This is a genomic window from Phytohalomonas tamaricis (assembly GCF_003012345.1).
GTDB lineage: Bacteria > Pseudomonadota > Gammaproteobacteria > Pseudomonadales > Halomonadaceae > Phytohalomonas > Phytohalomonas tamaricis.
In genome coordinates this window covers 56,217-113,887 of record NZ_PVRV01000020.1, presented here as the reverse complement: position 1 = coordinate 113,887, position 57,671 = coordinate 56,217, and the positions used below count along the sequence as shown (strand labels likewise).

Annotated in this window: 43 protein-coding genes and 3 tRNA genes (2 of these 46 cut by a window edge); 33 read left to right on the top strand and 13 right to left on the bottom strand. The window is 52.8% G+C overall.

Annotated features, from left to right (window positions below):
* From lepA to C3Z11_RS05985, 12 genes are all read left to right on the top strand, one after another.
* Window positions 1-216 carry the end of a translation elongation factor 4 gene (gene lepA, locus C3Z11_RS06040; protein WP_106477060.1) on the top strand. 1,602 nt of this gene lie to the left of the window's left edge, so the window shows 216 of its 1,818 coding nt (coding positions 1,603-1,818); its start codon lies beyond the left edge, outside the window; it ends in the stop codon at window positions 214-216.
* A 41-nt stretch (window positions 217-257) separates the two neighbouring features.
* Entirely contained in the window at window positions 258-1,061 is an 804-nt protein-coding gene (gene lepB, locus C3Z11_RS06035; protein ID WP_106477059.1) for a signal peptidase I, read from the top strand.
* A 151-nt stretch (window positions 1,062-1,212) separates the two neighbouring features.
* Window positions 1,213-1,908 (top strand): ribonuclease III, encoded by a 696-nt coding sequence (gene rnc, locus C3Z11_RS06030; RefSeq protein WP_106477058.1) that lies wholly within the window; start codon window positions 1,213-1,215, stop codon window positions 1,906-1,908.
* Window positions 1,905-2,864 carry a GTPase Era gene (era, locus tag C3Z11_RS06025; protein ID WP_106477057.1) on the top strand — a complete coding sequence of 320 codons (960 nt, stop codon included), beginning with the start codon at window positions 1,905-1,907 and terminating at the stop codon, window positions 2,862-2,864. The genes rnc and era overlap by 4 nt, the downstream gene beginning before the upstream one ends.
* A gap of 12 nt (window positions 2,865-2,876) precedes the next feature.
* Complete coding sequence (gene recO / locus C3Z11_RS06020; protein ID WP_106477056.1) at window positions 2,877-3,587, top strand: DNA repair protein RecO; 711 nt, start codon at window positions 2,877-2,879, stop codon at window positions 3,585-3,587.
* Between the two features lie 96 nt (window positions 3,588-3,683).
* Window positions 3,684-4,490 carry a pyridoxine 5'-phosphate synthase gene (gene pdxJ / locus C3Z11_RS06015; protein ID WP_106477055.1) on the top strand — a complete coding sequence of 269 codons (807 nt, stop codon included), beginning with the start codon at window positions 3,684-3,686 and terminating at the stop codon, window positions 4,488-4,490.
* Window positions 4,491-4,704: 214 nt separating this feature from the next.
* Window positions 4,705-5,592, top strand: coding sequence for a cysteine synthase CysM (gene cysM / locus C3Z11_RS06010; RefSeq protein ID WP_106477054.1), 888 nt, complete (start codon window positions 4,705-4,707; stop codon window positions 5,590-5,592).
* A gap of 78 nt (window positions 5,593-5,670) precedes the next feature.
* Window positions 5,671-7,023 carry a 23S rRNA (uracil(1939)-C(5))-methyltransferase RlmD gene (gene rlmD / locus C3Z11_RS06005; protein WP_106477053.1) on the top strand — a complete coding sequence of 451 codons (1,353 nt, stop codon included), beginning with the start codon at window positions 5,671-5,673 and terminating at the stop codon, window positions 7,021-7,023.
* Window positions 7,024-7,076: 53 nt separating this feature from the next.
* A complete protein-coding gene (gene relA, locus C3Z11_RS06000; RefSeq protein ID WP_106477052.1) occupies window positions 7,077-9,359 on the top strand; it encodes a GTP diphosphokinase in 2,283 nt (760 codons plus the stop codon).
* Window positions 9,356-10,204: a nucleoside triphosphate pyrophosphohydrolase gene (gene mazG / locus C3Z11_RS05995; RefSeq protein ID WP_106477051.1), complete on the top strand. Its 849-nt coding sequence runs from the start codon at window positions 9,356-9,358 to the stop codon at window positions 10,202-10,204. Before relA ends, mazG begins: the two co-directional genes overlap by 4 nt.
* A gap of 142 nt (window positions 10,205-10,346) precedes the next feature.
* Window positions 10,347-13,091: a phosphoenolpyruvate carboxylase gene (gene ppc, locus C3Z11_RS05990; RefSeq protein ID WP_106477050.1), complete on the top strand. Its 2,745-nt coding sequence runs from the start codon at window positions 10,347-10,349 to the stop codon at window positions 13,089-13,091.
* A gap of 300 nt (window positions 13,092-13,391) precedes the next feature.
* Window positions 13,392-14,021, top strand: a complete 630-nt coding sequence (locus tag C3Z11_RS05985) for a superoxide dismutase (RefSeq protein ID WP_106477049.1) — start codon at window positions 13,392-13,394, stop codon at window positions 14,019-14,021.
* 89 nt (window positions 14,022-14,110) lie between these two features.
* Here C3Z11_RS05985 and C3Z11_RS05980 read toward each other — a convergent pair whose 3' ends face one another.
* Both C3Z11_RS05980 and C3Z11_RS05975 read right to left on the bottom strand, forming a co-directional pair.
* On the bottom strand, window positions 14,111-16,066 hold the full coding sequence (locus C3Z11_RS05980; RefSeq protein ID WP_106477048.1) for a DNA topoisomerase III: 1,956 nt from the start codon (window positions 16,064-16,066) through the stop codon (window positions 14,111-14,113).
* Window positions 16,067-16,163: 97 nt separating this feature from the next.
* Window positions 16,164-18,083 (bottom strand): hypothetical protein, encoded by a 1,920-nt coding sequence (locus C3Z11_RS05975; RefSeq protein WP_262927270.1) that lies wholly within the window; start codon window positions 18,081-18,083, stop codon window positions 16,164-16,166.
* 172 nt (window positions 18,084-18,255) lie between these two features.
* On the opposite strand from C3Z11_RS05975, the gene C3Z11_RS05970 reads away from it, so the two are divergent.
* Window positions 18,256-20,088, top strand: coding sequence for an SEC-C domain-containing protein (locus C3Z11_RS05970; protein WP_106477047.1), 1,833 nt, complete (start codon window positions 18,256-18,258; stop codon window positions 20,086-20,088).
* A gap of 28 nt (window positions 20,089-20,116) precedes the next feature.
* Here C3Z11_RS05970 and C3Z11_RS05965 read toward each other — a convergent pair whose 3' ends face one another.
* Window positions 20,117-21,379, bottom strand: coding sequence for an AmpG family muropeptide MFS transporter (locus C3Z11_RS05965; protein ID WP_394810198.1), 1,263 nt, complete (start codon window positions 21,377-21,379; stop codon window positions 20,117-20,119).
* 100 nt (window positions 21,380-21,479) lie between these two features.
* Here C3Z11_RS05965 and rfaH point away from each other — a divergent pair, with 100 nt between their 5' ends.
* Together rfaH and C3Z11_RS05955 are read left to right on the top strand one after the other, a co-directional pair.
* A complete protein-coding gene (gene rfaH / locus C3Z11_RS05960) occupies window positions 21,480-22,001 on the top strand; it encodes a transcription/translation regulatory transformer protein RfaH (protein WP_106477045.1) in 522 nt (173 codons plus the stop codon).
* Window positions 22,002-22,013: 12 nt separating this feature from the next.
* Complete coding sequence (locus C3Z11_RS05955) at window positions 22,014-22,520, top strand: FKBP-type peptidyl-prolyl cis-trans isomerase (RefSeq protein WP_106477044.1); 507 nt, start codon at window positions 22,014-22,016, stop codon at window positions 22,518-22,520.
* A gap of 19 nt (window positions 22,521-22,539) precedes the next feature.
* On the opposite strand, the gene C3Z11_RS05950 is transcribed toward C3Z11_RS05955, so the two are convergent.
* Together C3Z11_RS05950 and C3Z11_RS05945 are read right to left on the bottom strand one after the other, a co-directional pair.
* Entirely contained in the window at window positions 22,540-23,001 is a 462-nt protein-coding gene (locus tag C3Z11_RS05950) for a lytic transglycosylase domain-containing protein (RefSeq protein WP_262927269.1), read from the bottom strand.
* A 109-nt stretch (window positions 23,002-23,110) separates the two neighbouring features.
* On the bottom strand, window positions 23,111-24,820 hold the full coding sequence (locus C3Z11_RS05945) for a proline--tRNA ligase (protein WP_106477042.1): 1,710 nt from the start codon (window positions 24,818-24,820) through the stop codon (window positions 23,111-23,113).
* Between the two features lie 348 nt (window positions 24,821-25,168).
* On the opposite strand from C3Z11_RS05945, the gene C3Z11_RS05940 reads away from it, so the two are divergent.
* Complete coding sequence (locus C3Z11_RS05940; protein ID WP_262927268.1) at window positions 25,169-26,713, top strand: acetyl-CoA hydrolase/transferase family protein; 1,545 nt, start codon at window positions 25,169-25,171, stop codon at window positions 26,711-26,713.
* A gap of 81 nt (window positions 26,714-26,794) precedes the next feature.
* On the opposite strand, the gene nadE is transcribed toward C3Z11_RS05940, so the two are convergent.
* Window positions 26,795-27,634, bottom strand: a complete 840-nt coding sequence (gene nadE, locus C3Z11_RS05935; RefSeq protein ID WP_106477041.1) for an ammonia-dependent NAD(+) synthetase — start codon at window positions 27,632-27,634, stop codon at window positions 26,795-26,797.
* 259 nt (window positions 27,635-27,893) lie between these two features.
* Window positions 27,894-28,955, bottom strand: coding sequence for an acyltransferase family protein (locus tag C3Z11_RS05930; protein ID WP_106477040.1), 1,062 nt, complete (start codon window positions 28,953-28,955; stop codon window positions 27,894-27,896).
* Window positions 28,956-29,293: 338 nt separating this feature from the next.
* Here C3Z11_RS05930 and C3Z11_RS05925 point away from each other — a divergent pair, with 338 nt between their 5' ends.
* The 4 genes from C3Z11_RS05925 to C3Z11_RS05910 all read left to right on the top strand — a co-directional run bounded on the left by C3Z11_RS05925 (window position 29,294) and on the right by C3Z11_RS05910 (window position 34,360).
* Window positions 29,294-30,643: an erythromycin esterase family protein gene (locus tag C3Z11_RS05925; protein WP_262927267.1), complete on the top strand. Its 1,350-nt coding sequence runs from the start codon at window positions 29,294-29,296 to the stop codon at window positions 30,641-30,643.
* A gap of 378 nt (window positions 30,644-31,021) precedes the next feature.
* Window positions 31,022-31,759: an ATP-binding cassette domain-containing protein gene (locus tag C3Z11_RS05920; RefSeq protein ID WP_106477038.1), complete on the top strand. Its 738-nt coding sequence runs from the start codon at window positions 31,022-31,024 to the stop codon at window positions 31,757-31,759.
* Window positions 31,756-33,237, top strand: a complete 1,482-nt coding sequence (locus C3Z11_RS05915) for a glycine betaine ABC transporter substrate-binding protein (RefSeq protein ID WP_106477037.1) — start codon at window positions 31,756-31,758, stop codon at window positions 33,235-33,237. Before C3Z11_RS05920 ends, C3Z11_RS05915 begins: the two co-directional genes overlap by 4 nt.
* A 907-nt stretch (window positions 33,238-34,144) precedes the next feature.
* Window positions 34,145-34,360 (top strand): hypothetical protein, encoded by a 216-nt coding sequence (locus C3Z11_RS05910; RefSeq protein WP_106477036.1) that lies wholly within the window; start codon window positions 34,145-34,147, stop codon window positions 34,358-34,360.
* A 17-nt stretch (window positions 34,361-34,377) separates the two neighbouring features.
* Here the strand turns inward: C3Z11_RS05910 and C3Z11_RS05905 are convergent, their stop codons facing one another.
* From C3Z11_RS05905 to acnB, 3 genes are all read right to left on the bottom strand, one after another.
* Window positions 34,378-34,782, bottom strand: coding sequence for a hypothetical protein (locus tag C3Z11_RS05905; protein ID WP_106477035.1), 405 nt, complete (start codon window positions 34,780-34,782; stop codon window positions 34,378-34,380).
* 180 nt (window positions 34,783-34,962) lie between these two features.
* A complete protein-coding gene (locus C3Z11_RS05900) occupies window positions 34,963-35,565 on the bottom strand; it encodes a porin family protein (protein ID WP_106477034.1) in 603 nt (200 codons plus the stop codon).
* 386 nt (window positions 35,566-35,951) lie between these two features.
* Window positions 35,952-38,555 (bottom strand): bifunctional aconitate hydratase 2/2-methylisocitrate dehydratase, encoded by a 2,604-nt coding sequence (gene acnB, locus C3Z11_RS05895; protein ID WP_106477033.1) that lies wholly within the window; start codon window positions 38,553-38,555, stop codon window positions 35,952-35,954.
* Window positions 38,556-38,831: 276 nt separating this feature from the next.
* On the opposite strand from acnB, the gene miaE reads away from it, so the two are divergent.
* Together miaE and C3Z11_RS05885 are read left to right on the top strand one after the other, a co-directional pair.
* Window positions 38,832-39,446, top strand: coding sequence for a tRNA-(ms[2]io[6]A)-hydroxylase (gene miaE, locus C3Z11_RS05890; RefSeq protein ID WP_106477032.1), 615 nt, complete (start codon window positions 38,832-38,834; stop codon window positions 39,444-39,446).
* Between the two features lie 28 nt (window positions 39,447-39,474).
* Complete coding sequence (locus C3Z11_RS05885) at window positions 39,475-43,356, top strand: AAA family ATPase (RefSeq protein WP_106477031.1); 3,882 nt, start codon at window positions 39,475-39,477, stop codon at window positions 43,354-43,356.
* Between the two features lie 80 nt (window positions 43,357-43,436).
* Here C3Z11_RS05885 and C3Z11_RS05880 read toward each other — a convergent pair whose 3' ends face one another.
* Window positions 43,437-44,177, bottom strand: a complete 741-nt coding sequence (locus C3Z11_RS05880) for a UDP-2,3-diacylglucosamine diphosphatase (RefSeq protein WP_106477030.1) — start codon at window positions 44,175-44,177, stop codon at window positions 43,437-43,439.
* Window positions 44,178-44,290: 113 nt separating this feature from the next.
* Window positions 44,291-44,788 (bottom strand): peptidylprolyl isomerase, encoded by a 498-nt coding sequence (locus tag C3Z11_RS05875; RefSeq protein WP_106477029.1) that lies wholly within the window; start codon window positions 44,786-44,788, stop codon window positions 44,291-44,293.
* Window positions 44,789-44,970: 182 nt separating this feature from the next.
* Between C3Z11_RS05875 and C3Z11_RS05870 the strand changes: the two genes are divergently transcribed.
* Window positions 44,971-46,647 (top strand): glutamine--tRNA ligase/YqeY domain fusion protein, encoded by a 1,677-nt coding sequence (locus tag C3Z11_RS05870; protein ID WP_106477028.1) that lies wholly within the window; start codon window positions 44,971-44,973, stop codon window positions 46,645-46,647.
* 24 nt (window positions 46,648-46,671) lie between these two features.
* Window positions 46,672-48,060 (top strand): cysteine--tRNA ligase, encoded by a 1,389-nt coding sequence (gene cysS / locus C3Z11_RS05865; RefSeq protein WP_106477027.1) that lies wholly within the window; start codon window positions 46,672-46,674, stop codon window positions 48,058-48,060.
* 82 nt (window positions 48,061-48,142) lie between these two features.
* Here cysS and folD read toward each other — a convergent pair whose 3' ends face one another.
* Window positions 48,143-49,006: a bifunctional methylenetetrahydrofolate dehydrogenase/methenyltetrahydrofolate cyclohydrolase FolD gene (gene folD, locus C3Z11_RS05860; protein WP_106477026.1), complete on the bottom strand. Its 864-nt coding sequence runs from the start codon at window positions 49,004-49,006 to the stop codon at window positions 48,143-48,145.
* Between the two features lie 196 nt (window positions 49,007-49,202).
* On the opposite strand from folD, the gene C3Z11_RS05855 reads away from it, so the two are divergent.
* The 9 genes from C3Z11_RS05855 to C3Z11_RS05815 all read left to right on the top strand — a co-directional run.
* Window positions 49,203-49,279 (top strand) — tRNA-Pro (locus C3Z11_RS05855).
* Window positions 49,280-49,343: 64 nt separating this feature from the next.
* Window positions 49,344-49,420, top strand: a tRNA-Arg gene (locus C3Z11_RS05850).
* A gap of 40 nt (window positions 49,421-49,460) precedes the next feature.
* A tRNA-His gene (locus tag C3Z11_RS05845) sits at window positions 49,461-49,535 on the top strand.
* A gap of 230 nt (window positions 49,536-49,765) precedes the next feature.
* Window positions 49,766-51,127 carry a trigger factor gene (gene tig / locus C3Z11_RS05840; RefSeq protein ID WP_106477025.1) on the top strand — a complete coding sequence of 454 codons (1,362 nt, stop codon included), beginning with the start codon at window positions 49,766-49,768 and terminating at the stop codon, window positions 51,125-51,127.
* An 83-nt stretch (window positions 51,128-51,210) separates the two neighbouring features.
* Complete coding sequence (gene clpP / locus C3Z11_RS05835) at window positions 51,211-51,831, top strand: ATP-dependent Clp endopeptidase proteolytic subunit ClpP (RefSeq protein ID WP_106477024.1); 621 nt, start codon at window positions 51,211-51,213, stop codon at window positions 51,829-51,831.
* Window positions 51,832-51,901: 70 nt separating this feature from the next.
* On the top strand, window positions 51,902-53,188 hold the full coding sequence (gene clpX / locus C3Z11_RS05830) for an ATP-dependent Clp protease ATP-binding subunit ClpX (protein WP_106477023.1): 1,287 nt from the start codon (window positions 51,902-51,904) through the stop codon (window positions 53,186-53,188).
* A 147-nt stretch (window positions 53,189-53,335) separates the two neighbouring features.
* Window positions 53,336-55,762, top strand: a complete 2,427-nt coding sequence (gene lon / locus C3Z11_RS05825) for an endopeptidase La (protein WP_106477022.1) — start codon at window positions 53,336-53,338, stop codon at window positions 55,760-55,762.
* Between the two features lie 175 nt (window positions 55,763-55,937).
* Window positions 55,938-56,210, top strand: a complete 273-nt coding sequence (hupB, locus tag C3Z11_RS05820) for a nucleoid-associated protein HU-beta (protein ID WP_106477021.1) — start codon at window positions 55,938-55,940, stop codon at window positions 56,208-56,210.
* A 183-nt stretch (window positions 56,211-56,393) separates the two neighbouring features.
* Window positions 56,394-57,671, top strand: partial view of a SurA N-terminal domain-containing protein gene (locus C3Z11_RS05815; protein ID WP_106477020.1) — the 5' portion only. It continues 549 nt past the right edge of the window; only the first 1,278 of its 1,827 coding nucleotides appear in the window; the start codon lies at window positions 56,394-56,396; the stop codon falls past the right edge of the window.

Here is a 57,671-nt window from a genome sequence, read left to right as displayed (position 1 = left end):
GTGGCCATTCAGGCCGCTATCGGCGGTCATGTGGTGGCACGTTCGACCGTTAAAGCACTTCGCAAGAACGTGACGGCTAAATGTTATGGTGGTGACGTAAGCCGTAAGAAAAAGCTGTTGGAAAAGCAGAAGCAGGGCAAGAAGCGTATGAAACAGGTCGGACGAGTGGAAATCCCTCAGGATGCGTTCCTCGCCGTACTTAAGGTCAACGACTGACGTCCGAAAGACACTTTAGAACGACGGGGATATCTTTCACGATGGATTTTTCGCTGGTGCTGGTTGTGGCCGTGGCCATTTCAGGCCTGATTTGGCTGATGGATATCGTTTTTTGGCGCCGGGCCAGGCGCGAGCAGTTGGCCGCCGCCGAGGCCAATGCTGGGCAATCCCTGGATGAAAAGTCACGACAGAAGGTGGCTGGCGATCCTTGGTATGTGGATTATGCTCGGTCATTTTTCCCGGTATTGCTTCTTGTACTGGTATTGCGCTCGTTTCTGATCGAGCCTTTTCAGATCCCCTCAGGCTCGATGCGTCCGACCCTTGAAGTAGGTGATTACATTGTCGTCAACAAGTTCACCTATGGTCTGCGTTTGCCCGTCGTCAATACCAAGTTCATCGACATAGGTGAACCCGAGCGCGGTGATGTGATGGTTTTTCGGTTTCCACAGGATCCGAGTGTCAATTTCATCAAGCGTGTCATCGGTTTGCCGGGGGATCGTATTCGCTACGAAGGCAAACAGCTTTACATTAATGATGAGCCTGTCGAAAAGGATTTGCTGCTAGAGAACCCGCCAGAGAATCCAGGTGAAGAGCTCTATCAGGAGTATCTGGGCGATGTTGAGCATCCCATCTACAATAACCCGCAGGATGCGGGCCCGCAGATGCGAGAAGTCACTGTACCGCCTGGTTATTATTTCATGATGGGTGACAATCGAGATCATTCCAACGACAGCCGTTATTGGGGCTTCGTCCCAGAAGAGAACATCGTTGGCAAGGCATTTGCCGTGTGGATGCACTGGCAAGGCAGCGTACCCGATTTCTCAAGTGTGCGTCTGATCCATTAAACTCACTCGATAGTGTTTTTATAATGAATGATCACAGGGACCGCTGAGCGGTCCCTGCGCTTAATAAATAGCCCTATATCAAAATGTCATATTACAAGATGCCTAGTCATCTCCAGAATTCATCCTTAGAAAGCAAAAAAGCAGGAGTCTCGTGAGCAGCTCCCTGAAAATCTTCAGTCAACGGATTGGCCATCAGTTCAACGATATTAGTCGTCTTGAACTGGCGTTGACTCATCGTAGCTTTGGTGGTCAGAACAACGAACGGTTGGAGTTTTTAGGTGACTCGATCGTCAATTTCGTCGTTGGCGAGGCCCTTTTTAACCGTTTCCCTGAGGCGCGTGAAGGGCAGTTGTCACGGTTACGCGCCAGGCTGGTCAAAGGCCAGACGCTGGCTGAACTTGCCCGTGAATTTGAGCTGGGTGAATTCCTGCGTCTTGGCTCGGGCGAGATGAAAAGCGGTGGCTACCGGCGAGATTCCATCTTGGCCGACGCGCTGGAAGCCGTGATCGGCGCCATCTATCTTGATAGCGATATGATAACTGCCAAGGCGCGCGTTCTGACGTGGTATGAAACCCGTCTTGCATCGCTTGATCTGCAGGATAATCAGAAAGATCCCAAGACGCGGTTACAGGAGTTCCTTCAGTCGCGGCAGATAGCGCTTCCGCGCTATGAGGTGCTATCGGTGGAAGGTGAAGCGCATGCCCAGACATTTACCGTTGAGTGTTATGTCGCCACGCTTGCCGACGTGACGCTTGGCATTGGCTCAAGCCGCCGGCATGCTGAACAGCAGGCCGCTGAACGTGCGCTTTCAAGACTTGAACCCAAACGTCGGGGGACATCAGCATGAATCCCAGTGATACCAACGGGCACGATGTGGCGCCTGAAGAGCAAAGTACTCAGGCCGCCAATACGCGCTGCGGATTCGTGGCGATTGTGGGGCGTCCCAATGTCGGCAAGTCGACACTGATGAATCGAATTCTGGGTCAGAAAATATCGATCACCTCGCGTCGTCCGCAGACGACACGCCATCAGGTAATGGGCGTAAAAACAGAAGGTGATGCACAGACGATCTATGTCGACACACCCGGCATGCATTTAATGGGAAAAGATCGTAACCGTGCAATCAATCGTTTCATGAACCAGGCGGCCAGCCAGGCGTTGCGCGATATCGACTGCGTACTGTTCATTGTTGACCGTACCAAATGGACGCCGGAAGACGATATCGTGCTTGAAAAGCTTGAACACGTTAATGCGCCGGTCATTCTTGCGGTCAATAAAGTCGACTGGTTAAAGGATAAAAGTGAACTGCTGCCCTGGCTCACGACGCTGGAAAAGAAACGCACGTTTGATGCGATTTTACCCATTTCCGCCAAGGATGGGGTCAACGTGCCTGAACTTGAGGCCGAAATTGCCAAGCATCTTCCAGCTAACGTGCATTTCTTCCCTGAAGATCAGGTCACTGACAAGAGCCAGCGCTTTCTAGCCGCCGAGCTAGTGCGTGAGAAGGTCATGCGTCAGCTTGGCGAGGAGCTTCCTTATCAGCTCACCGTCGAAATCGAAGAGTTTCGTGATGAGGGGCATATCATCCATATCAGCGCATTGATGCTGGTAGAGCGTGATGGCCAGAAGAAAATTCTGATCGGAGAGCAGGGCAGCCGGATTAAAAGTATCGGCCGTGATGCGCGCCTTGAAATGGAGCGTGCCTTTGATGCCAAGGTCATGCTCAAGCTCTGGGTCAAGGTAAAGCGTGGCTGGTCGGATGATGAGCGTGCGCTAAAAAGCCTCGGATACGATCTGGACTAAACGGACGACGACATGCAGCCGCATCCGGCCTACCTGCTTCATCGACGGCCCTACCGCGAAACAAGTGCGCTGGTGGATGTCATTACCTTGGAACATGGCCGGCTGCGTGCTGTTGCGCGTGGCATAATGCGCCCCGGTAGTCGTTCACGCGGCCGATTACAGCCGTTTACGCCTCTGCACCTGACCTGGTCGGGTGAGGGTGAACTCAAGACACTTAAAGTTATGGAGTCGCACGGTCCCGGTGCCATGCTGGCAGGAGAAGGGCTCTTGTGTGGATTCTATGCCAACGAATTGATGATTCGCTGTCTGCCGGTTGAACTGCCCGTAAAGGAGGTTTTTGCGGTATACAGTTCGCTGCTTGAAGCGCTCCCGCTCCCCGCTATGCGCGCTCCCGCGCTGCGTCGATTTGAGGTGACATTGCTTGAAGCACTTGATGCCGAGCCGGTGTTTGTCACAGAAAACGACACTCCGCTTGAGATGCATACGCAGTATGTCTATCGCGGCGATATGCGCCGTTTTCGCCCCGCGTTGGCTCAGGAGCAGGGCATCGATGGCCGTACGTTGAAACTATTGGCACGTGGCGATTGGGAGTCGCCTGGCCTAGCGCGTGTTGCCAAACAGCTGACGCGCATTGCTTTACAGCCGCTTCTTGGTAATCAGACGCTGCGCTCACGTGAGTTAATGCATGAGCTTGCAGTGCGCCGACAAAAAGCGCCGTCTTGAGATTGATACCTTCTTTTCATACCTGAATTATCGGCGCTATAAAAAGTTCTGGTGCCGTCATCACCATTCACCTGCTTGTTTGATCAGGAGCCGTTCATGCATCCTCCCCGTATTCAACTAGGCGTCAACATCGACCACATTGCTACTTTGCGTCAGGCGCGTGGCATGCGCTATCCCGATCCGGTCCAGGCTGCACTATTAGCCGAAGAAGCAGGAGCCGATGGCATCACGCTACATCTGCGTGAAGACCGTCGCCATATTCAGGAACGTGATGTCGAAATCATCGTCCAAGTTATCAATACCCATCTCAATCTGGAGATGGCGGTTACCGATGAAATGATAGCCTTTGCTGAGCGGCTCAAACCCGCTCACGTTTGTTTGGTACCTGAAAAGCGCGAAGAGTTGACTACCGAGGGTGGGCTAGACGTTGCCGGCCAGCCAGAGCGTATCGGCATGGCATGTCAGCGGCTTGCGGCAGCCGGCTGCGAGGTCTCGCTGTTCATCGACCCTGACCCGGAACAGATTCAAGCTGCATTTGAGTGTGGTGCACCTACCGTTGAACTGCATACCGGTGCTTATGCTGAAGCGACAGGTGAGGCGGCAAGAGTTGAGCATGAACGCATTGCCGCGGCAGCTGAACTCGCCAGTGAGCTTGGTCTGATCGTCAATGCGGGGCACGGGCTTCATTACCATAACGTTGAGGCAATTGCCGCTATCGGCGGTATCAATGAGCTTAATATCGGTCACGCTATTATTGCTCGAGCGCTATTTGTTGGGCTTAAAGAGGCCGTAGCAGAGATGAAGCGCTTGATTATCGCCGGACAGGAAGCTGGCCTGATGCTGGCGCTTGATGATCATGACCATGACGAAGGTCCGGAATGTCATCTGTGCCATGATCACTGAGGTCACAGATGTATTGTTTGCTGGGTTGATACGATGCTGATTGCAGGTTGCATAAGCTAACTATAGATTACGCCGCGCTACCGGCCTGACGTAGGTAATGCTCGGGCGTATAATCGCTTTTCTTTGGCGCCCCGGCCGGCTAACGAGCGCGCTCGCGTGGTACGGGTAGCGACATCGTGATCCCGATAGAATCTGCTGACGATAGGAGTATGACATGCCGTATCCGACCCTTGAGGAAGTCGTCGGCAATACCCCGCTGGTGCGCCTGGCGCGCATCACGGCCGGCCGCAACAATGTGATTCTGGCTAAGCTTGAAGGCAATAATCCGGCCGGATCGGTTAAGGATCGCCCTGCTTTGATGATGATCAATGAGGCGGAAGCACGCGGTGAAATTATGCCTGGCGACACGCTGATCGAGGCGACATCAGGCAATACCGGTATTGCCATGGCCATGGCCGCCGCGATCAAGGGCTATCACATGGTGCTGATTATGCCTGAAAGCGCCAGCGCCGAGCGTAAACATGCGATGGCCGCCTATGGCGCTGAGCTTATTGAGGTCAGCCGTGACGAGGGGATGGAAGGCGCGCGTGACTTGGCCGACAGCATGATCGCGCAAGGACGAGGCAAGCCGCTTAATCAATTCTCCAATAGCGATAATCCGCTCGCGCACTATCGCTCTACCGGGCCTGAACTATGGCGCCAGACTAGCGGTGAAATTACCCACTTCGTTAGTGCAATGGGGACCACGGGAACCATTATGGGCGTGTCCCGTTACCTTAAAGAGCGCAATCCTGACATTCAGGTAGTCGGCCTGCAGCCAGCGGATAATGCCAGTATTGCGGGTATCCGGCGCTGGCCTGAGGCCTATCGGCCCAGCATATTTGATCCTGCTCGTGTCGATAAGGTACTCGATATCGGCCAGGAAGAGGCTGAACAGCACATGCGTCGCCTCGTACGTGAAGAGGGGATCTTGGCAGGCGTCTCGTCTGGTGGTGCCTTGGCCGGTGCACTACGCATTGCCGAAACTGTAGAAAATGCAGTAATCGCCTTTATCGTCTGCGACCGCGGTGACCGCTATCTTTCCACGGGGCTTTATGCATGAGCGCAAGGTATGCCTTCAGGCTCAGGCCAAGAAGCAGTACCAACGTATGAATTTCAATAACAGGCACGGTTAAGCAAAATGGCAAGATTAGGCGAGCGACGTACCTCACGTGCGCCCACGCGCAGAAAGTTGCAAAGCGCTGCCAAGATCGAAACGGATAATACCCTGACGATCGAGCGACTTTCACACGATGGCCGCGGTATCGCTCACGATGCCGATGGCAAAACGGTATTTGTCGATCGTGCCTTGCCAGAAGAACGTGTTGAAGCGGCTGTCCATCGTAGTCATCGACGCTTTGATGAAGCGCACGTCAAGCAACTGCTATCTAAAAGTGAGCTGCGTACCACGCCTCGCTGCATCCATTTTGGGGTATGTGGCGGTTGTGATGTGCAGCACATCGATATCGAGGCGCAGCGCCGCCACAAGCGCAGCGTGCTGGAAGAACACTTCGCACGTCATCAACTGAGCCTTCCGGCTATTGATTTGCTTGCCGGTAATGCTTATGGATACCGCCGCCGTGCCAGATTAGGTGTCAAGATCGACAGGAATGGGCAAACCCATTTCGGATTTCGAATTCGTGGCAGTGACCGGATTTTTGATATCGAGCAGTGTCCTATCCTCGTCCCTGAGCTTGAGCGGCTGCTGCCTGAGCTGCGTCAGCATCTTGAACAACTTGAAGCCCCCCGCCGTCTGGGCCATATCGAGCTCATTGCCGCCGATAATACCTGCGCCGTTATCGTGCGCCAGCTGAAGGAAGTGCCACGAGATACCGAGCTTTGGCGTAGCTTGGCCCAGCGCCTCGGCGTTTCGTTAATCATGGTAGAGGGGCGTGACGCGCCTGCGTTGCAGCTGCTTGAAGGTGAGGCGGTGCTCCACTATCGCCTTGAAACGACAGGACACGAGCCTCTTATACTTTCGTTTTTACCCGGTGACTTTTTACAAGTAAACGCAGAAATTAATGAAGCGCTGGTTGAAAAGACGCTTGCCTGGAGCGAGGTAAATGCGCAGACAGAGGTCATTGACCTGTTTGCCGGTATCGGTAATTTCACGTTGCCTTTGGCACAGCGCGGCGCAAAGGTGACGGGCATCGAGGGGCGCCAGGCGATGGTTGAGCGGCTTTTGAGTAATGCTCAAGCTAACGGGCTCGATCATGTTACGGCCCGTCAGGCAGACCTGAACCATTTTCCCGAGGGGCTTTCTAAGGCCTCGTTGATCGTGCTCGATCCTCCTCGTGACGGTGCTCTGACTATTTGCCAAGGCTTGGCCGAGCATGGGCCGGCGCGCGTGCTTTATGTATCGTGCGAGCCAGCTACGCTCGCACGCGATGCAGCGGCGCTTGTCGCTGGGGGATATCGGATCAGTAGAGCGGCAGTGGCTGACATGTTTCCCCAAACAGCTCACATGGAATCGTTACTGCTCTTTGAACGCTAAATGCGGGATAAGTGACATAGGTTTGTTATACCGATCACGGTGCGGAGAATGTCATGGTCAAGGTGCGTGAAGATCAGCCTTTGAAGGCAGACGGTCGGGTCGATATTCCGGCCTGGATCGCGCATTTGCAGCAAGATGTAGTACTACATGATCCTCAGGTGCTTCACGAAGCCTGTACCTTGGCCGAACGACTGGCACTTGATGCTGAGGCAAACGGGGAGGTGTGGCGTGACAACGCGATTACCTTCCGCACTGGCCTTGAGATGGCGGATATTCTTGGTGAGCTCAAGCTTGACCAGCCCACGTTGGTCGCTGCCGTACTTTACCGTGCTGTGCGTAAAGGGCTGATCAGTTGCGAAGCGGTCGAAAAGCGCTTTGGCAAAGAAGTCGCTTCGTTGATTGATGGTGTGTTAAAGATGGCCGCTATCAGCCAGTTGCAAGCACCAGACCACGGCTTGTCCCAGCATAATCAGCAGGAAAACCTGCGCAAGATGCTGGTCACCATGATCGATGACGTACGCGTTGCGCTGATCAAGATTGCCGAGCGGACCTGCATATTGCGTCAGGTTCGCAACGATTCACGTGACAAATGCCTGCGCGTGGCGCGGGAAGTCTTCGATATCTACGCACCGCTGGCCCACCGGCTCGGTGTCGGCCATGTCAAGTGGGAGCTCGAAGACCTCTCGTTTCGCTATCTTCATGAGGACGATTACAAGGCGATCGCCAAGCAGCTCGCCGAGAAGCGCCTTGATCGCGATCGTTATATCAATGATGTGGTCAGTACGCTCAAGAGCCAGCTCGAGGCGCAGGGCATCATGCGCTACGACCTGGCGGGCCGAGCCAAGCATATCTATTCGATCTGGCGCAAGATGAAGCGCAAGCGCATCAACTTTTCACAGGTTCATGATGTGCGGGCAGTACGCATTCTGGTGCCTGAAATTACAGATTGTTATACCGTGCTCGGTATTGTCCATTCTCGCTGGCATCACGTTCCCAATGAGTTTGATGACTATATCGCCAACCCCAAGAAAAATGGTTATCAGTCCTTGCATACGGCCGTCATTGGGCCTGAAAACAAGGTGCTTGAGATTCAGATTCGTACCTTTGCCATGCATGAGGAGGCTGAGCTCGGCGTCTGTGCTCACTGGCGTTATAAAGGCACCGATGTCGACACGAAAAGCCGCGGTTATGAAGAAAAGATCGCCTGGCTGCGTCAGGTGCTCGAATGGCAGGAAGAAGTTGGCGAGCTGAGTAATATCAGTGAAGGGCTTAATTCCGATATCGCGCCTGACCGAATCTATGTGTTCACTCCTGATGGGCATGTTATCGATCTACCCCGCGTGGCGACACCGATTGACTTTGCCTACCGAGTACACACCGAAATTGGCCATCTTTGTCGCGGTGCCAAGGTTGACGGTCGGATTGTACCGTTGACTTATCGGCTCAAGACCGGTCAACAAGTGGAAATTTTAACCGCTACCAAGGGCGGGCCCAGCCGTGATTGGCTGAACCCCAACCTTGGTTACGTCAAGACCTCCCGCGCACGCACCAAGATCCAGGCGTGGTTCAAGCAGCAGGCCCGTGAGCAGAATCTGGAGGAGGGCAAGGGGCTGCTGGAGCGTGAGTTCCGGCGCCTGGATCTTGATAACCTGGATCGTAATAAGCTTGCCCAAGCCGTCAATTATGCGATTGCCGATGACATGTATGCGGCCATTGGGGCCGGTGACTTGCGTGTTGGCCAGGTACTTTCTCAGGCCCAGCATCTGTTCGGTGATACCGAGGATCAGGATCAACTCGATCGCTTGCTGACGCGACCACGCAAAACGGGCGGCAAAGAGGCGCCGGACAGCGTTACCGTGTTGGGTGTCGGCAATCTCAAGACGCAGATGGCTAATTGCTGCCACCCTGTGCCCGGTGACCAGATTGTGGGCTTTATTACCCATGGGCGCGGAGTCACTATTCACCGCGGTGATTGCCCTAATATCCTCCAGCTGAGAAGCGAGGAGCCCAACCGAATCGTAGCGGTCGAATGGGGAAGCCGTCAGATCGTGCAGTATACGGTTGACATTGAGATTCTGGCTTGGGACCGCTCCAATCTGCTGCGCGATGTCACCGGTGTGCTTTCCGGTGAAAAGATCAATGTTCTGGCTGTCAATACACGCACCGACAAGAATCACAATATGGCGACGCTCAATATTACCCTTGAGGTGGCGAGTCTTGAGGTGCTGGAACGTCTGTTCAGCCGAATCCAACAGCTACCGAACGTGACCGATATCAAGCGGCTGCGTCAGGGTGGCGAGCGTAGAATGGATGAACACAATAGAGGATCGGCATGACGACACCCAGTGATAGCACGCGTTACACACTTGATGATCTGTTGAGCCTGATGGCGTGTTTGAGAGATCCGCAATATGGCTGCCCCTGGGACGTTAAGCAGCAATGGGCAACGATCGTACCCCATACGCTTGAAGAAGCTTATGAAGTTGCCGATGCGATTGGACGTTGCGCTTTCGATGAGTTACCCAGTGAGCTCGGTGACTTATTGTTCCAGGTGGTTTACTACGCGCAGTTCGGGCAGGAGGAAGGACGCTTTGACTTCAATGACATCGTTCATATCCTGACCACCAAGATGATTGCCCGACATCCTCATGTCTTTCCCGACGGCACGCTCGCGTCACGTCGGGAGGGTATGAGTGCGGCTGAGGTCGAGCAGCAACAGGTACACTCCCGCTGGGAAACACGCAAGGCAGAGGAACGTGCCGGGCGTCAGGCGCATTCGGCACTTGATGATATTCCTCTTGCATTACCTGCCCTGTCGAGGGCACAGAAGTTATCCAAGCGCGCGGCTCGGGTAGGCTTCGATTGGCCTGATACCCAGGGTGCAATAGCCAAAATAAACGAAGAACTCGCTGAAGTGGAGGAGGCGATCTCCTCAGGTGATAAAGGCGAGATGCATGCGGAAGTGGGCGATCTACTGTTTTCGGTGGTTAATCTGGCGCGTCAACTGGGAATCGATCCGGAACAGGCCCTGCGTGCTACCAATGCCAAGTTTGAGCGGCGTTTTCGCTATGTAGAGCAGGCGCTCGCAGCACAAGGTAAACGCTGCGAAGACGTGCCGCTTGAAGAAATGGATCATCATTGGGATGCGGCCAAGCGCACGGAAACGCATAGTACAAAATAGACGGTAACGGAGTAGTCGCCGGATGGCACAAGGCGAAGGTAAACAGGCATTTCGTTCCACGATAGTAGTCACTCATCGCCTATAGGGATTGTCGTGGCCGAGACATGACGCTAGGTTAGAAAAATAACCTTAGGGGAATTGCATGAGCCACGATCACCATTCTGATGCTGTAAACGACTCGTCACGCGGGCGCACTACTCATCATGACGCGTCTGTTATCCCGCAAGCGGGCTTAGACGAGACTCATTTGCATGAATCGCTACGCGATAACGTCCGGATTCTAGGGGACAACCTGGGGCAGACGATTGCCAAGGATCTGGGGCAAGATTTCGTCGATCAGATTGAAACCATTCGCGCATATGCCAAGCGCGGCCGTCAGGGAGACAAGACGGGGCGTCAGGAGCTGATCGAGTATTTAGGTAAGCTGCCTGATGACGATCTTCTTCCGGTAACTCGTGCGTTCAATCAGTTTCTCAATTTGGCCAATATTGCCGAGCAGCATTATCGTGGCCGTTTCCATCGTGTCGAGGATTACCGTCCAGGCAGCCAGCCTGAGCTGGAAGAATTGATCACGCGAGTGCAAGAGTCAGGTGTTGACCCCTCCGCGCTGTTTGAAACCTTCGTCAACATGCGTGTCGAACTGGTACTGACCGCACATCCTACCGAAGTCGTACGCCGCACCTTGATTCAAAAATACGATGCGATAGACGGTTGTCTGGGGGAGCTTGATGCCGCTGCCCAACGGCCTGAGCATGCTGAGCGTATTCATGCACGTCTTGCCGAGTTGATCAGTCAGGCCTGGCATACTGACGAAATTCGTCGTGAGCGACCCACGCCCGTTGATGAAGCCCGTTGGGGATTTGCCGTCATTGAAAACTCACTGTGGCAGGCTGTGCCTGAATTCTATCGCGGTCTTGACAACCTGTTGCTCGAAAGCGTTGGAAAGCGGTTGCCACTCGAGGCATCACCGATTCTTTTCGCCTCCTGGATGGGAGGTGATCGAGACGGCAACCCCAACGTGACGGCTGATGTCACCCGTGAAGTGCTGCTATTGGGACGCTGGATGGCAGCCGATCTTTATCTGCGTGATCTTCATGCGCTGAAACACGAATTGTCGATGTGGAAGGCAACTCCCGTACTCAAGGCCGAAACCGGGGACGTAAGCGAGCCCTATCGGGAGCTACTGAAGCGGTTAATACGTCGGGTAGAAACTACACGAGATTGGGCGCAGGCCCGTCTCGATGGAGTGCCTTTCGATAGTGAAACGCCTGTTATTGAAACGCGCGATCAGCTCTTTGCGCCGCTGATGATGTGCTATCGCTCTTTATGCGAAAGTGGACTCGATACCATTGCTAACGGCGCTTTGCTTGATACGCTGCGGCGAGTCGCCTGCTTCGGCGTCACGCTGACCAAGCTCGATATCCGGCAGGAGTCGACGCGTCATACCCAGGTGCTTGAGGAACTGACCGATTATCTCGGACTTGGCGATTACAGTGCTTGGGATGAACAGAAGCGGCAGCAGTTTTTGCTCGAGGAGCTTGAGTCGAAGCGTCCGTTGATTCCCGCATACTGGCAGTGCTCGGATGACACAAGCGAAGTGCTCGATACTTTCGATGTCATTGCGCGTGAATATAAAGAAGCCCTCGGTACTTATGTCATATCGATGGCGGGCCAACCCTCTGATGTACTCGCCGTTGCTTTGTTAATGAAAGAGCGCAGCGGCGATGTGCCATTGCCGATTGCCCCTCTGTTCGAGACGCTTGACGATCTTGATCATGCTGGAGAGGTAATAGATAGCTTACTGTCGATGCCTGTTTACCGGCGTCTGATCAATGACCGGCAGGAAGTCATGATCGGTTATTCCGATTCAGCCAAGGATGCCGGACAGCTGGCTGCCGCTTGGGCGCAATATCGTGCTCAGGAGCGTCTTGTCGAAGTTTGTGCGGCCAACGCAGTAACCTTAACCCTCTTTCATGGCCGGGGCGGCGCGGTAGGGCGGGGTGGCGGACCTGCCTATGCCGCAATACTTTCGCAACCTCCGGGGTCGGTAAACGGTAGCCTGAGGGTGACCGAGCAGGGAGAAATGATTCGTTTCAAATTCGGGCAGACGACTATCGCCGTGCGTTCAATGGAGATTTATGCCTGTGCTGTACTGGAGGCAACGTTATTACCTCCACCCCAGCCAAAGCTTGCCTGGCGGCAGGAAATGGATCGTCTCGCCGAGCACGCACATCGCGTCTATTCAAGCGTAGTGCGTGAAGACCCTAATTTTGTGCCTTATTTCCGGGCAGTGACGCCAGAAACCGTGCTGTCCCGCCTGCCGCTGGGATCACGTCCGGCAAAGCGCCGCCAGGAGGGGGGCGTAGAGACCCTGCGTGCGATTCCATGGATCTTCGCCTGGACACAAACTCGGCTGATGTTGCCCGCCTGGCTGGGCAGCGGCGAGGCATTTGCTGAGCGCATCGAGAAAGAGCAAGGCCTAGAGTGCTTGCGCGAAATGATGGAGCAGTGGCCTTTCTTCGGAACCTATCTCGATATGCTTGAGATGCTGCTCGCCAAGGCCGATGGTGAAATCACTGCCTATTATGAAGAGCGTCTGATTGACGAGCCAGTATTGCAGGAGCTGGGAGCAACCCTACGCGAAAGGCTGCGAGTATTGATTGATGTAGTATTGAATATCCGCAATCAACACTATCTGCTTGAGCACATGCCGTTGATTCGTCAGGCCATTGATGTGCGCAACCCCTACATTGATCCGTTGCATGGTCTTCAGGCTGAACTCTTGCAGCGCAATCGGAACGCTGACGGTGCGATTTCATCGGAGTTGTCACGAGCACTCATGGTGACTATGGCAGGTATCTCTGCGGGGCTTCGCAATACGGGTTAGCCGCGGTTGCAAGCCTGGGAACGCATATAAACAATGGTGGGAGAATGCTGAGCAGGCGGCGGATAAGAGTTTTTTTGTCAGTACTGCCTTGAAAAGGCCTGTTTGGTGCCTAATGTTAAAGAGTTGCCACGGCCGCTGGTAGGACATGTGAGCAAGAAGATCGCCAGTTCATCTGTCCTGCTACGGTCATGTGCCTTCGGCACAATATGGATTTCGAGTACTGGTTGTTATCATTGATATGACAACCGGTTCTACAAGTCGAACTGCTTAGCCTGCAGTTTATGAAAAAGGAGTTGACCCATGGCTTTTGAACTTCCTGCACTGCCTTTTGCCTATGATGCATTGGAGCCGCACTTCGATGCGGAAACAATGGAACTCCACCATACCAAGCACCACAATACCTATGTAAACAACGCCAACGGTGCGTTGGAAAAACTGCCTGAAGAACTGCGTCAGCTGTCAGCCGAGGAACTGGTACAAAAGCTTGATAGCGTGCCGGAAGCTCAGCGTACTGTGCTGCGCAATAACGCTGGTGGCCATGTCAATCACAGCATGTTCTGGCAGCTTTTGACGCCTAACGGCAGCGGTGAGCCGAGCGGTGAAGTAAAAAGTGCAATCGAGCAGAAATTTGGCAGCTTTGATACGTTCAAAGAAGAGTTTGCCAACGCTGCAAAAGGCCGTTTCGGCTCTGGTTGGGCATGGTTGGTTGTCAAGAATGGTGAGCTACAGATCACCTCTACAGCCAATCAGGACAGCCCGCTGATGTCTTCAGAATTCGGCGGTGCGAACGCTACCCCGATTCTGGGTCTTGATGTCTGGGAACACGCTTATTATCTGAAGTACCGTAACGTGCGTCCTGACTATATTTCCGCTTTCTGGAATGTGGTTAATTGGGAAGAGGTCGAGAAGCGTTATCAGGCTGCCAAATAAGCCTTAGAACACTATCGACTCAGTGAATCAGCTATAAAAAAGCAGATTCGCTTGAAAAGCGCCGGCTCGTTAGCTGGCGCTTTTTTATTTCAGGTGAGCGATGTTTTTGCTTTCTTTCGTGAGGAGGAGCGTCGCGGCGACGTACTGGCTTTTACCGAAGAGGCGCCCGTTTTAGCCTTCGGAGAGCGGCGCTTGGACGTTGAGGCTTGAGCTGTTTTTCCTCCCGCATTGGCGAAGGCGTGGCGCATTCTTGCCGCATCGGCCTGGTTAAGCAAGCTGACAAGTTCCTGTTTCAGGGCGGCAAGAAACGGGGCGGGTTGATCAGCATCTTCAGCAATTCGTACCAGCCGCTGTTCCCAAAGGGCGGTTCGCTCTGGTCGGGTTGCGCTCTCCGGCAGCGCAGCGATCAGCGCCCGCCCGGTACGAGTGGAGTAAAGGGTCGACTTGCTGCGCAAAACAAAACCGCGCGATATGAGCGTTTCAATAATGCCAGCGCGTGTCGCTTCAGTGCCCAGTCCGTCGGTTTCACGCAAGGTGCGCCGTACTTTATCATCCGTCACGTAGCGTGCCACATGGGTCATGGCATTGAGCAGGCTCGCATCGGTAAAAGGCTCCGGTGGGCGGGTTTCCTTATTCTCCACGGCGGCTTCTCGCACCAATGCGCTTTCTCCCTCATTAAGAGAGGGAAGTGCGGGGGTGTCGTCTTTTGTCGTGAATAACGGTTTCCAGCCGGGCACTAGAGTTTCACGGCCTTGCGTACGAAAACGTTCATCAAGCACGATAAACTCTGCCTTCACTTCAAGGTATTCCAACGGTGGATAGAACTGGGCCAGAACGTTGCGTGTGATCAGGAAATAGATATTTTTTTCATTCTGGCTTAGCGATGCCCATTTCGGTGTGCGTCCTGTGGGGGCGATAGCATGGTGGGCACCGACCCGCTTGTCATCAAACGCCTTGGAGCGGCGAGTGAAGTCAGCGTTATTCAGCCACTGCATCAGCGTCTCGTCGTGCTGGCAGGCGTTGCTGAGCGTGCGTGAAACGTCATGCAGATAGGTGTGCGGTAGATAGCGGCAGTCCGAGCGTGGATAGGTGATCAGCTGATGTCGCTCGTATAACGCTTGGCAGCAGTCAAGTACCATTTGCGCTGAGAGTTTATAGCGGCGTGCGGCATCGACCTGAAGGGTAGAAAGCGAATAGGGCAGTGGCGCATTTTGCCGCCGTTTCGTCGAACTGGCTTTATCGACGCGTCCGGTGGTGCCAGGAAGCTTTTCGCATAGCGCTAGGGCGGGCGCACGCTCAAGTAGACGTCCCTCCTCATCCAGTCTATGGTGTTCGGCAGGCATCCACCAGGCTCGGCATGTTCCATTCTTAACCTGAAAGTCAGCCCATAGTACGTAGTAAGGTACTGGCACAAAGCTTTCGATCGTCAGGTCGCGCCGCACGATCAGGCCGAGCACGGGCGTTTGCACGCGCCCTACAGACATGACGCCATCAACGCCAGCTTGCCGTCCAGTCAAGGTCCAGGCACGTGAAAGGTTGATGCCATAGAGCCAGTCAGCACGCGAGCGTGCCTGAGCCGCCTGAAAGAGAGGCTGGAATGCAGCATTATCCTGCACATTGGAAAGTGCCTTGCGCACCGCGCCGGGGTTCATGTCACTGATCAATAGCCGCTGTGTTGGGCCACGCCAGTTCAGATATTCCAACGTTTCCTGCACCAGCAGTTGGCCCTCACGGTCAGGGTCACCTGCATGAATGACACTGCTGGCCTGCTTGAGAAGCTTTTTGATGATCGCCAGTTGCGCTTTTGCCTTGGGCCGTGGTCTCAGCTGCCACTGGGCTGGCACGATAGGCAGATGGTCGAGCCGCCACGTCTTGTAGCGTGGATCATAAACATCAGGCGGTGCTTGTTCGAGCAGGTGACCAAAACACCAGGTGATGCAGACATCATCTGCGCTCAGATAACCCTCCGCCTGAGCGAAGCGCTGCGGTGACCCGGCAGCAATGGCACGAGCAAGACTAGGCTTTTCGGCAATAATTAAGCGCATGAGATGAAGCGACTCTCAAATGACGGGGCTCTAACGGCTGGATGTTTATCCAGTATCATAAACGATGATTTAACCGTCATGCGAGCATCTTCTAGCGTCACTTCTTGTTGTCGAGCGCACGGCGTGCCTGAACGAGCGCGCGGTACCAGCGTCGCGGCGGTGCGCCAATCATTGGAGGGCGGTGGCTCAGAAAGCTGACGGAGCGATGGGTAGAGGGATCATGATTCGATAACATTGTGAGCGTAGCTTCACGAGCACCATAGGTTGTTTTCAGAAATTCGATCGCTTCGGGTTGAAGCTCGACGCGATAATGTCGCACCAGCGCCAGCGCCAGTGATTCGGCGGTTCGTGAGAGATCGATATCGATTTCCTTGACCATGACGGCACCCAATGCAGCCTTGGCTGCAGCGGAAAGCCCAGGCTCGAGCTGACCGAAGTAGGCAGCATTGGACGTATTGACGGCACGCTGAACCTCGGGGCGGGAAAGATGCACATGAGGCTCAAGGGCAAGCGCTATATCGATAGCCAAGCGCTTGGCCGTATCGACGCCCACGGTAAGGGCGATGTCGCGGCCGGTATCGGCCCGCTGAGCATTAGCTTTGCGGCGCTCGCGAATCGCTTGCATATGGGGTGCTAATTGCTTGCACACTTCGGCCTTGGCCCGGTCATCAAGGGCAATCGTCGCTTCCTTGATACGTAACCCGCGCCGACCCGGTCCAATGCGCAAGCGGGTAGCGTTATCGGATAACCCCTCAGCAACACGCTCCCAGCGCTCACTCATTCTAAGCAGGACGGCGTGACTGCGCCCAACCTGGTCGTAAGCATCCTGAACTGTTTTAAACAGGCGAATAGCATTAGTCAGAATGTCGGCTTTATTACGTAACTGCAGGCGATACTCGTCATGGCCAGCATTAAGCGCCTGGGCAAGATGCTGAATTTGCTCGGCCAAAGCATCTAGCGCTTGTCTTGAGCGGGCTAGCAATACTTCAGCGCGTAAGCCAGCGGCAGCATCTTCTACCAGCGTACCGGATTGTTCAGCTAGATAGACTGTTAGTGCTTTCAGACGTGAAAGCCCCGTGGCTTGGGCGATACGGTAACGTGAACGGGCATCTTCAAGGTTGTCGAGTGCTCGGGCCAAGTGCCAACGTCCGCGATACTCGAAAGTCAGCATAGGGATCTCACGTCCACTGATCAGCTCGAACGCGAGGATGAGCATTTCCTCAACGTCCTGCAGCGTCATCAGTAACTCGTTATCCTGTTCGATGGCGGCAAGAATGCGTTCGATAAAGTTGTCATCCCGGGGAACCCCGTTATGCAGATCCGGTGCGTTGCCCATGAAACGCTCGCGCAGCAGTGAGATGGCATCGGGAGCAATGCCGGCCAGTTCGTTGAGTTGAGGTTCCAGCGTTTCGCGGTGCAGGGCAATAATATCCCCAATACGCGAGGAGAGCCCGACACGACGATAGACGTCAATTTGTGCAATGATGCGCGCGCTGTCACTGTCATCAAGCAGCTCCAGAGCGGCCAGTTCCACGCCTTCGGGGGATAGATCCTGCTTGCGCAGCAGCATGGCAGCGGCCTCGCGTCTTCTTGCATCACCTTCTAGGCTTTCGACGATCAGGTTGCGCGTGGCCAGAATAAGCTCGGGCAAGGTTTCGATAACGCGCGAGATCTTGGCCTCGGTACGCTCGTATTTGCGGCCCTTGGTAAGGTTATGTGCAATATTGGCTAATATCCCGGCGACACCGGTAATAACCGTATACGAAATGAAGAATACGTAGTTTTCAACCGTCGGTGCCTTGCCATAGCCGAGGAGATATCCTCCCCATGCACCGATAAGCGTAACGGGGCCAGCGGTCCAGAGAATTTGCAGAAGACTGACCGACCAGGGGACTTTTTCTACTGCAGCCGTGATACGTCTGATTTCATCGCGACCCTCGCGCTCAAGGCGAATCTGTGGCGCATCGCTGGAAGCAGCGTTAGGGCGACGGCGGAACAGCAGCTGCGGTGAAAACACGGTATATCCTTGGCTGACTGGAATCGAACCGATTGGGCGACCGTCGATACGTTAGCATTGCATCATGACGGTCGCCAGCACGGTAGTCCTTATTGCATAAGCGGTTATTGGTCGTTCTGGGGACAATAACGATCGCATGCTACGATAAAGTGATATTGAGCGGAGGGGCACTATGCTGGCGCAGTGGGTAGAACAGCTTCTAAGTTATGCCAGTGGCGCACTCGAAGCTATTCGTGATGATGAGCATTACCCTTCGTTGATGCGCTGGGCGCGTCAGGAAGGTGTGAAATTGCTGGGCCAGGACATGGCATTGGCTCAGGCGTTGGCGCCTGAGCTTTGGAATCAAACGCCATTGATTCGCCTTGACTTTAATTGTGAGCCGTTGGCGAGACCGGATCCGGATGAGCCGTGCTGGTGTGATTCAGGGTTGCGTTTCAATCAGTGCTGTGGCCACGTCGAATTACCCGGTGCGATCCCTCCTCATCTGATGTGGATGCTGTCGCTCAAGTCTTGGAAAGGCCCGATGTTACGCCGCGCCCTGAATTCGTGCCGCGTTCCGGCTCAGTCACTGCTGGAGGCGGGCATCATCGGTGCCGAAACCGGCCAGTTGGGGCGCGCGCAGATCATTCTTGAAGCATTGTTCCAGTGCCCGGATTGGAATCATCTGCCTGAGCAGTCCGAACCGGCCTTTGAGTTGCTGACGAATCTTTATCAGGAGCGAGGTTTTAGCCGCAAGAAGGCGGCATTGTTTGATAATGCCGTCGATCATGGGCCTCCTTTCCTGCGTGGTGCAGCGCTTGAGCGGCTGTGTCTGATGTATCTCGACAGTGATGATCTCAACAACGCGCGTGAGACTTTTCTGCATGCGCTTCAGACGATTCCTAACTCGCCAGCGCTGGCTTATATCGAAACCATGCTGTTGCTGCATGAAGGGCATGGCGAGGAAGCGCGTGAGCGAGCCAATTTCTGGTGGCGAAGGCTATCGAAACGCGATGATATCGAGCCGGAGCAACTCGATTTCCTGGCCACGCTTGCAGAAAACCCGGCGGCGGCACTTGCCGAACAGATGATTTATTCTGAGGAGGAGCTTGCCGAGCCGCTGGCCATTTTCCAGGAGCAGCTTACTTATCTTGAGGATGCGCCCCCCCTAGCGCTGGCGGTCAATGCCAAGGGCTATCTCGAATATCAGCAAAGCGATATCGATAGTGCCTATTACAGCGCTTGGCAACATGTATTCAGTAGTACGGTAGATAAGGATTCTGCGCTGGGGCTTAACAACGATCCCTGGTTCAATGCACGCGAGTGGCTAGGGGAACTCTGTCTGCATCCGTCTTGGCTGTCATCTCCTCCAGTAACGCAGGAGCTAGCCATGTCATTGACGAGTCGTTTTGGCAACCTGCCGTGGATGGTCAAGCCCTTCTTTGAGCCTTTGGTACAACGCTTCGATCAATGGTTGGGTCATATCGAAGCGAGACAGAAGCCTTTTCTCTGGGATGATGGCGACAATGCCATTGTGTTTCGTCTGGGGCTCGCACTGGTCATTGGTATGGAGCGAGGAGATAGACGGCGTTCCCGTGAGCTTGCTGAGCGGCTGCTGAAACTTGATGACGAGGACAATCTTGGACTGCGGGAACTCGTCCTTGAGCAGCTACTTCGCGAAGATCGAAATATCGAGGCATTGAAACTTATCGAGAGCATAGAAGAGAGCGGTGACGACGATAGACGCTGGCTGGGGTTGCTGATCGGCCGTGCGTTAGCCTTGTTTCGTCTGTCTCGCCGCGATGAGGCGCGACAAGCGCTTGAAAATGTTCAGGCTGCCAATGCCCATGTGCTGTCTCTTCTGATTAATGAGAATCCTCGTCGAGAGCCGCTCAGCGACGATGCACCGTCGCCGGGATCTCGTGCTGAGGCGTGGCAGTACCGCATATTAATGCGTGATCAATGGGTGACGACTCAAGGAGCGCTTGAGTGGCTTTCGTCGGTGCTTAAAAAGCGTGCCGTTTAAATCACATCTTCGTTTCTGAAAAGCGATGTCAGCGCGCTTCAGGGGATAGCATTGTGCGCCATTCCTTGAAGCGCCATAGCATCAAAAGCCCAGGTATTGCAGCGATTGTGCATATCCAGAAGAAGGCGTCCCAGCCCAGATGACTGGCAAGAATACCGCCGGGAGCGGCAATGACCACGCGCGGTAAACTCATGATGGATGACAGCAATGCATATTGGCCGGCAGTAAATCGCTTGTCGGTCAATGCCGCCATGAACGCTGTAAACGCCGCCGTGCCCATACCTGCTGAGATATTCTCAAAGCTCACTACGCTTGCCAGCCAGAATAGTGAATCACCCACGTGATGTAGCCAGATGAAGCCGGCTGTGGAGATCATTTGTAGTAGTCCGAACCACCACAGTGAACGGTAGATACCTAGTCGAACAATCAGGAAGCCGCCTAAAAAGATACCGCCAAGCATTGGCCAGAGGCCAAAAATCTTGACGGTGGCGCCTATTTCACTGTTGGAAAAACCAATCGCCTTGTAGAACGGCGTCGTCAGGTTGCCGGCGACTGAATCGCCAAGCTTGTAAAGCAAGATGAATAACAGAAGCCACAAGGCGCTGGGGCGCTGTAAAAAATTGCGTATTGGCTCCCAGAAGGTACTCCGTATCTGATGCTTCGACCCGCCCTGGTTGGTCGGCAGGGAGGCAGATACCTTATCGGGCTCAGGGGCCAGTAAAGTCACCAGCATGCAAGTGCCAAGAATGGCGCCCATGGTCAGATAGGTCGCCTGAAAGCCGATGAAATCAGCAAGTACCATGCCGCCGCCAGAAGCCAGCAGCATGCCGACACGATAGCCGTAGACATAGAAACCGGAGCCTAATCCCAGTTCCCGCTCAGGAAGATGTTCACGACGATAGGCATCGATGACAATATCCTGCGTGGCACTGAACAGGCTGATCAGTAATGCGATCAAGCCTATCAACAGCGGTTGGGTGCTTGGGCTAAAAAGAGCGATGCTCATGATTGCCGCTGTCAGCAGCAACTGAACGGTGATCAGCCAGCCGCGGCGGCGACCGAGCCAAGGGGGTGACCAGCTATCCAGTAGCGGCGCCCAAAGAAACTTGAGACTATAAGGCAGACTGAGAAGTGCGAGAAAACCTATAGCATCGAGTGGTACATTAGCATCAGTCATCCATGCTTGAAGTAGGCTGCCGGTCAGTAAAAGTGGTAGTCCGGAAGCAAACCCCATCAGGAATGTGATACCATGCCGAGTAGATACTTCTCTTATTTCTCTCAGTGAAATCAATGAATTGCCTTATTTGAGCAGAGTCGTAAAATGAACCGGGTTTAAAGGGTCGATTCTCGCAAAGGAATGCCGCAGAGGCTAGCCAGGCAGGATATCCCAGATGAGCGAAAATGCCGATGAACAGTTGCGCTGGTATGCCATACAGTGCAAGGGAGGCGAGTCCTTTCGAGCCGCTGAGCATTTGATGCGTCAGAATTATCATATTTTTCACCCCGTACTTGAGGTTGAACGCAAGCGACGTGGCAAGGTTGAAACGCAGCGTGAGCCGCTGTTTCCGTATTATCTTTTTATTCGACTCGACAGACAGGCGAGCAATTGGCGGCCCATCCGTTCGACGCGAGGCGTTTTAAAACTTGTTTCCTTTGGCAGGGAGCCGGCTGCTGTTCCGGATGGATTGATAGAAACGTTGATGACTCAGGCAAGCGAAAGCGAGAATCACGACAATGCCAACGCTTACTTCCGCCCCGGTGCCAAGGTTGAGATTACCGACGGGCCCTTTAAGGATCTCGAGGGGGTCTTTATCAATCGTAAAGGTGAGGAGCGCGTTATCGTATTGTTGAGTATTCTACAGCGCCAGCAGCACATGGCGTTTTCAGTCAAGCAAGTACGCAGCGTGGAATAATAAAGGTCAAGCATGTCGATCAATATGCACCGTGTCGTAAGTCTTCATTACCTCTTGAGCGATGAAGGCGGGCAGCTCCTGGATAATACACGAGCACGCAATATGCCTCTTCATTACCTCCACGGTCATAACAATATTGTGGCCGGACTGGAAATGGCCTTAGACAAGCATGGGGTAGGTGAAACCCTTTGCATTACGTTAACGCCTGAGCGCGCTTATGGCGCTCGTAATGAAGCTCTCGTACAAAAAGTGGCGCGCAATGCTTTCGATAACGCCACACATCTTGAGCACGGCATGCGCTTCCAGGCTGGTATGCCAGGTAATGAGCGTGTCGTGACGGTAGTCGATATCAACGAGGCGCAAGTCACGGTCGATGCCAATCATCCGTTGGCAGGAAAAACGCTAGTGTATGAGGTTGAAATCCTCGCCATCCGGGAGGCTACGCGTGATGAACTGGCGGTAGGTCATCCATTGGAGCCCAGCATCTCACATCGGGATGTCGAAGGTTATCGCCACTGATGTGATTGCTGGCGAGAGCCTATTGGCTCACCCACCAGTGGTGTGTCCAGGCCTCCAGCACTCTTTCCGGATACCAAGTCTGGTGACGGCTACCGTTGTAGCGCGCCAAGGCTTTGGTCATGTCACCGCGCTCTTGTTTGAGATAGAAGGCCAGAATGGTACAGCCGTACTCTAGATTGGTTGCCGGATCAAAAAGATCATCTGCGGGGCGGCCAATCTCTTTCTTCCAAAACGGCATCACCTGCATTAATCCTTGTGCGCCAGCACTTGACACCGCATCTGCAGCAAAACGACTTTCGATCTGAATAAGGGCAAGCACTAACTCGGGATTCAGGCCTGCGCGGCGGGACTCGCGCTGGACAAGGCTCAGGAGCTCAAATCGCTGATTATCATGGGTGACATATGGCGTTAGGCGATGACGCATATCGAGCAGCCAAACTTCGGCATCGTAATGATCCTCGAAGCCGTGCGTATCGCTCATTACAGCTTCGAGTGTGGTCAGAAGAGCGTGGGGTAGGTCAGCTTCAGAAATGGTAGCTGCGGCGAGTGTGGGGCCGTTAAGCCCCCACACTGATGCAGCGAGGGTGAGCCTAGCGGCCCATCCTCTCAGCCAGGAAATCGATAATTGTGGCTTGAGGCACAAGTGTCGCCTCATCATCTTTCCGTCCCTTGTATTCCAGTTCGCCATTGTTCAAGCCACGCTCGCCGATGACAATGCGATGAGGAATTCCCATCAATTCCAAATCGGCAAATTTGACCCCAGGCCGAATATCACGATCATCAAGTAAGACATCGATACCGGCAGCCTGCAGCTGGCTATAGAGATGCTCCGCCGTTTCGCGGACGAGCTCCGATTTGTGAGCGTTCATCGGCACTAGCGCAACTGAATAGGGGGCAAGTGCCTCTGGCCAGATGATGCCGCGCTCGTCGTGGTTCTGCTCGATCGCTGCTGCGACTACACGCGTCACGCCGATGCCGTAGCAGCCCATCATCAACGGTACGGCCTTGCCGTTTTCATCCAATACTGTTGCATTCATTGCATTGGAATATTTGGTGCCGAGCTGGAAAATATGTCCTACCTCGATGCCGCGCGCGATGGAGAGTGTGCCGAGTCCGTCAGGCGATGGGTCGCCTTCAATCACGTTACGTAAATCGGCTTCCTTGGCCAGAGGCAGGTCGCGTTCCCAATTGATGCCGAAGTAATGCTTGCCATCGATGTTAGCGCCCGCACCGAAATCGCTCATCAACAGTACGCTGCGGTCGGCGATAATCGGCATATCGAGCCCCACCGGACCGAGCGATCCGAAGCCTGCACCCACGGCCTGACGTACGTCTTCATCGCTGGCCATGGTCAGTGGTGCCTTTACTTCCGGCAGATTCTCGGCCTTGATTTCATTGAGCTCATGATCGCCGCGTACCAGCAACGCTACCAGGCCGCCTTCGGCACCTTCTACGATCAATGTCTTGATCGTTTTCTCGATCGCCAAGCCGTGCTGGTCGACCAGTGCGGCAATCGTCTTGGCATCAGGAGTATCGACCAGATGCATCGCTTCTTGAGGCGCAGCGCGATCCATACCGTGGGGTACGGCTTCTGCCTTCTCGATATTGGCGGCATAGTCGGAACCGGTGGAGAAAACGATGGCGTCTTCTCCCGATGCGGCCAGTACGTGGAACTCATGCGAGCCCTCACCGCCGATCGAGCCGTTGTCAGCCATGACAGCACGAAAATCGAGGCCTAGCCGAGTAAAGATGCGGCTATAGGCGTCATACATTGCTTGATAGGTTTCAGCCAGTGATGTCTGGTCAACATGGAAGGAGTAAGCATCCTTCATGATGAATTCACGTGAACGCATCACGCCAAAGCGTGGACGGATCTCATCACGAAACTTGGTCTGAATCTGATAGAAATTGCTGGGTAATTGCTTATACGAATTTATCTCTTTTCTGATCAGATCCGTAATGACTTCTTCATGGGTCGGGCCTATGCAGAATTCACGGTTATGGCGATCGTGCACACGCAAAAGCTCCGGACCGTATTGCTCCCAGCGGCCGGATTCCTGCCACAGCTCACCAGGCTGGACAGCCGGCATCAATACTTCCTGAGCACCGGCACGGTCCATCTCCTCGCGCACGATACGTTCAACCTTGCGTAGTGTTCTGAGTCCAAACGGTAGCCACGTATACAAACCCGAGGCGAGTCTGCGGATCATGCCGGCTCGCAGCATCAGCTGATGGCTGATGATTTCTGCATCGGCGGGAGTTTCCTTCAAGGTCGAGATCAGCAACTGACTGGCACGCATGTGACCGGGCTATCCTTTGGCTACGTGAAAAGGGCAACAAAAAATCTGGATAAGTAAGCGTTCATGAACGCTTGGCATCGTTGGTGGCTATTGTAAGGCCAATTGCGCGTGTACGGCTAATACCGAGGACGGCAAAAATTCGCCAGCAGGCAGCATTCGGGAAAATAGCATCGCTATGGGTCTGACCTGCTAGGACGCGGGATGTCGTATAGACGCCGTACGCGCTTTGGCCGCGTCCTGTTGTACTGGGCAAGACAACTAAAGTTTTATAGGGTGGCAGAAATGACATTGCCAACGTTGCTTGGGCAACTCTTATAACGGCAGAGGTCGTAACAACCGGGGGTGGGGATGAAAGCACTGGCGGAGCAGCGTTGCCAACTGGCAGGCTGGCAGGATCGTGTGATGTCGGCTGACGAAGCTGCAGCAATGATTGACGATGGCATGGTTATTGGTATGAGTGGCTTTACCCGCGCGGGAGAAGCCAAGGAAGTCCCGATGGCGCTGGCTCGCCGGGCGAAGCATGACCCGCTCAAGATTACTCTGATGACGGGCGCCTCATTGGGTAATGATATTGATAAGCAGCTGACCGAGGCCAATGTGCTGGCTCGGCGTATGCCGTTTCAGGTTGATACTACCCTGCGCCGGGCGATCAACAGCGGTGAGGTGATGTTCATTGATCAGCATCTTTCCGAAACTGTAGAACTACTCAGGAACAAGCAGCTTGGCAAGCTCGATATTGCGATCATCGAGGCCAGCGCTATCACTGAAGACGGTGGTATTGTGCCGACCGCCTCGGTAGGCAATTCAGCCAGTTTTGCTATTTTGGCTGACAAGGTCATCGTGGAGCTGAACCTGTCGACACCTGAGGCCCTGATAGGCCTGCATGACATCTATATTCCGCAGATGCGACCGCGTCGTGAACCGATTCCCATCACAGCATCTGACAGCCGCATTGGGACGCCCTATATCCCGATTAATCCTGACAAGATTGCGGCCATTGTGTTGACCGAAGGGCAGGATAGTCCGTCTAACGTTCAGCAGCCCAATGAAGATACCCAGCAGATTGCTCGGCATTTGATCCGTTTCTTCGAGAAAGAAGTTAAGGCTGGGCGGCTATCCTCCTCCTTGCTGCCGTTGCAGGCGGGCATCGGCACGATGGCCAACGCAGTCATGAACGGCTTGATCGATAGCCCCTTCGAGAACCTGACCATGTACTCCGAAGTGCTGCAGGACAGTACCTTCAACCTGCTCGACAGCGGCAAGATGGTATTCGCCTCGGGAAGCTCCATTACGCTTTCAGAGAAATGCGGCAAACATGTGTGGAACAACCTCGATCACTATCGTGACCGGATTGTGCTGCGGCCTCAAGAGCTGTCGAATCATCCCGGCATTGTCAGGCGGTTGGGGATTATTGCGATCAATACGGCGCTGGAAGCCGATATTTATGGCAACGTCAACTCCACTCATGTCAATGGCACGCAGATGATGAATGGGATCGGTGGTTCAGGAGATTTCGCACGTAACGGCCAATTATCAGTGTTCATCACCAAGTCGACGGCTAAGGATGGTGCCCTGTCGAGTTTCGTGCCGTTTGTCAGTCATGTCGATCATAACGAGCACGATGTCGATGTGCTGGTATCCGAGCATGGTTTGGCCGATCTGCGCGGCTTGGCGCCGCGTGAGCGCGCCAGAGTCATTATCGATAACTGTGCCGATCCCTTCTATCGCACGGCGCTTAATGCCTATTTCGAAGAAGCCTGTCAGCGTGGTGGACAAACGCCACACTGTCTCGAAAAGGCGCTTTCGTGGCATCAGGCTGCCCAGCAGCAGGGATCAATGCGCTCAGTAGCCGAAGCGTTGATTAGCGCCAACAGCGAAAAAAGCTCAATCTGATAGCGTCTATTAACCCCAAAACGGGGGCTGTTGCCCCCGTTTCGATAGCTCGCTGCCTTGCCGTTATCGGCTTGCCCAACTTTATGGAGTAGGCGGAACGTCACGCTTATGCTGAGTGCTGAAATATTTCTGAATGATAATTTCCGCGACATCGTCTGAGACATCCTGCCCATGCAGGAATCGATCGATGTCCTGGTAAGTAACGCCGTAGGCGTCCTCATCAGGTCGACCAGGATTAAGCTCTTCAAGGTCAGCGGTTGGTACCTTCTGATGGAGTTTTTCAGGTGCGCCCATCGCTTTGGCGAGGGCACGCACTTGATCTTTGACTAACCCACCCAGCGGGGCCAAGTCACAAGCGCCATCACCAAACTTAGTGAAAAATCCCATCACGGCTTCAGCGGCATGATCAGTGCCGATCACCAAGCCATTGCGCGCATTGGCGATAGTATATTGTGCGATCATGCGCATCCGCGCCTTGACGTTGCCAAGCGCAAAGTCACGTGCTTCGGGCGATAGATTCTGCAACGGCTGCACTGCAGCAGCTAAGCCATCAACGGCGTCGCCAATATTGACCGTTTCGGTTTCATCCGGCTTGATGGTGTCTATGGCCAGCTGAGCATCGTCTTCATCTTTTTGTACTTTATGTGGCAGACGTACGGCAATAAAGCGCATTTCCTCGTGACCCTGAGAACGTAAGCGTTCTACCGCACGCTGCGCCAACATGCCCGCCGTGGTTGAATCCACGCCACCGCTTATCCCCAAAACGAGGGTCTTGGTGTTCGAGTTAAGCATGGCGTCGGCGATAAACGCGACGCGTCTGTTGATTTCATTATGGACGGCGTTGTCAGTTTCAAAAGGAGGCTGGACGTTCAGCGCTTTGATGATGTCCTGTTGAGTCTGGCGAAGATTATCGCTTGGCATGGCATCCTCTTAAGTCCCTTTGGCCATGTTAGGTTTAGGGCCAGTGAGTAGGTAAATGAACAATGAAAAACTGCAATGTCTGTTTCCAGTGTAGACATTAACAGCCATAACGATAACGCGCATGCGTGTTATGACGCTTCGTGCCAAGACCTTTTCTAGGAGTACATGTTCAGGACAAGCGTCCCCGCTCGCCAGCGAAATAGCCGATGCTTGTCCTATTGAAGCAAGTCATTTCAACAGGTTCAGTTTCGTTTGATCCTTAATAGGCAGTACGAAAGAGAAAAGAACGCGATGGGAAAGTAAACAGCGCTTTCCCTAAGCGACGATTCAGCAGTGCATGCAAGGCCAGACACAGGATGGCGTTCATGAGGGTGAGCAAGGGAGGCCCGATAAATGCCAGCAGTTCAGCGGCAACGCCTTCAAGTTCAAGCGGAATGATAATCAAGGCACTTGTTAGTACAAAAAACATGTGCATGACATAGATGGGTAATGTCTGGCGTCCGACAGCACATAGCAGACGTAGATTGAGATACGTAGTCAGCAGCGCAAACAAGTCGATGGCGGCAAACACTATGGCAAACGCTAGCAATAGTTTTACCCCGGGGACGGTCAGCAGATCATATTTTGCAACGATGGGCATCGGGACTACTGCAACTATTGCCAGCAAGAAAAATCGCTTGGCGTGGAACTCGCTGAAATGACGCATGATGAAATTGCGTCCAAAACAGCCAAAAGCAAAAAAAACACCATTCTCGATCAGACTGCTCGCATGCCATACATCCTTCATTATTCCTGTAAATGCTTCAGCCAGGGCGAATGCGATGAGTGTGGGTATGGCCATCTCTCGTAAGGCTTTACAGATCACAAAGTAGATGGCCAGTGCATAAAGGTACCAGAGACCACTGCTACCACTGAAAGCTTTCCATATAAAACCGCTAATGGTCGTGGGCAGAGGATCACTGTCTGGAATAACAGCGGGATTGCCGTATTCGCTGATGAGGTTACCAAATCCCCAGTATGCTGCCATCCAGAGTAGGTATAGCCACAGCATAGTAGCTATGCGTGGGCGAAACGTTTGTTGCCAACTGCGAGAAAAAACCGATGAATAGGCCAAAAAGCCCGAAATCATAAAGAATAAAGGCATCCTTAACGGCGTTAATGCAGTAACGCCGACTACCCAGATTTTATAGCCTAACGTGTCAGTCAAAGCGCCTGCGCCAAAAATAAAGAAGGTTGTGTGGTAAAGCACTACAAGCAGAATGCAGGTGCCTTTAGCTGCATCGACCCAATCGATGCGTTTTGAGCGGGAATGAGTTGGCATGCGCTTACCTGCGGGTTTGGTTTTATCAATTTTTTATATAAAGCCAGCAAGATATTAGTCTCTGTTAAATAAAAACCTATGCACGTTCGGCTAAACATGCAGAACGGTTGCTGGATGGCAGGTTTAGTCAAGTATTGGTGATAGCTGTTGCGGAACAGGTGTTGGTGGGTATTTCGCTCTGATCGTTTGAGTTTTGTTTAGCAATCGAGAATCAAATCATGCACAGGAACAGGGGGAGGAGTAGGCATGTTATGTCTACAGTGACATATAAACATTTAACTACTCAGTGGGAGCTTTTCGAAGCAGGGTCATAGGAAAGCGTAGCGAAGGAGGCAATGATGACCAGCAGGAATGCGACACGATTAATGCATCATTCATTCTCGGCAGAAGAGGCTGCGGACCGGATTCGCCATGTCTGTGTGCCGTTGCCCTCATTGGATGACCCAGTGGCTTTCGGTGCCATGTTCGAGAGCTTCTCTGACGCCCGCGTCGTGATGCTAGGCGAGGCCTCGCATGGTAGCTCGGAGTTTTACCGCGCCCGAGCGGCTATCTCGCGTTATCTCATCGAGCATCACGGCTTCAATATTGTTGCTGTCGAAGCTGACTGGCCGGATGCCAACCGCATTGACCGCTACGTGCGCCATCGTCAGGCCATGACTAGTGAAGAAGAGGCATTTGCCCGCTTTCCAACCTGGATGTGGCGCAACGAGGAAGTGCACGATTTCGTTGATTGGCTGCGCACCCATAACGAGCAGTTGCCGTTCGAGCAGCGCACCCAGTTTCGCGGCCTCGATGTCTATAGCCTGCGTAGCTCGATGGGACAGGTCATAGACTATCTTGAGCAGGTCGACCCCGAGGCAGCGCTACAGGCACGCAAGCGCTACGAGTGTTTGACCCCGTGGCAGTCCGATCCGGCCTACTATGGCCATGCGGTGATGATGGGCGATCGTGATCCATGTGAAGACGCCGTCATAGCCCAGCTAGAACAACTGATTGGAAAGCGTCTTGAGTATGATGGTGATGATAGTGGTGAGGACTACTTCGATGCTGCCCAAAATGCGCGCATTGTCCGGGCCGCTGAGCAGTACTACCGCCTGATGTATCGCGGCTCGACTGAGTCATGGAACCTGCGCGACCGCCACATGTTCGACACTCTGCAGCAGCTGATGCGCGCCAAGGGGCGCGACGCCAAGGTCATCGTCTGGGCACACAACTCGCACATCGGCAACGCCTCCGCCACCGAAATGGGATGGCAGGGCCAGTTCAATATTGGCGAGCTGGCCAAGACCGCTTTTGGCGACGAGGCGGTGCTGATCGGCTTCGGCACGGATTCCGGTACCGTGGCCGCCGCTGACAACTGGGACGAGCCGGTGAGGATCAAGGACGTGGTGCCGTCGCGGGCTGATTCCTATGAGCAGGTCTTCCTGCAGACCGGCATTCCTTGCTCGCTGACCGATCTGTGCGGCTCGGAGCGTCAGGAGGTCCGCGAAGTGCTCGCCGAGCCGCGGCTAGAACGGGCGATTGGCGTCATCTATCGGCCGGATACCGAGTATTACAGCCACTATTTCAAGGCAGTACTGCCGGAGCAGTTTGATGCCTACGTATGGTTCGAACAGACCCGTGCAGTAACGCCGCTTGACCGAGATATGCCCGTGGGCATGCCTGATACTTATCCCTTCGGCGTCTAAGGTTATACCGTTATATTTTTATATTTAATCTTCGGCTGAAAGCAGTCCGAAAGATATTAACGAAATGACAAAAAACAGGTGGCGGAGCTTACGCATCGCCGCCTATTTTTTTCATGCCCGCGTTTTGGACGCAGTACGCGCCTTACCTTCTTCATAAGCTCGATCCATGGATATCTGCGGCAACCAGATAAATTTTGGTGTTCCAGTCTCTCTTCTGGATTTGTCGATGGCCTACGAGCCTACGGCTGACATCCGTTTATACTGCAGCCAGCATTCGATAACTTGTCATGTTGTTAATAGCTGCAGCACACTGGTTTTACAAAAATTGTAAAAGCAATAATCGTCACACACTTCATTATTAGTGCAAGGGATTCTGCCATGAATGGAACCGCACCTGCGGTAGGCTTTCGTGATCTATATAAAGGCTTTGATAGCCAGCGTCTGTTTGAAGGAATTAACTTGGAACTTCCCGATCATGCAGTGACTGCCATCGTTGGCGCGAGTGGCTGTGGCAAGTCGACGCTGCTCAATCTGATCAATGGTCTGCTGTGCCCTGATCGAGGCGAAGTGACCGTCTTTGGCAAGCCGCTGGACTACGATCATCTTCCTGCAGTCCGGCGCCGCATCGGCTATGCCGTACAGCAGATCGGACTGATGCCGCATCTACGCGTACGCGATAACGTCCAATTGCTTGCCACGCTTGAGAAATGGGATCAGTCACGACGGCAGGCGCGCATCGAGAAGCTCTTCACGTTGATGGATCTCGATCTAGCTCTGCTGGAACGTTATCCGCATCAGATATCGGGTGGTCAGGCGCAACGGGTTGGCTTATGCCGGGCAATGATGCTTGAGCCGCCACTCTTATTGCTGGATGAAGCTTTTTCGGCCGTCGATCCGATTACCCGTGTTGAAGTGCATGAACGCTTTGAGTATTTGCAACAGGAGGAAAAGCGGGCAGTGGTATTGGTGACGCATGACATGGCGGAGGCAATCAAGCTGGCCGATCATCTGGTGGTGATGGGGCCAGGGCGCGTGCTCCAGGCTGGTTCGCCCGACGAAATACAGCATGCCCCCGCCAGTGCTGACGTGTCCCGACTGATGGAGGCGCGTTCATGATCCGCATAACTCTGTTGATGGTCCTAATGCTCACGGCAGGTATCGCCCAGGCAGCCGAAACGATTTCCATTGGCAGCAAGGCTGATCGTGAAGGGCACCTGCTTGGTGAGATTTTTGCGCAGAAGCTTGAAAACGATGGTTTTAATGTCGACCGGCGCTTTGGGCTTGGACAGACCGTGGTGTCTTATCAAGCGCTCGCTGGGGGTGAAATTGATGTTTATCCCGAGTATACCGGCACGATTGCACAAACCATTTTCAAGACCGATGACAATGAGATTGACGCTCTCAATTCTATAGCGTCTCAGCGCGATCTACGCATCTTGCCGTCGTTGGGATTCAACAATACCTATGCATTGACGATGAAGGGCGAGCAAGCCGAAAAGCTGGGAATGCACACCATTGGTGATTTGGCAGAACATCCAGAGTTGCGACTGGGACTGTCGCATGAATTCATCGAGCGTGACGATGGCTGGAAAGGGCTTAGCCGTGCCTACAATCTACCGCAGCAGCCGACAGGATTGGAGCATGGTATCGCTTACCAGGCGATCAATGATGGGCGTATAGATCTGACCGATGCTTATTCTACCGACGGCGACCTTCAGCGCTTTAATCTGATTTTGCTTGAAGATGATCAGAACTATTTTCCTCAGTACTTAGCCGTGCCTTTCATACGCGCCGATTTGCCCCAGGCAGCAATCTATAGTCTGTCGCAGTTGGCGGGTCTTATTAATGAAAACCGTATGCAAAGCATGAATGCTGAGGTGTCTGCCGAAGGCAAAAGCTTCTCCTCCGTGGCGCATGAGTTCCTCACTGAGGAGAACCTTATCGCTGCAGATAGCAGTTTCCAGGCCCGCTCGATATGGGATGAATTGGGCGAAGATCTGATTCGTCATTTGGAGTTGACGCTGTCGGCGCTGGCCCTGGCCTGTGTGGTTGGTCTGCCACTGTCGCTGCTGGTCTATCGTATGCCACGTATCTCACGTGTAGTGCTTTACGTGGCGGGCCTGCTGCAAACGATACCTTCAATAGCGCTGTTGGCATTGATGATTCCACTATTTGGCATTGGGGTATTTCCGGCAATCGTTGCCCTGTTCCTCTATTCCTTATTGCCCATTGTGCGTGCGGCGATTACAGCGCTTTTGACCGTTGATCCTCTGCTGACTCGTGTAGCTAAAGGCATGGGCCTGACCAAACGTGAGCAGCTTCGTCATGTTCTGATACCGCTGGCGGCGCCCAACATGCTGACCGGGATTAAGACGGCTGCGATCATCAATATTGGCACGGCAACCTTGGCGGCATTTATTGGCGCTGGCGGTCTGGGTGACCCGATTGTTACCGGACTGAGCCTGAATAACTATGAACTTGTGTTGTACGGCGCTGTTCCGGCCGCAATGCTGGCGATTATTACTGAGCTGGCTTTTGAAGTGCTGGAGCGGGTAACAATTCCAGCTCACATGCGTGGTTTGAAACGCTCCTAGCAGCAGTGACTACTCGTAGCAGATTGATAAAGGCTAGTGTTGTAAAAATAGCCTACGCTGAGGAGGCGGTCGTTGAGATTGGACGCGACTGATTGACACGTATTTTGAAATTTAGAACAGGGAGAATGGCATGAAAAAGGGAATGTTGTGTCTTGCAGTGTTAGCGATTGGTGGGATCACGGCTGGCTGTGCTAGTCAGGACCAATCAGGTGGCGGTTCGCCTTCTTCTGGCAGTGCCTCAAGTGAAACGTCTTCCACCAACACCGGAAGAACTCCGGAAAGTGGTATGCAGTCCAGTAGTTCAATGTCCGGCCCTAGCGGTCAATCAGCGGGTTCGCCTTCTACTACCAATACGGGAAGCACCTCAGGAAGTAGCATGCAATCCGGTAGTTCAATGTCCGGTTCTAGCGGTCAATCAGCAGGTTCATCCTCTATCAATACCGGAAGAACCTCAGAAAGTGGCATGCAGTCCGGTAGTTCAATGTCTGGCCCTAGTGGCCAATCGGCGGGCTCCTCTTCTACGCAGTAATTATTTGTCCTGCGAGAAGTCTGGAAAGGAAGGCACGCATGGCGTGCCTTCACTTTATTTACTTCTCGCTCATAAGGGCAACGCTGCTCATGTCACCACCGTGTGGCAGTAAAGAGATGGTTATACTGAAATTTAAATCATCAAAAGGGAACGTTATGAGTGTCTGCAAGATAGGGCTGGGTGTGCTGTTTACGCTAGTAGTTAGTGGATGCGCTGGGGCTGGTCAGGGGAGTGGCAATGAGCCTGCTGTCAGGCTTGAACCTCCGGTAGTCAATAGTGAAGGCACTCGAGATACGCAAGAGGCATGTATACCTAAGCCAAGCGGTCCTACGTCCTGCTGAGATGATCTATCGTAGCTGCTGAGTGAGGAGTATTTTTATGCAAAAAAGAGAATGGTTAATCCTGTCTTTTCTAGTCGTAGCAAGTATTTCTACCGGCTGTGCGCATGAGCCTCAACAGCATGAAATGACCAATGCACCTGCACCGCCACCGCCACCGCCCACGATCCAGCAGGATAACCAGCGCGATAGTATGGATAAAAACAGTGGGGTACGTCCTATGACTTATCCATCGCGCAGTCATGCTGAGCAGTGAGCTACCTCGCGATACGCTTAGCGGTTGGCGAGTTTGGTACTTAGGACACTATCGATGTCCTTGATGCTATCTGGTTCAAGTTTTATGAAAGGAACACGAAAGCTATTAAGTGCCGTCATGGTCTGGCTATCGAATAGTTTCAAATCATCTTCTCGGGCATAGATCAGTGCCGTTACGTTATGTCGTTCAACTAATGAAGGCACTTCACTGGGGTAATAAACGCGGGTACCTTCGACAAAGGTGCCGTGATTCCATGGGAAATCATCAATAAGCGCGATTGATTCATAATCCTTGGCGTGAGTGAGTAATGATTGGACGCGATAATGGTCAGCACCCAAGCCGCAGACAATAACGGGCAAAGGCTGTGCTCGTTTGCTATTTTGAGATGCTAATGCACGCAAATGGTCGAAGATATGTTTCATGAGGCTGCCTAATTCTATAGCGTGACAATACGGCTAGTTAGCTCACCATTGTCGAAAGCTGACTTTTGCCAGTGACAGGATTTTAGGCAAGATGCGATGTTACTCAAAGAAAAGGGAGCAAGGCATTAAGCCTTGCTCCCTTTATTGCATAAAAGCCAGCAGCAGGCTTTTAAAGCATGATCAGAACTGAACACCAACTGATGCAGAAGTGACATCAAGACGGTAGTCGCTGTCCATGTCGTAACGCGTGTATTCAGCACGGGCGAAGACAGGCAGTTGCTTGAACTGGTACTTCACACCCAAGCCATAAACCGGGTCTGTACCGTATTCATTGGAAACACTGGTACCGTCAGAGAAGTTGCCATTGCCGTTAGCTTTCCAATAAGCAGCACCAACACGAGCGTAGCCAATCAAGCCGGCATAAACAGGAATCTCACCGATTGCGCTCAGGCTATAAGCCTTGGTGCTATATTCGCCACTGTTAGCATCGCCACCGAATTCAATGTCGCCAAAATCAGTGAAGTTGGCTTCAGTAGAGAACCAGTTATTGAACTTGTAACCGACGAAAGCGCTTTGCGCAGTATCGTTGTTATCGGTTACACGCGTGTCGCTGTTGTTGTCGCCGAAGCCACCGATGTCGGCGTCATGAACAATAGTGTTACCTGCGCCGACACCAGAATAGAGACCTTGGGTAGTTGTATCGGCAGCGTTAGCAACGCCTGTGCCTACAACCAGCATGGATGAACAAATAAGAGGGGCGGTGAAATAAGAAATACGTTTCATGATGATCTCCTTGCAAAAAGGCTAGCAGGCTTTGGCTTCCTGCCATAAACCGATCGTTCATAATTAAGAACGGTGTTTTCAAACTAATTTTTAGCACTCATATGCCACTTAGTCAAAATAAAAAGAGTTTCGTCTCGTAAACGGAGATGAAACGTCGGTTTATTTTTATAGTTCTATATAGTTAGGACTTCTCGGCAGCGATGCCAGTAGGGTGCTGCTTCAAGCTCGCCGGTTTGCGCTACTAAAATGATAGTTTGTCTTGAGGAGGGTGCAAAAGTTTAATCACATGACTCAAGAATGTTTGAGCCATATAAATAAAAAGCGCCTCGCTCAGTAGGAGCGAGGCGCTTCATTTCTACCCTGATGCCTAGTATGCCTTGAAAAGATCAGGCTTCTTGGGCTAGAGGGATAACAGTTGACGCTATTTTTTTATACTGCTCGATCTCATGGAAGTTCATGTAGCGGTAAATTTCACCTGCCATGGCATTGAACTGACCCATATAGCCCTTGTACTCCTCGACGGTGGGGAGGCGGCCTTCTACAGCGGCAATCGCGGCAAGCTCAGCTGATGCCAGATAGACATTGGCACCATCACCTAGGCGGTTGGGGAAGTTGCGGGTAGAGGTCGAGACAACTGTCGATTTGGGGGCTACACGTGCCTGGTTACCCATGCATAGCGAGCAGCCCGGCATTTCCATGCGTGCACCAGCACGACCGTAGATACCGTAATAGCCTTCTTCGGTCAGCTGATGCTGGTCCATTTTGGTCGGCGGTGCGAGCCACAGGCGAGTTTTCAGCGAACCGGCCGGCTGTTTCTCAAGCAGCTTGCCCGCCGCGCGGAAGTGACCGATGTTGGTCATGCACGAGCCGATGAAGACTTCATCGATCTTTTCACCGGCGACATCGGACAGCCAGCGCGCGTCGTCAGGGTCGTTCGGCGCACAAAGCACTGGTTGATCGATCTCGCTTAGGTCGATTTCGATGATTTCAGCATACTCGGCATCTTTATCGGCGCGCATCAGGCTCGGGTTGTCGAGCCATTCCTGCATCGAAGCGATACGGCGGTCAAGCGTACGTGCATCGCCATAGCCATTGCTGATCATCCACTTGAGCAGAGTGATGTTGGACTTTAGATATTCCGTCACGCTTTCGTCGGAAAGTGTGATGGTACAGCCTGCAGCGCTACGCTCGGCAGAGGCATCAGAGAGTTCGAAGGCCTGCTCCACGGTGAGATCTTCGAGTCCTTCGATTTCAAGGATGCGGCCGGAGAAGGCATTTTTCTTGCCTGACTTTTCAACCGTCAGAAGGCCCTGCTTGATCGCGTACAGCGGGATGGCATGGACGAGGTCGCGCAGCGTGATGCCGGGCTGGCGTTGGCCCTTGAAGCGCACCAGTATCGATTCCGGCATGTCCAGCGGCATGACACCCGTTGCCGCAGCAAAAGCGACCAGGCCAGAACCTGCAGGGAAAGAGATACCCATCGGGAAGCGTGTATGAGAGTCACCACCCGTACCGACAGTATCAGGCAACAGCATACGGTTCAGCCAGGAGTGGATGATGCCATCACCAGGGCGCAGTGAAACGCCGCCGCGGTTCATGATGAAGTCAGGCAGGGTATGCTGCATCTCGACATCGACCGGCTTGGGATAGGCCGCCGTATGGCAGAAGGACTGCATCACTAGATCGGCTTGGAAGCCTAGGCAGGCCAGATCCTTCAATTCATCGCGGGTCATCGGACCGGTAGTATCCTGCGAGCCAACGGTTGTCATTCGTGGTTCACAATACATGCCGGGACGAACGCCTTCTATGCCACAAGCCTTGCCGACCATTTTCTGCGCAAGCGTGAAGCCTTTACCGGTATCCTGAGGCTGCTCGGGGGTGCGGAAAACATCGAAAGCGCCAAGGCCCAGGAAGTCACGGGCTTTCTGCGTCAGGCCGCGTCCGATGATAAGGGGAATACGACCACCCGCGCGGACTTCATCGAGTAGAACGCCAGTCTTGAGCTGGAAGGTTGTCAACACTTCGTCCGTATTATGACGGCATACCTTGCCTTCATAAGGATAGACATCAATCACATCGCCCATTTCAAGCTGGGAAACGTCCATCTCGATAGGCAGAGCACCGGCATCTTCCATCGTATTAAAGAAGATGGGTGCTATCTTGCCACCGAAGCAGAAGCCACCGGCACGCTTGTTAGGGACATGAGGGATATTGTCGCCGAAGAACCACAATACCGAGTTTGTCGCGGACTTGCGCGAAGATCCCGTGCCGACTACGTCACCCACATAAGCGACAGGATAGCCCTTGGCCTTGACGGCTTCGATCTGTGCAAGCGGACCTGTAGTGCCGGGATTGACCGGCTCTATTCCTTCGCGTGCATTCTTGAGCATGGCATTGGCATGCAAAGGAATATCGGGACGTGACCAAGCATCAGGCGCAGGGGAGAGGTCATCGGTGTTGGTTTCCCCCGGGACCTTGAATACTGTTAACGTGATCTTTTCTGGCACAGCGGGGCGTGACAGGTACCATTCTGCTTCGGCCCAGGATTGAACAACGGCTTGGGCATGCGTGTTGCCGGCCTTGGCGCGATCGGCGACATCATGGAAAGCGTCGAACATCAAAAGCGTATGCTTGAGTTGTTCGGCAGTTACGGCAGCAAGCTCATTATCGTCAAGCAAGGAAACGAGTGTGGCAATATTGTAGCCACCCTGCATGGTACCCAGCAGTTTAACCGCATGGATTTTATCAATCAGCGGTGAGCTGGCCTCGCCTTTGGCGATGGCCGCCAGAAAACCGGCTTTGACGTAAGCCGCCTCATCGACACCAGGAGGAATGCGCTCGGTGATCAGTTCGAGCAAAAATTCTTCTTCACCGGTGGGCGGATTCTTAAGAAGTTCGACCAGCTCCGCTGTCATTTCAGCATTAAGCGGTTTGGGCGGGATACCTTCGGCAGCACGTTCCTCAACGTTTTGACGGTAAGCTTCGAGCACGTTGATAGACCCTCATCAGTTTTTAGTATCGAATCGCAGCGATAGTGTGCGGCTAGTCAGCCGCTACATTAGCGCGCTTCGAGCGAAGCGGAGTTTACGGCAAAGTGTTGACAATGTTAAGAGGGCTGCTAATGCATGAGATTGAACTTTGGTCGCTTGGAACGGGACTTTAAACACTCATAATTTCATTGCAGAAACAATTTTTTATAACATGGGTTAATGTCACCTTGTTGGGCGAACGGTTATCGCTGACAAGGAATTGAAAAAGGAGGAGTCATGAGTGATTTAATGCCTAGCCAGTTACAGGCTTTTTTACCCTGTGAGACGCCACAGCAATGGATTGAAGCAGCGCTACAGAACGAGCGGATATTACTCATTGATCATGCGCAGTGTGAAAAGAAAGCGGCATCTACTGCCATGAATCTTATGTATCGCTACGTCGATCGCCCCGAACTGTTGACAAAAATGGCTCAACTTGCACGTGAAGAGCTGCTTCACTTCGAGCAGGTAGTCAAAATTATGCTAAAGCGCGATATAGCCTATGAACATCTGTCAGCATCACGTTACGCTGAAGGGCTACGGCGGTACGTGCGTGCTAATGATCCGGATCGTCTGGTCGATATTCTAATTGTTGGTGCCTTCATCGAAGCTCGCTCCTGTGAGCGCTTTGCCAAGCTTATTCCACACTTGGACGAAGATCTCGGGAAATTCTATCGAAGCCTAGTGAAGTCGGAAGGGCGACATTTTGAAGACTATTTGGAATTGGCCGAGCAGTACGCCGAAACATCAATTGAGTCGCGTGTCGCATTCTTTTCAGAGTGTGAGCGCGAGTTGATTCAAAGCTACGATACTCAGTTTCGTTTTCACAGTGGCCTACCGACCGCTGCCTGAGTCTTGACCGAGGAGCGGTTACTACCTCATGACGCAGGAAAGCTCTTCTCACGTTCGCGTGCAGCTGTTTGGAAGTTTCGAGCTAAGGCTTGAAGGCCAGCTACCGACGCCGTTCAGCTATGACAAGGTCAAGGCGCTGCTTCTTTATCTGCTGTTACACGATCAGGCCGTTAGCCGGGCAGCATTGGCTGAAGTGTTATGGCCTGATCAAAAAGCCGCTTCGAGCCGAACCAATCTGCGTCATGCGCTGCATAGCTTGCGGCAAACGCTGGGCGCGGAGGCAGAGCGAGTGCTCATCGTCTCCCGACAGACGCTATCGCTGCAGCATGGCGAGCGTTGGCGGCTTGATGTCGGTGAGCTTGATGCGCTACTGCGTAATACTAACGGCGCAGGGACACTTGAGCGCGTGCTGGAGATTTACAAAGGGGAGCTCGCCGACGGACTGCAACTTCCGCAGTGTCCTGCCTTTCAACGTTGGTTGCTGCAGACTCGCAGCGCCTGGCGCCAGCGAGTACTGGATTGTGCCGAGCAACTGCTCGAGCATGAATCCAATGTTACTATCGAAATACTGCGCATGCTGGTGCAGCGCTTTGACAGTTATACCCCCTTCCAGGAGCGGTTGGTGCAGAAGCTTGCTGAAAGCGGCCAAGCCGCTGCTGCGCATGAGCAATTCAATGCGCATCTCCAGCAGTTGACGCTGACCGGACAACAGCCACCTTCCTCATTTCTCAAGCTTGCTCACTTCTGGACGGGCAGCAGCGAGTATGCGCAATCTTCATTCGTGAATGAAGTAACGACGCTAACACCAACTTATAGCGACACGCCTCTTGATGAGGAGGAAGTTAACTATCGTCAGCTCTCGGTGATGGTCATGCGTCTTACACTGATCAGTGAGCAGCATAACCGTCGCTGGGAGCGGGATTGCTTTCAACTGCAGCGTGAGCTGATGCGCTGGCTGGAGCATCAATGCCATCATCTGGGCGGATTTTGGCTTCCGGGGGCCGCAGGGGGAATGGGAATGGCGTGCTTCGGCACGAATGGTCCCACCCATCAACTGGCCGAATTGGTCGCCCTTTATGAGCACTGTCGTCTTCAGCTACCCGATGAGTTAGCCCGTAGGTGGCAAGGGGAGGATGAACCGCCACAATTTGAACTTTCTGCCGGTCTGCATAGCGGGCGGGTACTTTATATTCCTAATCGCCACGTTATAGATCCCCAGGGTCGCGTTACGCAGCCGGCGCTTGAGCTGATGAGCGCTGCAAAAGGCAGTGAGCTGGTCATATCTCCTGTCGCAAGTCAGCATATGCCACCGGCACTTGATCTACAGCCGCGTCTTTCCATGCGTATTCTTGCTGCCAACGGTGAAGTGCGTCTGCGTGCGCTCGTGCTAGGTAGCGTGGGGCGAGGAGAGATTACTCCTCCGAAGCTGATTGGTCGAACTGCTGAAATACGCCAGCTCCAAGATGCGTTGGCGCGTGTCGGCATCGGTTTGCGCCAAAGTGTGCTGATTCGAGGCGAGTCGGGAATGGGTAAAAGTGCCTTGATGGTCTATTTCCGCTTGCTAGAACAGAGTCAGAACGTGGAGCTTTGCTGGTTAGCTACTACTCGGATGTCCTCGCAGGAGCCCTTTGGTCTTGTTCGCTCGATATTACGCTGGCGGTTAGGTGGCCATTTTGACACGCCTGCTATCGAGGCTTTAGTGGCGCAGAATGCTGCGGCTTCGCGTTGGGACGAGAATACTCGGGCCTTGCTGTTGCAGCTCCTTGGGCTCAATGAGCCCGGCCAAGGGCTGAGCTATCAGAGTGGAGAAGCCATTGAACTGATGATCAAGACGCTTCAGCTTGTGATTGAGGCGCGTACGATAGCTCATCCTCTGATTATCATGATCGACGACTTGCAATGGCTCGATGAAGCTTCGCTAAAAGTCTTGGCTGGACTTCATGTGCGCTTGCCGATTCATAAGCGACTACTGCTGATCGGCAGCTATCCGGGCAAAGAGGCTGCATTGCCGATTAAATTCCATTGGGATCAGCAGATCATACTGGGCAGGCTTGATACGGCGCATATTGCTGAGCTTTTAAATTATCTTGTGCGACGCTATCGCCTGCAATTGGGGCCGAGGCTACGCCATCAATTGATTGAACGCTGCGATGGCGTACCTCTTTATCTGCATGAACTGTGCCGTCGTCTGGATCTGGACCGGAGAGAAGGCCGGCCGATACAGATCGAAAAGTTACCCGGTGAATTATTTGGATTGTTATCGAGTCGTATCGATCAACTCGAGCAATACCGAGAAGTGGCTTACGTCGCGGCTGTCATTGGAAAGCAGTTCCGTTCAGGGATGCTGCGCGATTGTCTACAGTCTGATAGTACATTCTTAAAGCAGGCATTGGAGCGCATGCAGCGCCTTGAGATTATTGAACCTTGTGCTCAGGCGGAGGGATTTGACTATCAGTTTTGCCATCAACTCCTTCAGGAAGCTGCTTATCTGGCCTGTCCTGAAGAGGTGCGACGCAAAATTCATAATCATCTCGTTGAGGTGATCGAGCAGGATTTTCCTACATGGCTAGGACGTCATCCCGGCTATTTTGCGATGCATCTATCGAAAAGTGGGCGTTTTGCTCGTTCGGCACGTTACTTTGAGCTTGCAGCCCGTGATGCATTACGGGTTAGTGCCAATAGAACGGCCCTTAAAATGGCGGACGATGGTCTTGAGTGTCTTGAGCAGATGGAAGGCAAGGGCTACATCGAGCGTAAGGTGAGCCTCTTGATCATAAAAGGACAGGCGGGTTTCGCATTGGAAGGGCATGGCTCATCCGTGGCGCTCAAGAGTTTTCAATCGGGGCGGCATTTACTGGGTGAATATCCTGTCTTTAATGATGAGGATGAAGAGAGTCTGGAGTTGCGCTTTCTTGTGCACTGGGGGCTCTGGGTCGGCTGCATTGAACGTCAGGCACTGTCTGAAGCTCGTGAAATAACCCAGCAGCTGCAGACACTCGCGACGAATTTCGAGGATGTCCGTTATTCACGCCTTGCGCTATATGCTGCAGCGTTGTGTGATTACTGGTCGGGCAACTTGGATAGAGCCTTCGAGCTTTTCGACGCACTTGATCCTCTCAATAGCAATATGACCTTTGAGTGGCTGCCCTATAGTGAGCATCCCCAGGTATCTGCATGTGCCTATCAGGCTTGGGTATGGTGTTGGCAGGGCAGTTATGAGAAGGCGCAATACCATATCGAAGCAGCCATTCGGATGGCGGAAAGGATCAACCACCCCGGGACATTGGCCCTGGTTCTAATCTGTTCAGCATGGTTGTACCGTCAATTGGGGCACTTCCATTTGGCACATGAGCGTGCGCAGCGCGCCGCAGGCCTGACCCATACGCCCGATTTAAATCTTCTCTATCTCTCCGCTCGGTGTATCGAGGAGTGGTGGAAAGGCTTAGGTGGTGACGAAAGCGCATTGGCCACTCAGGAAGGGCTGCTTGAGCAATCCATGGAAATGTTCGGACCTGATCATTATCGGCATCCAAAAATATGGTATGTCGATACTTGTTTGGCGTTAAGGCAATTTGATAAAGCCAAAATATACTTGGAGCAGAGCGTGGCGAAAGCGCGTGAACAAAAGTCGCTATATTTGCCCGAATTGTTGCTGTTGCTGGCGAAAAGCTATAGAGCTCAGCATGAGGCAGACACGCGCATTCCCACTTTGCTTGAGGAAGCGCGATGCGAAGCATTGCAACAGCGTAATACCCATATGCAACTGCTGATTCTAGAAGCGCGCCTTGACTGGTTTCACGAAACGGAAGAAAAAGTGCGTGCCCCATTTAGTGGATGCATAGAACGCCTTGAGCCTAGTAGCATGCCGCTACTGTTCCGGCTACGTCAGTTCATGGGGCATGCGTACTGATATTAGCACGTGATCAGGGGCGTTTTTCGGAACATGCGACCGGTCATGTGAAGCCATGATGAGCCAATGGGCCTGAGCGCTTAGCAAGGCAATGCGGAAAGCGAAAAGTGCTCAAGTGTCAGTGTCAAACCATCGAAGCGTACTTCCCATCCCTCGTCGTCATGCCAATCGCCGATGACATAGCGTTTAGCTGCTTCATCATGCAGTTTGAAATCATGTACATCGGGTCTATGCGTATGTCCTTGAATCAGGATGTGTACATGGTACTGATTCATGATGTTTTCCACTTCTTCTGGCGTGACATCCATGATGTCCTGCGCCTTCCGGGAATTGGCTTCACCGGATTGTTCACGTAGCTTCGCGGCCAACGCCATGCGTTCCCGGACAGGCATGGCAAGCACTTGATGCTGCCATTGTGGATCGCGTGCCATAGCGCGGAACTTCATGTATTCGGTGTCTTGCGTGCATAGGCTATCCCCATGCATGAGTAAAATCGGTATGCCGCCGAGTTCTATCATGGCGGGATCATCGATCAATGTTGCGCCTGTCATCTTGGCAAATTCATCGCCGAGCAGAAAATCACGGTTCCCATGCATGACATAGAGCTTGGATCCCGTATCGCTGTACGCTTTCATCGCGGCAAGAATAGGAGCTTCAAACTCACCATAGGCATCATCGCCAATCCAGCTTTCGAACAGGTCGCCCAAAATGTAAAGTGTTTCGGCACCTGCTGCTCGATATTCAAGATAGTCAAGAAAGCCCTGAGCGAGGGCGGGGGTATCGGGTTGTAAATGCAGATCGGAAATGAACAGCGTCGTCATGGCATCTCTTTAATTTTGTGTATCGTGAATGCGAGTTCCGAGGCGCTGCAGATCTTCATGATTTCTCATTGAAAAGGCCCGCAGCGCTCGGGGTGGTTTTTCGCATTACGCGATCAGGCGGCGACTACCTTTGCCTGGCGGATGACAACGTCCTCAGCGGGGACATCGGCATGCATGCCGCGGCGTGTAGTTGCAACGCTCTTGATCTTGTCAACAATATCCATGCCTTCCACTACTTCGCCAAACACACAATAGCCCCAGCCTTGTGCTGTCGGTGATTTATGGTTAAGAAAATCGTTATTGCCGACGTTAATAAAAAACTGAGCAGTAGCCGAATGAGGATCATTGGTACGTGCCATGGCGACACGACCCTTGTCGTTGGTCAGGCCATTGTTAGCTTCATTCTCGATGGGCGAACGTACCGCCTTCTGTTCAAAATCAGGTGTGAATCCACCTCCCTGAATCATGAAGCCATCAATAACACGATGAAAAAGGGTGTTATCGTAATGGCCTTCACGCACGTACTGCTCGAAGTTGGCCGTCGTCTTGGGCGCTTCGTCATGGAAAAGCTTGAGTTTGATATCGCCATAATTGGTTTCGAGAAGAATCATGCTTGAATCCTGAGTGCGGGTGATGACTGGGCTGGGCGGATAAATTACCGCTTCGCCGCACGGAAAAGGTTCGTCTTGGCGCAGTGCGCAGACGTCACGCTATAATAGCGGCTTTGCACGAATGGGCGAAACCGCTTGTCCATTGTGAATAGCCCGAACAAACAGAGGTCTTGCGACGCCCCATGAGTTTAGACAGCACTAGTGCACCGAACTTCATTCGCAACCAGATACGCGAAGAGATCGACACGGGACGCGTGGATACCGTTGTTACACGCTTTCCACCCGAGCCTAATGGTTATCTTCACATTGGTCATGCTAAATCGATCTGCCTGAATTTTGGCCTTGCCGAACAGTTCGAGGGCCAGTGCAACCTGCGCTTCGATGATACCAATCCTGCCAAGGAAGAGCAGGCCTACATTGACGCTATCAAGGAAGATGTTGAGTGGCTCGGTTTCATGTGGGCCGGCAAGGTGCGGTTTGCCTCCGATTATTTTGATCAGCTCTATGCCTGGGCGATCCATCTGATCAAGGAAGGCAAGGCTTATGTCGATGATTTAAGCGCTGAAGAAATGCGTGAGTACCGAGGCACGTTGACCGAACCAGGCAAGCCAAGCCCGTATCGTGAACGTTCTATTGAAGAAAATCTCGACTTGCTTGAGCGAATGAAACGAGGTGAATTCGCCGAGGGGGAAAAAGCACTGCGTGCCAAGATCGATATGGCAGCTGCGAATATCAATCTGCGTGACCCGGTACTTTATCGTATTCGTCATGCTGCTCATCATCAGAGTGGCGACAAGTGGAAGATATATCCTTCCTACGACTTCACTCATGGCCAGTCCGATGCCATTGAAGGCGTGACGCATTCCGTCTGTACGCTGGAATTTGAAGATCATCGTCCGCTGTATGAATGGTTCTTGAGTAATCTGCCGGTGCCCAGTCGGCCACGACAGATCGAATTTGCTCGTCTCAATCTTAATTATACCGTTACCTCAAAACGTAAGTTGAAACTACTCGTCGATAAGCACATCGTTGACGGTTGGGATGATCCGCGTATGCCTACAATCTCCGGTATGCGCCGGCGCGGCTATACGCCGACCTCAATTCGCAAGTTCTGCGACATGATCGGCGTGACGCGTGCTGATGGCGTGGTTGACATCAATATGCTGTATCACGCCATTCGCAGCGATCTCGAGGATAACGCCCCGCGTGCCATGTGCGTGATGAAGCCGTTAAAGGTAGTGCTGACTAACCTCGATGAAGCGCATGAGGAGGTGTTTGAGGCGCCCGGTCATCCAGCACGTGAAGATATGGGCATGCGCAAGCTGCCGTTCACGCGTGAAATCTGGATTGACGCCGACGATTTCCTGGAAGAGCCGCCCAAGAAGTTCTTCCGCCTGGCCCCGGGTCAGGAAGTACGTCTGCGTAATGCCTATGTTATCCGCTGTGATGAGGTCATCAAGGATGACGCGGGTAACATCAGCGAATTGCACTGCAGTGTCGATCTCGACACGCTGGGGAAAAATCCAGAAGGGCGCAAGGTCAAGGGGGTCATCCACTGGGTGAGTGCCAAGCATGGTGTGCCGGTCGAAGTGCGCAATTATGACAACCTGTTTCAGGTCGAGGCGCCGGACAAGGACCGCGACGTTGATTTCCTTGAGCATCTCAATCCGGAATCATTGCAGGTTGTTCATGCTGTCGGTGAGCCGGACTTGGCTAAGGTTAAGCCAGAAACGAGTTTTCAATTCGAACGTGTTGGTTATTTTTGTGCCGATCGACATGACTGCCGTGACGGCAAGCTCGTATTCAATCGCACGGTCAGCCTGAAGGATGGCTGGGCCAAGATGCAAAAAAAAGGCTAATCGCACGATTCGAGGAGAAAGGTGGTGCAGATATATAACACCTTGACGCGGCGCAAGGAGGCGTTTCAGCCCATCGAACCTGGCAAGGTGCGCATGTACGTCTGTGGCATGACCGTCTATGACTATTGCCACTTGGGACATGCGCGTGTGCTGGTGGCGTTTGATATCGTTACACGCTATCTACGTGCCAAAGGGTTTGATGTTACTTATGTGCGCAATATTACTGATGTCGATGACAAGATTCTCAGACGAGCTGCGGAAAACGGCGAGCCCATCAGTGCGCTAACGGAGCGTATGATCGAGGCCATGCATGAGGATGAGCGTCGCTTGGGCGTGTTGCCTCCCGACCAGGAGCCGAGAGCGACAGCGCATATTGGTGACATCATTGCCATGATCGAGACTCTGATAGTCAAAGGCTATGCGTATGCCGCGAGTAATGGTGATGTCTACTACCGCGTGCGCAAGTTTGCAGGCTACGGCAAGTTGAATAATCGCGATCTCGATGACATGCGCTCCGGTGCACGTATTGAAATTGACGAAGCAAAAGAAGATCCACTTGACTTCGTTCTGTGGAAAGCCGCTAAGCCGGATGAGACTAGCTGGCCTTCGCCATGGGGAGAGGGGCGTCCAGGCTGGCATATTGAGTGTTCGGCGATGTCGACGTGCTGCCTGGGAAATACTTTTGATATTCATGGTGGCGGTCCGGATTTGACGTTTCCCCATCATGAAAATGAGATTGCCCAGAGCGAAGCCGCGACTGGCCAGACATATGTGAATACCTGGATGCACGCCGGTGCACTGCGTGTCGACAATGAAAAGATGTCCAAATCATTGGGCAACTTTTTCACTATTCGTGATGTGTTGGAAAAGCATGATCCAGAAGTGGTGCGCTACCTGTTGTTGGCAAGCCACTACCGTAGCCCGATTAACTATGCTCCGGATGCTCTCAAGGATGCGCGTAAGTCGCTGGAGCGCTTTTATAATGCGCTTGAGGGTGTCGAGGCGAGTGAAGGAGCGGTTGATGGGCAGTTTGCTACGCGTTTCTTCGCGGCCATGGATGATGATTTCAATACGCCCGAGGCGTTGGCTGCGCTTTTTGAATTGGCACGTGAGCTTAATCGGGAACGCCAGAAGGGTAATCTCCTGTTAGCGCAAGCGATGGCCTATGAGCTGAAGCGGTTAGGCGGCATCCTTGGTCTATTTGAACAGTCGCCAGGCGATTTTTTGCGTGCAGGCAGTGATGAATTGCCCATCAGTGAGCAGGAAATAGAGCAGCGCATCGAGGCGCGCAATGCCGCACGTAAAGCCCGTGACTTTGCTGAATCGGACCGTATCCGTGACGAGCTGGCGGCATTGGGGATCATCCTCAAGGATGCGCGTGAAGGCACGAGCTGGGTATTCGAACGTTATTAGCTCTAAATTGGACCTACTGTTCTGGAAAGCCCCGCCATTGGCGGGGCTATTTTGTTCTTAGGCCTACTGCGCGTCGTACCGTTCAGGAATGTTGAGCATCATGCAGTTCGGCGGCAAATAACGTGTTTTCCAACAGTGTTGCCACTGTCATTGGGCCGACGCCGCCGGGAACGGGGGTGATATATCCTGCACGTTCGGCGGCTGGCTCAAATTCGACATCACCGATTAGTTTACCGTTCTCCAGCCTGTTAATACCTACATCGATGACAACGGCTCCCTCTTTCACCCACTCGCCCTTAACCACGCCGGGTTTGCCCACGGCGACCACCAGTAGCTCGGCGGAGCGGACGTGAGCCTCAAGGTCTTTGGTGAAACGATGGCAGACGGTAATGGTAGCCCCCTCCAGCAGCAGCTCCAGTGCCATGGGACGTCCTACGATATTGGAGGCACCAACGACGACGGCATTTAGGCCACGGATGGTAATCCCGGTTTCCTGCAATAAGGTAATGATGCCTTTAGGGGTGCAGGGGCGAAGTACCGGCAGGCGTTGGGCAAGACGGCCAAGGTTGTAGGGGTGAAAACCATCCACGTCCTTATCCGGTCGGATACGCTCCAGGATGGGGCCAGCATCGAGATGATCGGGCAGGGGTAGCTGTACCAGAATACCATCGACGCGTGGATCGGCATTCAATTCATCGATAAGCGCTTCCAGTTCTTCCTGGGTGGCCGTTTTGGGCAGCTCGAGTTGAAAGGAAAGCAGGCCGGCTTGTTCGCAAGCGCGATGCTTATTGCGGACATAGACCTCGGAGGCGGGATCCTCACCGACCAAGACCACGGCCAGACCGGGAGCACGTTCTCCTGCGTCGAGGCGCGCGTTAACCTGGCGAGCCACCTTTTCGCGGACGTGCATGGCGATCGCTTTGCCGTCGATCAATTGAGCGGTCATCGACTCGTTTCCTTTCATATGATTAGGGGGAAATAAAAAGGTAATTGTCGCATGCCGCGTGGCTCAGTCAATGTTGCCGTCACGTTCTTTACTGGCATCTGAGATATTTTCGTGCAGGAGGGCTTGACTCATTTCAGGAGTTAGGTAGAATGCGCCTCGCATCGACGAGGTCTGACGGCCTGCGTAGGGGATGTTACGGGGTATAGCGCAGTCTGGTAGCGCGCCTGCTTTGGGAGCAGGATGTCGGGGGTTCGAATCCCTCTACCCCGACCAATCACTGATTAGATTTTATGAATAAAATCAGTAGGTTGACAGGACAAACCCAAGCCTTTAGAATGCGCCCATAGCTCAATTGGATAGAGCAACGGCCTTCTAAGCCGTAGGTTGCAGGTTCGAGTCCTGCTGGGCGTGCCAAGATTCAAGGCGATGCCTGGTAAGGTAGAGTTGGAATATGGTGGGTGTAGCTCAGTGGTAGAGCCCCGGATTGTGGCTCCGGTGGTCGTGGGTTCGATCCCCATCATCCACCCCATATTTCATAACTGGCACACGCCAGTCCTTAAAGGAAAGCTTAAACGCTTTCCTTTTTTGCGTTGTGGTTTGTCTCTCCTCATATCGTGTATTTATCGCGCCTTTTCCTTGAAATCCTCTAAATTGACGCCATAGAGTGATTAGTGCGCTTGCCAGCGCTTGGCGGGGTTCTTAGAATCACCGCTTTTACGTATTCAGACGAACGCCACCTAAAGTGGGTAGAGGACCATCATGCAAGTTTCTGTCGAAACGACTTCCCCGATCGAACGTCGTGTCACCGTACAAGTGCCGGCTAGCCAAGTCGATCAAGCCGTTGATGCCCGTTTGAAGGAAACGGCACATAGAGTTCGACTGAACGGCTTCCGTCCCGGCAAGGTGCCGATGACTGTAATTCGTCAGCGCTTTGGTCGTGATACGCGTAATGAGGTGGTGAGCGAGCTGATGCGCCAGCATTACGTTCAGGCTATTACCCAAGAGTCCCTTAATCCTGCCGGCTATCCTTCTATTGAGCCGACTGTCAATGAAGCGGGCAAGGATCTTGAATTTACCGCTACGCTTGAAATCTATCCGCAGATTGAACTCAAGAGTATTGAGGGCACCGAGGTAGAGCGTCCCCAGGCTGAAATCGTCGATAGCGATGTCGATGAAATGATCGAGACGCTACGCAAGCAAAATGCAAGCTGGACTGACGTTGAGCGTGCTGCAGCTGAAGGCGATCAGGTGACCATCGATTTTGAAGGCTTCATTGATGATGAGGCTTTCGAAGGTGGCAAGGCTGAAGGGCATCAGTTAGTGCTAGGCGCCGGTAGTTTTATTCCGGGCTTTGAAGATCAGTTGGTTGGTGCTAAGGCGGGTGATGAACCTGAAGTCAAGGTTACATTCCCAGACAATTATCAAGCCGAACATCTGGCAGGCAAGGAAGCTACCTTCAAGACTAAGGTACATAACGTACAGGAACAGCAATTGCCTGAGATCAATGCCGAATTCACCCAGCAATTTGGCGTGGAAGATGGTGATCTGGACGCATTCAAAGCTGAAGTACGTAAGAATATGCAGCGTGAACTCGATACGGCCATCGAGAATCGCGTCAAGCAACAGATTATCGACGCGCTGAAGAAAGCCAATGACGTTACCGTTCCGCAGGGGTTGATTCAGCAAGAGACCGAAGGTCTCAAGCGTCAAGCTGCCCAGCAGTTCGGGCTTGGCCAGGATTTTGATGTCTCTCAGCTTCCGGATGAGCTTTTCGCTGAGCAAGCCAATAGTCGTGTTCAGGTTGGGCTGCTCTTGGCTGAGGTGGTCAGCCAGCATGAGTTGGATGCGAGCGATGATGAAATTCGCGCCTATGTTGAAGAGCTGGCTGGACAGTATCAGCAACCTGAACAGCTTGTTGAGCACTATCTGGGCAATGAGCAGATGAAAAATCAAGTGAAATCTGCTGTGCTGGAAAACAAGGCGGTTGACAAGTTGTTGGAGCAGGCACAGGTTAAAGACGTGTCTATGTCCTATCAGGAAGCGCTTCAAGCTGCGCAGCAGCAATCCGAAGAAGAAAGCGAGAGCACTTCCGAGGAAGAAAAGAACGACGAAAACGCCTGATTGGCCAGCCTGGCGTTCTTCTTATAATTCTCGTGGACCCGGCTACGGCCGGGTTTTCAATCATTGGACAAGGTAGACACGCAATGCAAAACGAGTTCGATATTAGCAATGCTGGTGGTCTGGTCCCGATGGTCGTGGAACAGAGTGCGCGTGGTGAGCGGGCATATGATATCTACTCGCGTCTATTAAAAGAACGCGTGATCTTTCTGGTCGGCCCGGTTGAAGACTATATGGCGAACCTGGTCGTTGCACAGCTCCTCTTTCTTGAGTCTGAAAACCCCGATAAAGATATTCATCTCTATATTAATTCTCCGGGGGGCTCAGTGACGGCAGGGATGTCAATTTATGACACCATGCAGTTCATAAAACCCGATGTTTCCACGGTATGCGTAGGTCAGGCAGCAAGTATGGGCGCATTATTGTTGGCGGGTGGCGCTCACGGTAAGCGTTTTTGCCTACCGCACTCACGCGTGATGATTCACCAGCCACTGGGTGGTTACCAGGGGCAGGCGAGTGATATCGAGATTCATACGCGAGAAATACTGACTATTCGTCAGCGATTGAACAAGATTCTGGCACATCATACTGGGCAGGATCTGGAAACTATCTCAAGAGATACTGACCGCGATAATTTCATGGACGGTGATCAAGCTGTTTCGTACGGATTGATTGATGCCGTGCTAGATAAGCGCCCGGTATCTTGATAGCGTAAACAAACGTTTTAGTAACTTCGGTGGCCGGAGTATCCGGTCACCGTTATGAAGAGGTACGCGAATGGCCGACGGTAAAGGCAAAGACGAGAATGGCAAGCTGCTGTACTGCTCGTTCTGCGGTAAGAACCAGAATGAAGTACGCAAACTGATTGCAGGCCCTTCCGTCTATATCTGCGATGAGTGCGTCGATCTTTGCAATGACATCATTCGCGAGGAAGTGCTCGAAGCGGATACCGAGGGTGACGATGAGCGGTTACCGACTCCTCGTGAAATCCGGGATACGCTTGATGATTATGTCATTGGCCAGGACCGTGCCAAGATGGTGTTGGCTGTCGCGGTCTATAATCATTACAAGCGTCTCAAGGTAGGACAGAAAAACAGTGATGATGTTGAGCTAGGCAAAAGCAATATTTTGTTGATCGGACCGACGGGTAGCGGTAAGACGCTACTGGCTGAGACGCTTGCACGCTTGCTAAATGTTCCGTTTACGATAGCCGACGCAACCACATTGACTGAAGCCGGCTATGTGGGTGAAGACGTCGAAAATATCATTCAGAAGCTACTGCAGAAGTGTGATTACGACGTCGAGAAAGCGCAGCGTGGCATTGTCTACATCGATGAAATCGATAAGATTTCCCGTAAATCGGATAATCCATCGATTACGCGTGATGTTTCTGGTGAAGGCGTGCAGCAGGCCTTGCTTAAGCTGATAGAAGGCACGACAGCATCTGTCCCACCTCAAGGAGGGCGCAAGCATCCTCAACAGGAATTCCTGCAGGTTGATACAGGTAATATCCTGTTTATCGTTGGTGGGGCATTTGCAGGGCTTGATAAAGTCATCCGTGATCGTGCTGAAAAGGGTGGTATCGGCTTCAATGCTCAGGTCAAGAGTAAAGAAAACGAGAAAGGTGTTGGCGATGTTCTAGCCAATGTTGAACCCGAAGATTTGGTTAAGTTTGGTCTTATACCTGAATTCGTCGGACGTCTGCCGGTTATTGCGACCCTGACCGAGCTTGATGAGGCGGCACTTATTCAGATTCTGACCGAGCCGAAAAACTCGCTGGTGCGACAGTATGCGCACTTGTTCGAGATGGAAGGCGTCGAGCTGGATTTCCGGGAAGATGCGCTGCGGGCGGTGGCCCGTAAGGCGATGGTACGTCGCACGGGTGCTCGAGGTCTACGTTCTATTCTCGAGTCTGTCCTGCTGGATACGATGTATGAAATTCCTTCGCAGACTAATGTTAGCAAGGTCGTTATTGACGAATCCGTGATTTCTGGCGATAGCGAACCGTTGCTGATCTATTCTAGTCAGGAAGAAAGCAAGTTGACGGCAGGCAAAGACGGCTAAATTAGCGCTTAATAGTAGTAATTGGGGGCCATTGGGCCCCTTTTGTCTATATTGTCATCTGGTTGCAATACGTTCGTTTGACCCCCATATATCATGTATTGCGCCGCTTTGACGGCCCACCCACTTGAACGCTGAGGAATGTCTGCGATGGAGCAGAACCCCGCACAGACGCTAACCATACCCCTGCTTCCTCTGCGGGATGTGGTTGTCTATCCGCAGATGGTTATCCCGTTATTTGTTGGCCGTGAAAAGTCCATCCATGCGCTTGAAGCTGCGATGACTACCGACAAACGGGTACTACTGGTCGCACAGAAAGAGGCTAGCCAGGATGATCCCGATGAAGAAGATCTTTTTTCCATCGGGACCGTGGCTGAAATCATGCAGCTACTCAAGCTGCCCGATGGTACCGTCAAGGTATTGATTGAAGGCAGTTCCAGAGCTGACATTACGTCTATTGAAGAGAGTGACGACCAAGATTACAGCATTGCCCAAATTGTACTGCGCGAAAGCCAGCCACTGAATGAGCGTGAGCAGGAATCGCTGGTACGTGTGCTGCTCAATCAGTTTGAGCAGTACGTCAAGCTATCCAAGAAAGTTCCGAATGAAGTATTGAGTTCGCTGCAGGGAATTGATGATCCCAGCCGTTTGGTAGACACCATCAGCGCCCATCTTTCATTGGGAATCAATGACAAGCAGTCACTGCTTGAGATGGATAAGGTGCGTGATCGCATCGAGCATCTGATGGCATTGATTGAGTCTGAGATTGATCTTCTGCAAGTTGAAAAACGCATTCGCTCCCGTGTGAAGGAGCAGATGGAGAAGTCTCAGCGCGAGTACTATCTGAATGAGCAGATGAAAGCCATCCAGAAAGAGATGGGTGAGCTTGAGAATGTACCCAACGAGGCTGAGCAGTACGAAGAGAAGATCAAGGATGCGGGGATGCCTCGCGAGGCGGAAGAAAAGGCGCGTCAGGAGCTTAACAAGCTCAAGATGATGGCGCCGACCTCTGCCGAGGCAACGGTAGTCCGCTCTTATCTCGATTGGATGCTGGCGGTGCCGTGGAAAAAGCGCACCCGAGTAAGACATGATATTCCGTTCGCCGAGCAGGTCTTGAATGAAGACCACTACGGCCTTGAGGAGGTCAAAGAGCGTATTCTTGAGTATTTGGCAGTGCAAAAGCGCGTCAAGAAGCTCAAAGGACCTGTGCTTTGCCTTGTTGGGCCCCCTGGCGTAGGTAAGACCTCGCTTGGCCAGTCAATTGCCCGTGCTACCAATCGCAAATATACGCGATTGGCATTGGGCGGAGTGCGTGACGAATCAGAAATTCGTGGCCATCGTCGTACCTATATTGGCTCGATGCCCGGTAAACTGCTACAGCGCATGAGCAAGACTGGCGTCAAGAACCCACTTTTCTTGTTGGATGAAATCGACAAGATTGGCATGGATCACCGGGGTGATCCGTCATCGGCGTTGCTTGAGGTGCTTGACCCGGAGCAGAACGATAAGTTCAACGATCATTATCTTGAACTGGACTATGATCTTTCCGATGTCATGTTCATCTGTACTGCCAATTCGATGAATATTCCTCGGCCGCTGTTGGATCGCATGGAGATCATTCGCCTACCAGGGTATACCGAGGATGAAAAGCTGGCGATTGCCAAGCGTTATCTCGCACCCAAGCAGTTGAAAGCCAATGGCCTCAAGCCGGAAGAGTTAACCTTTTCTGATGAGGGGTTACTGGAATTGATTCGCTACTATACCCGTGAAGCGGGGGTGCGTGAGCTTGAGCGACAGATAGCCAAAGTGGCACGTAAGGTGTTGCGTGAACGGGTTGAAAGTGAGCGCGATAGTGCAGAGGAGAAGATCGAGAGTTCTTCTACTCAGCATTTAGTAGCTGAAGATATCGAGCACTATGCTGGCGTACGCAAGTATAGTTATGGTCTTGCCGATCAGGAGCATCAGGTCGGGCGTGTTACCGGATTGGCATGGACGTCAGTAGGCGGGGAGATACTCAATATTGAGTCTGTTGTTACGCCTGGTAAAGGGCGTCTCAACAAGACCGGCTCGCTTGGTGATGTTATGAAGGAGTCCGTCAGTGCAGCTCATACGGTAGTACGTGCGCGTGCATTGACGCTTGATATCGATCCAGAGCGGTTTGAAAAAGAAGATATCCACATTCACGTGCCTGAAGGTGCTACGCCTAAAGATGGCCCGAGCGCTGGCGCTGCAATGGTTACTGCGATGGTCTCTGCCTATACTGGCCGGCCGGTACGCTGTGATGTTGCCATGACGGGAGAGATCAATCTGAGAGGAGAAGTCATGCCCATCGGTGGTCTCAAGGAGAAATTGCTGGCAGCGCGACGCGGTGGTATAAAGATTGTGCTGATTCCAGAAGAGAATAAGCGCGATCTGAAAGAAGTGCCTGATACTATTAAAGATGCACTCGACATCCGTCCGGTACGTTGGATTGATGATGTTCTTGAAGTAGCGCTTGCTGAAAAGAAAGAAGTTGAATTCGATGAAAAGCTTACTGATGAATCTAAAGCTTCTTCACCGATGATTAGTACTCATTAAGCTATTTTCCCATTCATACCGTGTCGAAAAGCTCGTTATGGTGGGAACTGGCACCGAAGGTTGCTTGACGGCTTTTCGTGGCGTTGTTATAAACTGCGTTTCGCTATGATTACGTAAACTGCTTAAATCTTTGCGCTTAATCCTAGCTATTTTTGTTAAAGTCAAGGGGTGAAGAGTGAATAAATCCGAGCTGATCGAAGCCATCGCTGCATCCGCCGATATTCCTAAAGCAGCGGCAAGTCGTGCACTTGATGCGATGATCGATTCTGTCACTGATAGCCTCAAGAAAGGGGATTCCGTTGCGCTGGTAGGTTTTGGTACCTTTGATGTTAAGGAACGTGCAGCGCGTACCGGCCGTAATCCTCAGACAGGCAAGCCTATTCAGATCGATGCAGCGAAAGTCCCAAGCTTCAAGGCCGGTAAGGCACTCAAGGACGCTGTGAACTAATCGCTTCCCTGTGCGTCGCGGGTGTTTTCGCAATTTGCGAACATGCTCATAAATATAAGCGCATCGTTTTGGCGATGCGCTTTTTCTTTGTCCTAATGTTTCATGTTCCCTGCTTGGCGAAAAACGGTACAGGCTGGGTATAATGCTCCGTTACGTTGAGCACATTCACAACTCGAGGCCTGCATGCTGCAACGAATTCGAGATCGCTCCCAGGGCTGGATTGCTAAAATCATAGTTGCCTTGATAGTGATTACCTTTGCTTTCTTCGGAGTGGAATCCATCATTGGTGCCTTTACCGGCGACAGTAACGATGTAGCGACTGTCAATGGAGAGGCCATTAAGCGCCAAGACGTTGAAACTCAGGTTCAACGTGCCATCCGCTCAGGTCAGGTTCCTCCAGAGCAAGAGCGTGAAGCTCGGGCGCAGATCATTGATCAGATGATCTCTCGAAAGCTGCTTCAGCAGTATGCGCGCAAGGGAGACTTGGCTTTTTCCGATGCGCAGGTCGATCAAATGATCGTGGGTTTACCTGAGTTTCAGGATCAACAAGGTCATTTCTCTCGTGATCTGTTTGTTAACCGTCTAGCCAGTGCTGGTTATACGCCTGCGTCCTTCCGTGCACAGTTAAAGGAAGACATGGTTATCCAGCAGCTTCAGCAAGGATTGGCGTCGGGGTCTTTCGTGTTGCCGTCCGAACGTGAGCGACTAAATGCACTACAGAATCAGACGCGCACGTTCCGGTACGCCATGTTGAGCGAGAACGATCTTGAAACACCGGTAACCGTGAGTGATGCGGAGATAGAGCAGTATTACGCTAATCATCAAGATGCCTATAAGCGTCCCGAGCAGATCAAGTTGAAGTATGTCGTTCTGGATCAAAACGACATGGCGCAAGACCGTCAGATCGATGAGGCAACGCTGCAGCAGGCCTATGCCGAACGACGCAGTGCTGCGCCGCGTCAGGTATCGGATATCATTGTGAACTATGGTGATGAGCGTAGCGAAAGCGAGGCTCAAGCACGTATCAAGGAAGTTCAGGATAAGCTTGCTCAAGGTGCTGATTTTAGTGCTCTGGCGCAGCAATATTCAGATGACTCATCGAAACAAAACGGTGGTGATCTGGGCGTTGTCACCAAGGGAATCTTTGGGGATAAGTTCGATCAAGCAGTATATAGCCTCGATGAAGGGCAGGTTTCACAACCGGTACAGTTTGATAACGCTTACCACTTGTTGAAAGTGACCAACATCGATGTGCCGTCATTTGACGATATGCGTGCAGATTTGATCAAGCAGGCGCGGCTCGACGCCGCTAAGCAGGCGTTTCAGGACAAGGCGCAGCGCCTAAAGGACGAAAGTTTTTCTGCTGACGATTTGAAAAGTGTTGCCAATGACCTTGGGCTAACGCTGCGTCAGAGCGATTGGCTATCGCAAGATAGTGCTAATGATATTTTTGCTGAACCT

Excerpts from the sequence above, each read along its gene's own strand:
- lepB (WP_106477059.1), top strand. The coding sequence starts at position 258 with ATGGATTTTTCGCTGGTGCTGGTTGTGGCCGTGGCCATTTCAGGCCTG.
- era (WP_106477057.1), top strand. The coding sequence starts at position 1,905 with ATGAATCCCAGTGATACCAACGGGCACGATGTGGCGCCTGAAGAGCAA.
- recO (WP_106477056.1), top strand. The coding sequence starts at position 2,877 with ATGCAGCCGCATCCGGCCTACCTGCTTCATCGACGGCCCTACCGCGAA.
- pdxJ (WP_106477055.1), top strand. The coding sequence starts at position 3,684 with ATGCATCCTCCCCGTATTCAACTAGGCGTCAACATCGACCACATTGCT.
- cysM (WP_106477054.1), top strand. The coding sequence starts at position 4,705 with ATGCCGTATCCGACCCTTGAGGAAGTCGTCGGCAATACCCCGCTGGTG.
- rlmD (WP_106477053.1), top strand. The coding sequence starts at position 5,671 with ATGGCAAGATTAGGCGAGCGACGTACCTCACGTGCGCCCACGCGCAGA.
- relA (WP_106477052.1), top strand. The coding sequence starts at position 7,077 with ATGGTCAAGGTGCGTGAAGATCAGCCTTTGAAGGCAGACGGTCGGGTC.
- mazG (WP_106477051.1), top strand. The coding sequence starts at position 9,356 with ATGACGACACCCAGTGATAGCACGCGTTACACACTTGATGATCTGTTG.
- ppc (WP_106477050.1), top strand. The coding sequence starts at position 10,347 with ATGAGCCACGATCACCATTCTGATGCTGTAAACGACTCGTCACGCGGG.
- C3Z11_RS05985 (WP_106477049.1), top strand. The coding sequence starts at position 13,392 with ATGGCTTTTGAACTTCCTGCACTGCCTTTTGCCTATGATGCATTGGAG.
- C3Z11_RS05980 (WP_106477048.1), bottom strand. The coding sequence starts at position 16,066 with ATGCGCTTAATTATTGCCGAAAAGCCTAGTCTTGCTCGTGCCATTGCT.
- C3Z11_RS05970 (WP_106477047.1), top strand. The coding sequence starts at position 18,256 with ATGCTGGCGCAGTGGGTAGAACAGCTTCTAAGTTATGCCAGTGGCGCA.
- rfaH (WP_106477045.1), top strand. The coding sequence starts at position 21,480 with ATGAGCGAAAATGCCGATGAACAGTTGCGCTGGTATGCCATACAGTGC.
- C3Z11_RS05955 (WP_106477044.1), top strand. The coding sequence starts at position 22,014 with ATGTCGATCAATATGCACCGTGTCGTAAGTCTTCATTACCTCTTGAGC.
- C3Z11_RS05950 (WP_262927269.1), bottom strand. The coding sequence starts at position 23,001 with ATGAGCGATACGCACGGCTTCGAGGATCATTACGATGCCGAAGTTTGG.
- C3Z11_RS05945 (WP_106477042.1), bottom strand. The coding sequence starts at position 24,820 with ATGCGTGCCAGTCAGTTGCTGATCTCGACCTTGAAGGAAACTCCCGCC.
- C3Z11_RS05940 (WP_262927268.1), top strand. The coding sequence starts at position 25,169 with ATGAAAGCACTGGCGGAGCAGCGTTGCCAACTGGCAGGCTGGCAGGAT.
- nadE (WP_106477041.1), bottom strand. The coding sequence starts at position 27,634 with ATGCCAAGCGATAATCTTCGCCAGACTCAACAGGACATCATCAAAGCG.
- C3Z11_RS05930 (WP_106477040.1), bottom strand. The coding sequence starts at position 28,955 with ATGCCAACTCATTCCCGCTCAAAACGCATCGATTGGGTCGATGCAGCT.
- C3Z11_RS05925 (WP_262927267.1), top strand. The coding sequence starts at position 29,294 with ATGACCAGCAGGAATGCGACACGATTAATGCATCATTCATTCTCGGCA.
- C3Z11_RS05920 (WP_106477038.1), top strand. The coding sequence starts at position 31,022 with ATGAATGGAACCGCACCTGCGGTAGGCTTTCGTGATCTATATAAAGGC.
- C3Z11_RS05915 (WP_106477037.1), top strand. The coding sequence starts at position 31,756 with ATGATCCGCATAACTCTGTTGATGGTCCTAATGCTCACGGCAGGTATC.
- C3Z11_RS05910 (WP_106477036.1), top strand. The coding sequence starts at position 34,145 with ATGCAAAAAAGAGAATGGTTAATCCTGTCTTTTCTAGTCGTAGCAAGT.
- C3Z11_RS05905 (WP_106477035.1), bottom strand. The coding sequence starts at position 34,782 with ATGAAACATATCTTCGACCATTTGCGTGCATTAGCATCTCAAAATAGC.
- C3Z11_RS05900 (WP_106477034.1), bottom strand. The coding sequence starts at position 35,565 with ATGAAACGTATTTCTTATTTCACCGCCCCTCTTATTTGTTCATCCATG.
- miaE (WP_106477032.1), top strand. The coding sequence starts at position 38,832 with ATGAGTGATTTAATGCCTAGCCAGTTACAGGCTTTTTTACCCTGTGAG.
- C3Z11_RS05885 (WP_106477031.1), top strand. The coding sequence starts at position 39,475 with ATGACGCAGGAAAGCTCTTCTCACGTTCGCGTGCAGCTGTTTGGAAGT.
- C3Z11_RS05880 (WP_106477030.1), bottom strand. The coding sequence starts at position 44,177 with ATGACGACGCTGTTCATTTCCGATCTGCATTTACAACCCGATACCCCC.
- C3Z11_RS05875 (WP_106477029.1), bottom strand. The coding sequence starts at position 44,788 with ATGATTCTTCTCGAAACCAATTATGGCGATATCAAACTCAAGCTTTTC.
- C3Z11_RS05870 (WP_106477028.1), top strand. The coding sequence starts at position 44,971 with ATGAGTTTAGACAGCACTAGTGCACCGAACTTCATTCGCAACCAGATA.
- folD (WP_106477026.1), bottom strand. The coding sequence starts at position 49,006 with ATGACCGCTCAATTGATCGACGGCAAAGCGATCGCCATGCACGTCCGC.
- tig (WP_106477025.1), top strand. The coding sequence starts at position 49,766 with ATGCAAGTTTCTGTCGAAACGACTTCCCCGATCGAACGTCGTGTCACC.
- clpP (WP_106477024.1), top strand. The coding sequence starts at position 51,211 with ATGCAAAACGAGTTCGATATTAGCAATGCTGGTGGTCTGGTCCCGATG.
- clpX (WP_106477023.1), top strand. The coding sequence starts at position 51,902 with ATGGCCGACGGTAAAGGCAAAGACGAGAATGGCAAGCTGCTGTACTGC.
- lon (WP_106477022.1), top strand. The coding sequence starts at position 53,336 with ATGGAGCAGAACCCCGCACAGACGCTAACCATACCCCTGCTTCCTCTG.